Raw genomic sequence first — 57,671 nt, forward strand, 5'->3', positions numbered from 1 at the left:
AAAGCGCAGCTGTACGTAACTTTACGTATAGGTTTTTGAAAAAATAGAATTAACTTCGTAGCTCATGACTTTAAATATTTAAAACACTTGCTAATACCTACCTAATTAGTGGGATATGAGTGATAAAAGTTATGATATAACAAGTTGGCAACAAGCTAAAAAAACGACATAGATGAAATTTAAAGGAGGTGCAATAATCATAGGTTCATTACTTTGGGACAACGAACCCAAACGAATCAAGTGGAGAAAACTTTATCTTGAATCTTCAAAAAATATTATTCCAATTAAAGCTCGTATTCGTTACGGAAGAGAATCAAGTTCTCGCAAAAACACGTATACAATGATTTTATCAAATCATCCAAAAACGGATTTTGGAAATGCTTACATTTTAAGATTTAAAGAAATAATCAAAAATGCTCGGAATTTGGAAAGTCAAGCATTTGCTATGGCATCAGCAGAAGGACTTTGGAAAAAAACAGGACCATCTTTGAATAAAAATTGGGGAACTGTTGGACTTTTAATAAACCCAAAACTTGAGGAAACCAGAAATCTTGAAATAATAAAAGAACGTTGGACAAAAATATATTCAGAATACAATTTAAATCCATCTGATTACATTATCGAAGAAGAACCCAAAATAATTGACAAAAACGGGTTTTTAAATATAGATTGGACTGATGAAATGAATGAGTTTGATTTTCTGATAGCGACATTGACAGTTCCTAAACCGAAATCTTTGCTTGATGAGCAAATTATAGCTGAAAAAATTAATGAAACTGGATATGACGAATATTTCTTAAATAATTATGAAAACGGAATTAGAACATTCCAAGACGAACGAATAATAACTAAACTGAATAAAAAGCCAGTTGCCAACAATGTATAACCGCAATTACGGCGGATTCGACTACGTCCGAATCCACTCGGAATTGCTAACGTCAGTGCTTAACCGAAAAACATTAACTTTAAAACCGTAACTGACGGTTATACGAGACCGTTGTACAACATTTGACCAAACAATGAAAATCACAGTTTTAACGATATTGTTTTTAGTTTTTTTAAGTTGCAAAAATGCGACTGAAAAGGGAACTGAACAAACCCAAATCGTTGTTGATTCGACTGGATTAAAAATAGAAAAAGCTGAAAAGCCGACCGAAAACTCAAAACTGATTTCCTTTCTTGAAAACCCAATTGACTTACAGAAATTCAAGTCAAAGAATAACGGAAATGTAACAACGAGTGTAAATAACGGATTGAAATATCAATATCATCCTGCAATCAATGATTCAATATTTTATGGTTACAATTTTATAACTGACAGCATTGGACCAAAAGGAATAAACGAAATTGTAGTTTTTAAATACGGAGAAAACAAACATAGATTTGAAGACGAAACTGAAATTCTAATAGAAATGAGGATTTTTAATAAAGATTCGGATTTGGGAAAAGCAAATCTAATCGGACTTTCTAAAAAGGAATTGGAATCTGAATTCGGAAATGACTATCTGACTTTCGACAATGGAATTGCTTACTCGAATAAAAATAAAGTGTTGATACTTGAACTTGAAAACTCAAAAATCAAATCTTATAATTATATAAAATTAAGTACTGAAAAAATCGATATTGATTTAATCAGAAAAATAGCGGAATAAAAAAACGTTGTACAACAACGTATAAAAATAATTGCTATTTTGTGCTTAAATAAAGGTAGTTGCGTATTTGCTACATCTGAATTTCCTTCGGAAATTCCTCGCACGCAAACACGCAACTATTCTTATACAAAACCGTTGTGCATAATTAAAAAAAAACTATGTCTGAAAATATAAATATTGACGAAGAACTAGAGAACTTAGAAGAATCTCAAGAGAATCAAGATGACTACAATGAAAACCCACCTAATGATATAGTCGCGTATAATGAACTTAGGTCTTGTGCTGATTTGTTAAGGATGTACCAAGAAAACCAACTTGAAATTCAACCAGATTTTCAACGGGACGTAGTTTGGAATAAGGCTATGCAAACTAGATTAATTGACTCTTTAGTTAAACAATTACCTATTCCAAGTTTATGTTTAAGTCTTGACTATAAAACACAAGAAAGATTTGTAATTGACGGACTTCAAAGAATAGCAACTGTGGTTAATTTTTTAAATGTCAAATCAGAAGAAGAATGGAAATTAGCAAGATTAGACGATATTGACGAGAGAATATCTGGAAAGTCTAATTTGACAATAAAGAAAAAATATCCTGAACTTTTCAGTAAAATCCAAAACACCGTTTTACCTATTACGGTATTGAGGTGTGACTATTCTAAAAAAAGCCATATGAACTATTTGTTTACAATTTTTCATAGGCTTAATACTGGTGGTAGTAAATTGACAAATCAAGAAATCAGAAATTGTATTTATAATGGTACGTTAAATAATTTCTTAAAAAATATAGTTAACAGAGAAAACTTTATAAATCTATTTGACATAAAAGAGAATAAGGTTTATCGCTTTTCTAATGAAGAATTAGTATTAAGATTTGTTTCTTTTCACACAAAATATGAGGATTACAATGGTCGTTTAGCAAAATTTTTAAATGACTTTATGGAAGATAATAAAAATGCAAATGAAACATTTATCTCTAATTTAGTTGACATCACAACTAGAACAATTAATCTTTTATATGAAACCATACTGAATAATGAACCTTTACCAAGACTAAGTAAGGCAACTACAGAAGCAATACTTGTTGGCATTTCTAGAAATATTGAAACATTAGAAAACAAAACTGTGGAAGAATTACATAATCTATATATGGAATTGAGAAATGATGAATTATTTTCTGTAGAAAGTTTAAAAGAGGGCTTAGCGCAAAAAGATAGAGTAATTGATAGATTAACAAGAGCAATAGAAATTTTTTCGGCATAATGATAGCAAAATCATATATTAAGTCAACTTTAATAGAGTTAGACAAATTATACAATTCTGCATCTAGTCAAAAGAAAGCTATCTATTTTTCGAAACTTGCAGTAATTGAACTATGTGGATGGATTGAAGAAACCTTAGATGATATAATTATTAAACATGGGAATAGAAATCTTAAAAGTGTTGACAATAAAAACTATTGTAAAAATAAAATTGTAAACCCTAATTATGGTTTTCAGTATAATAACAACATTCGACCAATGCTAATTAGCCTATTAGGATTAATTCAAGTAGAGAAATTAGAATTAGAACTTGAAAAAACAGCTCAAATAACTCTTTTAAAAAGTAATCTTGGAAACTTAAAAAGTACAAGAAATGAGGCTGCCCATACTCATTTGAAAGGTGTCACTAGAATTTATAATGCACCTTCTAGAACACTTGGAGATTTTAATAGAATATCTACAATTTTAGAAAAAATAGACAATGAACTAAGAAAATAACTATGCACAACACTGTATATAATTTATTGCTAGTTTTAGCTTACTTACGAAAATCCTCACGGATTTTCTATCTGTGATTTTTTTATTAACTTTATCGCTTAACCACCGCAACAAATCATATACAACAACGTTGTGCTTCATTATTCTCACTCGAGCGGAATGAAATAATTATCCTACCTTTCAAGAAAAAACTAACCAATGATAAAATTCTTTAGAAAAATTAGACAAAATTTACTTTCGGAAGGAAAAACTGGGAAGTATTTTAAATATGCCATTGGAGAAATTGCACTCGTTGTTATTGGAATTTTAATTGCCTTATGGTTAAACAATTTAAACACAATATCTCAAAATAAAGAAAAAGGAGATATTATGCTATTAGAAATTAAAGAGAACCTTATATCTGATACCTTATTAATTCGTGAAATATCTACTTTCAACGCTGAAAAGAGTTCTGATATAAGTAAATTTATGCAGATTGCGGCAGAAAAGAAAATATCCCAAGAACTTGGTGAAAAAATGTTTCAACTTTTATCAGAAGGTAAATTATTTACAAACGCAAGTTTCAAAAGTAATAGCACAGGCTACAATACTCTAACCAGTTCAGGCAATATTGAAATAATCACTAATACAGAATTGAGAAATCAACTGACTCAATACTATCTTACAACCTCAATAGCAGCATTTGATGAATTAATAAACTTAACAAGGTCTTTTAAGTATTATATTTTACCAAAAGTCACGAATAAGGAGTTCGTGAAAAAGGTTACTAATCTTGATTTTCAAATAAGAAATCTCGAAGACCTGAAGCTTAATGAAGATGAAAAATTGGTTAGCGATTTGATCTTAATTCTTGCTAATATCAATTATAATGAACAGGCATTAGTAGAACTAAAGAAAGAATTGATTCATCTCATTGAATTAATTGATGAAGAACTTAAAAAATAACGAAAGCACAACACCGTGTATAATTAATTGCTTCTGTTGGCTAAGACGACGGTTCTTCCCTACTTTTTACTATATTGCTTAGCAAAGAATAACAGCGTACTTACACGCAACTAACCATACACATACACGTGGTATGAAATTGCCTTCGGTACATAGAATCGCGTTTTGAAAACGATTCCCTTCTACTAATTTCATACCATCATCCAGTGTTAATTACAACTACTCAAATTTTGTGCTATATTAAGTCGAGTCTACGATAAATCCACACGAAACTACACACATCAGCGCGTATGGTGAATGAGGGGCAATTATGGCTGCCCGTGAGACGCACCTCACTTCGCCATACACAGTAGACGATAAACGAATAAGCAAACCTAAACACTTTATTCACCGCTAAGCAATACCCATACCCATTGGCTTTTTCACGTACACGTTCCATACTTGCCTTAGTTTTTATTCCTTTCTAGTAAACCCATCACCCACTTTTTGTGCCGTCGGCTGACCATTCAAATCCTAAAAATTAATACCATATAACCTTCCTACTAAAGGGGTAATTTCGGTCTGTTGTGTCATAATATCAAATTTTAATCTAAACACCTATAATACAGCAATATACAAAATTTCACAATACAGGTTATAGCGTGGTTATAGCATGCTTATAAGGTGCTTAAAACAAGCTTATAGCATCACAGAACACACTCGTAAGGCATAATACTAATATCTAGAATAATATTACAGGTATATAATCTTATGATTTGCATAACTAATTGCTGGTGCTGTGTGTACTCGGTCATGATACCTAGTATTAAAACACATCTACTAAACGCCATAATTAAAACTTTCATTACCTTTAAGTACTCACTTAAACTCTAAATTATGAAACTAGGCGCATTTTCAATAAGTCTTGCGGTAAAGGATATAAAAGCCTCACAAACATTTTACGAAACTTTAGGATTTTCAGTATTTGCTGGAAGTATAGAACAGAACTATCTCATTATGAAAAATGGAGAATCCTTAGTGGGTTTGTTTCAAGGCATGTTTAAAAACAATATACTTACCTTTAATCCTGGTTGGGACCAACACGCCAATACACTCGAAAAATTTGATGATGTGCGTACCATTCAGAAACATCTAAAAAGTAAAAACATCACACTAGAACACGAAGCAGATGAAACCACTTCTGGACCTGCAAGCTTTGTGGTTTTAGATCCTGATGGCAATGCTATTTTAATCGACCAACATGTCTAATAATTTTTTATTATCTTTTAAGGATAACTAAAAAACGAAACACATGTCAAAGCCAGATTTTTCAAATTTAAAAGCCGTTTTCATTAACTGTACACTTAAGAAGTCACCAAGAGTGAGTCATACACAAGGCTTAATGGATCGCTCCATAGACATTATGAAAAAGGAAGGTGTTAGTGTAGATACCATTCGTTTTATAGACCATAATGTGGCATCAGGAGTATATCCTGACATGACGGAATACGGTTGGCAAACCGACGAATGGCCAACACTCTTTAAGCGTATTTTTGAAGCAGATATCTGCGTTATTGGCACACCAATTTGGTTGGGCGAAAAATCCTCGGAAGCCACCAAATTAATTGAACGTTTTTATGCCATGAGTGGCCAACAAAATGACAAAGGGCAATATCTATTTTACGGTAAAGTTGGAGGTGCTATTATAACAGGCAACGAAGATGGCGTAAAACATTGTGCCATGAGTATGCTTTATGCCTTGCAACATATTGGTTATTCTATTCCACCACAAGCAGATTGCGGTTGGATTGGCGAAGTTGGACCTGGTCCTAGTTATCTCGATAAAGAAGCAGATGCTAAAAACAACGATTTTACCAATAGAAATACCACCTTTATGACTTATAATTTAATGCATTTGGCTAAACTTTTAAAGGAGAATAATGGGTATCCTGCTTACGGTAATTCTCGTAAGGATTGGGATGATGGTACACGTTGGAATTTTGAAAATCCAGAATACAGATAAATGAAATCAATTAAAATAAAGCCTTAAAAAACGAAAGGCAGCATTTAAAAAACAAAATACCAAATAATAGCACTAACAAGCGTATAAAACAATAATAAACCTATTTGCATTCTATTGTGTTTTACTGAGCTTGTCATATTACTACGGATTTGTATTCAATTATATGACACAAAACATCACAAATTGTCACTTATTTATCATAAATACCAAATAAAATGGAAAAAGTATTACAAACCATGATTAATAATATGCCTGAGAAAACAGGCAAATCCTTAGAACAATGGAAATCTATTTTAAGTAAAAAAGCATTTGCTAAACATTCTGAAGGAGTCAATTTTCTAAAAAAAGAACATGGTGTCACCCATGGTTTTGCCAATACCATTGTTACCCTTTCTAAAGAAGAAAACCATACGTCTGAGGATTTGGTGAGCAACCAATATAAAGGCAAGGAGAGTTTATTTCCTATTTATGAAAAGATACTTGCTAGCGTTAAAACCTTTGGAACAGATGTGACCATCACACCTAAAAAAACCAGTGTTAGCATTATTAGAAAACGTCAATTTGTCTTAATAAAACCTGCTACAAAAACACGAATTGATTTAGGATTAAAGCTTCCTGAAAAACCAACTACAGACCGATTAGGCAATTCCGGACCTTTTGGCACCATGTGCACACATCGCGTTCAAATAACATCTATTGACGACATTGACGACGAATTAATTGAATGGATGAATGAAGCCTATACAAAAGCCGAATAGTACAACTGTAAAAAGCTTTAGCTATTTCAAATTGTTTTAAGACACTAAGACTTCTCCATACAAATCAAAATCTTCTGCTTCAGTTACCTTAATGGTTGCAAATTCTCCGGTTTTTAAATAAACCTTAGAGGCATCAATTAAAACTTCGTTATCTACATCTGGCGAATCAAATTCAGTCCTACCAACAAAATAGTTACCTTCTTTACGGTCAATAACCACTTTAAACTCTTGTCCTATTTTGGCTTGATTCAATTCCCAAGAAATCTGAGATTGAATTTCCATGATCTCATTGGCACGCTGAATTTTCACCTCTTCAGGTACGTCATCTTCTAAATTGTAAGCATGTGTATTTTCTTCGTGAGAATATGTAAAGCAACCTAAACGCTCAAAACGCATTTCAGAAACCCATTGTTTAAGTTCTTCAAAATGTGCTTCTGTTTCACCAGGATAACCAACAATTAATGTTGTTCTGATGGTCATTTCAGGAACTATAGCTCTAAATTCATGAATCAATTTAGTGGTCTTTTCTTTAGTTGTACCACGACGCATCGATTTTAATAAATCATCAGAAATATGTTGTAACGGAATATCTAGATAATTACAAATCTTAGGTTCACGCTTCATGATGTCTAACACATCCATCGGAAATCCTGTTGGAAATGCATAATGTAATCGTATCCACTCGATACCTTCAACCTTAACTAAGTGTTCTAGTAACTCAGCAAGATTTCGTTTTTTGTAAATATCTAAACCGTAATAGGTTAAATCTTGAGCAATAAGAATTAATTCTTTAACTCCTGTAGCAGCCAATTTCTCAGCTTCAGTAACTAAATTTTCAATTGGAGTACTTTTGTGTTTTCCGCGCATGATAGGAATTGCACAAAAACTACAAGGCCTATCACAACCTTCTGCTATTTTAAGATAAGCGTAATTTTTTGGTGTTGTTGTTAAACGCTCTCCAATTAACTCATGCTTATAATCGGCTCCTAAAGCTTTTAACAAGCCAGGTAATTCTGTAGTACCAAAATACTGATCTACATTTGGAATTTCTTTTTCTAAGTCTGGCTTATAACGCTCACTTAAGCAACCTGTTACAAAGACTTTATCAACTTCTCCATCTTCCTTTTTCTGCATGTATTCCAAAATGGTGTTCACACTTTCTTCCTTGGCATTATTAATAAAACCACAAGTGTTAATCACTACAACGTTGCCTTCTTGCTCATGGACAACGTCCTTTCCGCTAGCTTTTAGCTGTCCCATTAACACTTCGCTATCGTAAACATTTTTACTACAGCCTAGTGTTACTACGTTGATTCTGTTTTTCTTAAGAGTTTTTGTACGCATGTTTAAATAAATCAGTTTGCAAAGATACAATGTAAATTAAACCTTTAGTATATTTATAGGTCTTAAATAAAAACTTACGATGAAATCTTTTCAATTTACATCCATTTTTATAGTTATATTTCTATTTATTTCTTGTTCAAGTGATGATACTTCTTCAGAGAACCAAGGCTCTCCAACCGATGAGATCTATTTCCCTCCTTTAAATTCCGATACCTGGGAAACTAAATCAATTTCAGAATTAAATTGGAATGAAGATCAGCTTCAACCATTATTAGACTTCCTAGAGGAAAAAAACTCTAAAAGTTTTATGATTCTTCATAACGGCAAAATAGTTGAAGAACATTATTTTAATAACCATACCAGTTCTACTCCATGGTATTGGGCAAGTGCAGGAAAGACATTGACTACTGCAGTTACTGGAATTGCCCAAGATGAAGGTTTATTAGATATCAATAATAAAGTTTCAGATTATCTTGGTACTGGTTGGACAAGCGCTCCATTAGAAAAAGAAAACCTAATTACTTGTAAAAATTTATTATCCATGACCTCTGGTTTAGACGACACTTTAGGTGATGATGTTTCTCCTGGAAATTTACAGTATATGGCAGATGCTGGTACGCGTTGGGCTTACCATAATGTGTATGTAAAATTACAAGATGTTGTAGCTGAGTCTAGCAATACAACTTGGGACAACTACTTTAATACACATCTTAGAGACAAAATAGGAATGACTGGAAATTGGATAGACTTAAGTGGCTTAAGTGTTTACCTAAGCGATACCAGAAGCATGGCTAGATTTGGCTTATTAACTTATGCCAATGGCAAATGGGAAGATGAACAAATTGTAAACGACAATTATTTATCTGCTGCCACCAACACTTCTCAGGAAGTTAATTTGGCTTATGGTTATTTGTGGTGGTTAAATGGTAAATCTTCGTATCATTTACCTCAAACTCAAGTTGAATTCTCTGGAACACTTATTCCTGATGCGCCAGATGACATGTATGCTGCGCTGGGTAAAAATGATCAGAAAATCTATGTGGTTCCTAGTAAAAAATTAGTCATCATACGAATGGGCCAATCTGCTGACGATAATAATTTTGCGCTTTCTAATTTTGATAATGAGCTTTGGATAAAAATTAATGCTTTGATTAATTAGCCATAAGGATTAAAACGCATAATGCATTGGTAAATATACCACTGAAAAATGCAAAACAAAAATACAATTCCAAACAGAGCATAAACACGTTTAACATTACACTGTTTAGTCCATAAAATTCGCATACTAAAGAAACTTAGGACACCAAAAAATGCGACTATAAAATACAACGGAAAGGATGCATAAGCATTTAACTGCTTTGGAAGTAAAGGGCTTTGTGGTGTTGCATAGACCAATATTAACGACGCGACATATTTAAAAAACATAAAAGCCGAATACAATACCGTAAGTATTGTAATCGGCTTTAAAATCTTATAATCCTTTAAATGTAGTAGTCTACACATTATAAAACACCTAATGGTGCTATACCTGAACTTAGAAGATGTTATTTAAAGAATGAATCTACAAACTCGTATTTATTAAAGACTTGTAAATCTTCAATACCTTCTCCTACTCCAATATATTTCACCGGAATTTGAAACTGGTCGCTAATACCAATCACAACTCCTCCTTTGGCAGTTCCGTCTAACTTGGTTACGGCTAAAGAAGTAACTTCGGTTGCTGCTGTAAATTGTTTAGCTTGTTCAAAAGCATTCTGACCTGTTGAGCCGTCTAAAACTAAAAGTACATCGTGAGGCGCATCGCCAACTACTTTTTGCATGACACGTTTTACTTTTGTCAGCTCATTCATTAAATTGATCTTATTGTGTAAACGTCCAGCTGTATCAATAATAATGACATCTGCATCTTGATTGACACCAGATTGAATAGCATCAAATGCTACAGAAGCAGGATCAGATCCCATTTCTTGTCGTATCATTGGTACATCTACTCTATCTGCCCAAACCTGTAATTGATCTATTGCTGCTGCTCTAAAGGTATCTGCAGCTCCAAGTACTACTTTTAAGCCTTTCTTTTTAAACTGATAGGCCAATTTACCAATGGTTGTTGTTTTTCCAACACCATTTACTCCAACGACCATAAGTACATAAGGCGTTTTAGAACCATTAGCTTGTTTTGGTAATTCAGGAATTGTGTATTCTGTTTCTTCTCCAGACTTAGTTTCTGAGAGTAACGCAGCTATTTCTTCCCTTAGAATTTTGTTCAATTCTGAAGTGCCTAAATATTTATCTTTGGCAACACGTTCTTCAATACGCGTAATCACTTTTAATGTCGTGTTAACACCAACATCACTAGTGACTAAGATTTCTTCAAGATTATCTAAAACGTCATCATCGACTTTAGATTTTCCGGCAACGGCTTTATTTAATTTATTGAAAAAAGAAGATTTAGATTTCTCTAAGCCTTTATCTAAGGTTTCTTTCTTTTCGGAAGAGAATATTTTTTTAAAAAAACTCATTTTGTTGTTAGGTTATTAATCAGCACCTCGACAAGCTCAGTGTGACAGTATTATTCGCAATTATTACATTGCAACAACCTTGCCTTTAATATTTTACTGTTAAGATGTCAGATGTTTTCAAATATAAACATAAAAAAACTGCTTTCAAATGAAAGCAGTTTAGTTAATCTATATATAGATAAAGATTATTTTTTGTTTAAAAAGTCATTGACAAATTCTGGTGCCATTACTGATTCTACGAACATGTATGCTCCAGTTTTTGGTGATTTCACCATTTTTATAGCTTTTGTCAAACGTTTTGATCCTGTCTGTAAAGACGCTACTGATTTCTTTGCCATGGTTTCTTATTTTATCTCTTTATGAACTGTCATACGCTTAAGGATAGGATTAAATTTTTTAATCTCCATACGGTCTGGCGTATTCTTCTTATTCTTCGTTGTAATATATCTTGATGTTCCTGGTTTTCCAGAAGTTTTGTGCTCTGTGCACTCTAAGATAACTTGTATTCTATTTCCTCTTTTTGCCATTGTAAATTGACTTAAGCGCTAACGCTATTATTTGTAAAATCCTTTTGCTTTAGCTTCTTTTAACATTGCTTCGATACCAATTTTATTGATAGTCTTTAATGCTGATGTAGAAACTTTTAATGTTACCCACTTATCTTCTGAAGGAATATAAAAACGTTTTTTGATTAAATTGGCATCAAATGTACGTCTTGTTTTATTCATAGCGTGAGAAACATTGTTTCCAACCATCGCTTTTTTCCCAGTAAGTTCACAAACTCTTGACATTGTTTTCTTTCTTTAGGTGTATTATTATTTTTCTGCTAACTCTTAAAATTTTATTTTTCTCAAAGAAATTCCTTGAAAATACTAACCCTAAGAATTTAATATCTGAACATAGATATTTTAAACAGGGTGCAAATTTAATAAAACTTTACGTTTCAGCAAATATAAAACTCTACTTTTTCAAAAAATATTTCTGAAGCATTTCAAAAGCTTTATTTGTAGCTCTACCAATCACTTTTTCACGATGATCTCCAAAGTTAAAAACTTCAGAATACACCTGGTCTTTAGAGGCAATTGCAATCCATACCGTTCCAACCTCTGCTTCTGAATCTCCTTTTGTTGGTCCTGCGTTTCCTGTTGTACTTATAGCATAATCGCTCTCAAATAATGTTCTTACATTCTTTGCCATAGCTTCTGCTACCTGTTTACTCACTACAGAATGTTTTTTTATAGCCTCTTCTGAAACGTTTAAAATCTTTACTTTAGATGCTGTAGCGTATGTTACTACACTGCCTTTAAAATAAGCAGAAGATCCTGCATTTGCTGTAAATGCTTCGGCAATGCGTCCACCTGTACAACTTTCTGCAACAGCTAACGTTTTTCCTTGCTCAGTTAAACGTTTTCCAATAACAGCTTCAATAGATTCATCTTCCTCATAACCTACAAAAACATCTTCAATCTGTGTTAATAATAAATCTACCTGATGCAGTATTTCTTTTTCAACTACAGATTTATCAGTAGCTTTTCCTGACAAACGCAAACGTACTCGTCCTAAACTTGGCAAATAGGCTAACTTTATAAAGTTAGGTAAATTATTTTCCCATGTTTCAATACGTTCTGCCAATGCACTTTCTCCTAAACCATAAGTTAAGATGGTTTTGTGCATTATATAAGGAAACTTAAATTGTGCTCTTAATTTTGGAATAACTTGCTCTGTAATTAAGGCCTTCATTTCGTAAGGCACGCCAGGAAGCGATACAAATACTTTTCCGTTTTTTTCTAACCACATCCCTGGTGCTGTACCATTATGGTTCATTAATACTTTACATTTAGAAGGCACTAAAGCTTGTTGCTTATTAACTTCTAATAATGGTGCAGAATTATATTTTGCAAAAATCTGCTCTACATTAGTTAAAACAGCTTTGTCTTCTACTAAGGTATCCTCAAAGTATTCGCAAATAGTATGCTTGGTAATATCGTCTTTGGTTGGTCCTAAGCCACCAGTTATAATAATGATATCTGCATTTTCTTCAGCTTCTTTTAGCGCTTTAAGGATATGAGATTTTTCATCTTGTACTGATGTAATCTGATAAATAGAAATTCCGAATTTATTAAACTCTTTGCCTAAGAACGCCGAATTTGTATCTACAATTTGGCCAATGAGAATCTCATCTCCAATAGTAATAATCTCTGCTTGCATCTATATGTTATAGTCCAAAATCGACTTTAATTTCATTTACAGCATTATCTACTGCAGTTAAGACTGTTGTAAGTTGCTCTTCTATATTTTTATCTGATTGCTCAAACTTACCCCAATCCTGTACTTCTATCAATGTATCTAATACACCAAGTTCAAATAGATCTATGGTTGGCTTCATTTTATGAGCAGCTTGATAAACTTCCTTATAATCTTTTTCTGGTACTGCTGTTCTTAAACGTTCAGCGTCTTCTGGCACCTCTTCTAAAAAAGCGGCTGCTAAAGCTGCAACGAAATCTTCGTCATTATCAGCCATTTCTCGTACGCGATGTAATTTATAATATTCTGACATTTATTTTATTTTTATTGAAAACATTTCCTCGTTTTCAAGATATCCTTTTAATTGGTCTTCTGCAAAAACTTTACCAACTCCTGCTGGTGTGCCCGTAAATATAATGTCTCCTATTTTTAAAGTGAAATATTTTGAGACATATTCTATAAGTTCATCAATTTTCCAAAGCATAAGCGCTGTATTCCCTGTCTGAACGGTGTCGTCATTTTGCTTTAAACTAAAATTGATATTGTCTATATTTTCAAATTTAGTTTTTGGCAACCACTTCCCTATTACAGCAGCTCCATCAAAGGCTTTCGCCTTTTCCCAAGGTAAGCCTTTGGCTTTTAATTGTGCCTGAAGGTCTCGTGCTGTAAAATCTATACCAAGCCCTATTTGGTCATAATATTTATGTGCAAATTTCTTATCTATATATTTCCCTACTTTGTTGATTTTCACTAAAACTTCTACTTCATAGTGAACATCATCTGAAAAATCCGGAATAAAAAAAGGCTGCTTCTTTAATAATATTGCCGTATCTGGTTTTAAAAACACGACTGGATCTGTAGGTTTTTCGTTTTCGAGTTCTTTAATGTGGTCCGTGTAATTACGACCTATACAGATTAGTTTCATTCTTCTTAACGCTTTGGTATTAACTTAACTTATTATTAAATTGACGCAGTTTAATTGCCGTTAAAACCTTCTTGGTATACAAAGGAAAATCTGCATTTAGTAACCAACCAAAATAGCCTGGTTCTTGTTCCATGACATCAACCACACGTTTGCCTTTATGCTTTCCAAATGAGAAACACTCTTCTCCTTCTTTATTAAAGATTAAAAAACCTGCAAAATCTGCAAACTTTTTACGTGAGCTAAATTCTGCTAAAAACTTGGTATCGTTTTCTAAATCTTCGTAACGCTCTAATTGTGCTTTTAAAACTTCGTATGTGGCTTTAGTATCTGCTTCTGCGCTGTGAGCATCACTTAAATCTTTATCACAGTAAAACTTATAAGCAGCCACTAAAGTGCGCTGTTCCATTTTATGAAATATGGTTTGCACATCTACAGATCGTGTATTTTTCATATCAAAATCTACACCTGCTCTTAACATTTCTTCTGCCAATAAAGGGATATCGAATCGGTTAGAGTTAAAACCACCTAAATCTGAATCCTTAATTAAGTTATAAATTTCTTTGGATAATTCTTTAAAAGTGGGTTTATCTGCAACATCTGCATCCGAAATACCGTGAATTGCTGTCACTTCAGCTGGAATTGGCATTTCAGGATTCACTAACCATGTCTTTGCTTCTTCCTTACCATCTGGATGGACTTTAAGGATTGAAATTTCTACGATACGGTCTTTTGAAATATTAATTCCTGTAGTTTCTAAATCAAAAAAGCAGATGGGTTTTGTAAGATTGAGTTGCATTACTTATTTATTTTTCACAAAGGTAGTTAGATTCTTTAATAAAGACATGTTTGGTTAAAAAAACCTATGGCATATAAAACTATGTTCTAGTAAATTACTTTTATAGTTTATTAGAAAACCTAATCATTAGAACAAACCTAAAAATTCCTCAATTAATGTTATAAAAACCCATAGTAAAAAGAATAAATTTCAGTATTTTGTCCTAATAATCATATCCTTTACCGAGTAACAATGCGATTTTTACTACCCTTTATCCTATTACTTTCCCTCGCTTGTAGTGTTCATGCGCAGCATACAAATGACACCAATGATAGTGTTATAGACACTTCTGAGTCTGAAATCACAATTCATATTGATTCCATTAAAAATGTAATGATAGCAGATTACTATGAAGAAAACTACAGTTCTGTAATTCTTAATGCTAGCGAAATTTTAAAACTTGTTGACCAAAATGAGCTTCCTCTCGAAGTTTTTAACATCCGTAGTTACCTAGCCAATTCCTACCTCCATTTAAACGATTCTGTAAAAGCTATTGAATACGCTCAAAAAAACAACAAATTATCAGAACAACTTAAAGACACCACGGCGATTATAGGCGCTAAGATAGACCTAGGTAATATCTATTTAGCGTTTGGATCCTCTGTTGAATCTATACATTCTTTTGAGCAAGCCTTACCTCTGGCAAAAAAGCAAAATAACAAAATGGCGCTTTTTATATTAAACTATAATATTGCAGATATCCATTTTAACCAACTTAACGATCCTACAGGCGCTAAGCCTTATATAGATGCTGCTGAAGAAAATGTAGGCAAAGATTTTAAATTAGGACAAACCGGCATTAGTTTACTTAAGTCGCATTATGCATTTTACAATAAAGACTACGATGTAGCCGCAGATTTATACCAGCAAACCATACGCATGGCTAAAGAAACAAACTATATCGATGTCTTAAAGCAAGGCTATGAAGGCTATATTAATTGCCTTGTAAAAAAAGAAGATTATAAAAAGGCTTACGAGGTTGGCAAAATACAGGACAGTCTTTCGCTTGCAAGACGTGAAGAGGAAATTGAGAAATCGGCAAAAATTTTAACGGCAGGTTTAAAAAGTGCACAAATCCAAGAAGAGCTTGAGAATGAAGAATTAAGAAGTAAATTGGCGATTGAAAAATCCGAAGCACAAAAAAATCTACTAATAGGCAGTGTCTTAGTTTCATTGTTACTTTTAGGACTTTTATTCTACCTTCTAAAGGTGATAAAAAACAGAAGAAGACTAAATAACGAACTCAAGATTAAGAATCAAGAATACCTAGAAGCGAAATTAGAATCTGAAAAATTAGCAGAAGTAAAAACGCGTTTCTTATCTACAATGAGTCATGAGTTACGCACACCATTATATGGAATTATTGGATTAAGTACTGTACTTAACAACGATAAAAGTCTAAAATCTCATAAAACAGAATTACAATCTTTAAAATTTTCTGCAGACTACTTACTCAATTTAGTAAATGACGTACTGACTTTAAATAAAATGGATTCTAATGAAAAAAATGAATTAGAAGCTAAGGCCTTTCTTCTTAAAGACCTATTAAATAATATAAAAGAGTCTCTAGAATACATCACAGGCCAAACCAACAATAACCTTACAATAGCCTTAGATAGTAAAATCCCTAAATGGATAAAAGGCGATCAGACAAAAATGTCACAGATCCTAATTAATTTACTTGGTAATGCTTTAAAATTCACTAATAATGGAGAAGTACAACTTGTTGTTACTTTAATAGAAAAGGTCGAAAACAATTTAAAGCTAAAATTTGAAGTTATAGATAATGGCCAAGGCATCTCTGAAGCAGACCAGAAAAAAATCTTTGAAGAATTTGGACAACTAAAACATCAAGGCCATTTTCAAGGTTCAGGGTTAGGACTTACCATTGTGCGTAAATTACTTTTTGATATGGGCTCTAAAATAGAACTCAAAAGCGTTGTTGGTGAAGGTTCAAATTTCTATTTCGAAATCACCGTAGGTCAAGCCCAAAAAGAACACGCCAATGAAAATATCGAAGACAAGATATCGATAGACAAGCTTAAAAACAAAAGAGTTTTAGTTGTAGATGATAATACTATTAATCTTTTAGTTACCAAGAAAACACTAGAGAGTCACAACATTTTAGTCGATGTTGCCACTAACGGACAGGAAGGTATTGATAAAATCATGCAAACCCAATACGACTTAGTTCTTATGGATGTTCATATGCCTGTGATGGATGGTATTGAAGCTACAAAAAGAATACGCGAACTTCAATTACCCTTAACCATTATTGCGTTAACTGCCGTAACACAAAACGAACAAGATAATCGTTTTAAAGAAGCTCAGTTTGATGACTCTATTGTAAAACCATATAAGATTAATGAATTTTTAAAAACACTCTCCTACAACCTCAACAAAAGAACTTAACAATACAACATATCAGGCAGGTTATCACATAATAAGACAGTATAGAAACAATCTAACACTTTTTTTTAATAGCAATACAATTGTTATAGACATCTTACTCACAAGACAATAAAAAAGCACAGTCTAAAACTGTGCTTTTTATTTTTATACATTATAAAATAATAGAAATTTCTACGATTCTATCTTTTGAAATATTAATTCCTATAGTTTCTAAATCGAAACAGCAGATGGGTTCGTCTTAAAAAAATCCAGAAAACAGAGGCTTCCCAATACGCTAATATCCAACTAGCAAACAAAGGCCTTTACTCTAACTACAGACTACAATTACCATCAACAATATCTTGTACAGTAGGATTAAACGCGTTATTTTCAATGAATACACCATATATTAAAAATGGTCCAGAACTTTCTTCTTGATAAGTACCATTAGTAAATAAGTTCTGTAGAGCACAAAAATCTGCCAAGTTTTGATTTGGAGCAACATCTATAACGTCAAATGCTAAATCTCTACCAATATTAACTCCTGTAACATCAATTAAATTATCTAAGCCACTTAAACTAGTTAAGGCATCATTAGCACCAATAAAAAACAAGTTTACAGACGATAAATTATTTAAACCAGATAAATCTGTAAGAGCATCGTTATAACTAATTCGTAATCTATCTAACGTTGTAATTTGATTTAACCCTTGTAATGAAGCCAATAATGGATGTCCATAAACTTCTATTCTGTTGGCAACTGTTAAATTACCTAACTCTGAAATTGAAGTTAAGACCGCATTATTTCGGATTGACACATCATAAGCAGACGTAAGCGACTCTAAACCAGCTAATGATATTAAAGAGTTGTTATTATCAACAACCACATTATTAGCATTTGTAATTCCACCTAAACCACTAAGTGAATTAAGAAGTTCATTAGAAGAAATACTTACATTTCCAACCTCAACCAAGTTCTCTAACGCTGAAATTGAAGTTAATGATGGATTAACATTTATACGAAGCTCTGCCACTGACGTTATCCCATTAAGACCATCGAGACTTTGTAAATTAGGATTATTTTCTATAGCCAAAACGCTTTCAATGTTTTCTATACTTGACAATGGTGTTAAATCAGTGATATCTGATGCGCCATTATAACCAACTATTTGCAAACTACCATCAATACTAGTATAACCAAATATTCCGAAATTATTTACCTCATTTTGATTTGACAAAATAACATTTCCATCGTATGTACCACCTGTATCACCACAAGTGTTTAACGTTCCTAAATTTATATTTTGATTATCTATCATTACGTCTTCTACAGTTACCCATTGATTGGTATCATAATCAAATACAACAACAGAAATCATCTGTGTTGCTGCGCAAGTCACAACACCTATATCAATTGTTCCATCTGTAATACTAAATACATTTTGTTCATCTATGTAAACATATCCATTAGTTAAAGGATTACCATCACAATTAGTTACCACACCAGTAAGCGATGCTGCTGTATATTCTTCTGTAAAAGAAACGTTTAAACTAGCATCTGTAGCATAACCTCCAACAGTCTCTGAATGTATTAATTGACTATTACACGATCCTGAAACTCCATAAATTGACATTATAAGCTCTTCATTTTCAGGTATTAACCCACATTCAAGATCACTAGAATTTATATTTCCTGAATAAACAGTTTGATTATTAATTGCACGTTCAATTGACACATAATACAATGTACTAGACGCATTACTATCTGGTTCAATAGAAAAACATAATTCCACAAAATCTAATGGAAGATCACAATTCCACCAAGTAAAATGAGATACAGAACCGACATATTTATTACCTGTTTTAACAGCTTGCCCTTCTTCCTTCCAATAGCCTTGTACTTCATCAAAATACCACAACGGAATAGTTTCTGGCGCAATACTGGTTTGATCAGGAGCTACTGGTAAATATATGGTTGATGGACTGTCTTCATCTATATTTAAAGCGTCACCTGAAGGTGAAAATAAGTTAACCGAAATCATTCCATAGGTTTCTAAAATCCTAGCATCATTTGCTTCAGTTTGTGCAAATAAACGACCAGGCATTTCTGAAAATGTACTCCTTAAAGTTGGATCTAGATAATTTACAACAACATCTACATCACCTTCATACGGATCTCCTTGGGCTGTTATAAAATCGCCACTAAAATCTACCTGAGCACCATTAGGCAAGGATACTTGTGAAGCCACTCCACTGCTTACTCTTGCTGTCACTTCTTTTTCTAATAAAACTATATCTACCTTATTAACTCCATTAACTTTTGGGATTACAACTCTTGACCCATTTATATACCCTTCTTTTTGAGCCTTTATATAAGCAAAATTCTCATAGACATCTGCATCATTTATAATAAACACACCGTTCACATCTGTGAAAGCTGCAGAATTACCAATCATAATCTGAACATCTGATATTTCATTACCACTTTCATCTTTAACAATACCTATAAAATTTCCTGTTGTGGATTCACCAAAATTTTCAGTTTTAAAAATGGCATCATTTAATTCTGGATCGTCATTTTGACCATTATTATTTGTATCTACGACTTCAGTTTCACAGCTGATTAAACAAAAAATAACACATAAAATTGCAAATGGTTGAAGTAATTTTTTCATGATTATATATAAATTAATTATTCCTTTTCTTTAATACTAACAACTTGAAATGATGACCTAAAGCCATGATTTCCATAACAATACAACAACTGTAAGTAAATATACACAAAAAAAAGCACAGTACCAAACTGTGCTTTTTTTTCAAATTTCATTCTATAGTTGCTATTTCACAAAAAATAAAATTAATACAACTATATAGTAAAGAATAACGGAAGAAACAGCTATAAGAAGTATACCTCCAACCCAATATAATATAACTTCCACTACCTCAAAAAACGTAGATTTCGTTTTATTATCAATTGGTTTTTTAGAATTCATTATATCTCTCTATCACTATCCCAACCTTCCAAATAATCTTTTACGGCTTTTACAAATTGTCCACCTAGCGCTCCATTAACAACTCTGTGATCGTAAGAGTGCGACAAGTACATTTTATAACGAATACCAATATAATCTCCTTCTGGTCCTTCAATTACGGCTGGTGCCTTTCTAATAGCACCTAAGGCTAAAATACCTACTTGAGGTTGATTGATAATAGGTGTTCCCATAATACTCCCAAAAGTACCAACATTGGTTACGGTGTAAGTTCCGCCCTGTATATCATCTGGATCTAATTTTCCTAAACGCGCTCTGTTAGCTAGATCATTTACACGTTTTACCATACCAAATAAATTTAACTGATCTGCATTTTTAATTACAGGTACAATTAAATTACCATCAGGTAAAGCCGCTGCCATACCAACGTTAATAGCTTTCTTTTTAATGATTTTATCTCCTTGTACAGAAATATTCATCATAGGGAAATCTTTTAGAGCTTTAGTTATAGCTTCCATAAAGATTGGAGTAAAGGTCAGATTTTCACCTTCACGTTTCATAAAACCGTCTTTAACCTTTTTTCTCCAGTTCCATATATTAGTGACATCAGCTTCTATAAACGATTGCACGTGTGCAGACGTCTGTACTGAATCTATCATATATTTTGAAATGAGTTTCCCCATTCTACTCATTTCAATAATCTCATCTCCTCCTGATACTGCAATTGGCTTTTCTTTAGGTTTTTCAACCTGTTTCTCTGCCTTAGGTTGCTCTGGTGCTTTAGTTGGTGCTGCAGGTGTTTCTACTTTTGGTGCAGCAACTGGTTCTGCCTTAGGAGCTTCAACTGTTTGTGCAGCAGGCGCAGGACTTGGTGCAGAACTACGAGATTCTAAATACGCTTTAATATCGTTTTTAGTCACACGATTATCTTTTCCTGTTCCTGGAATGGTATCTAATTCGGCTTGAGAAATACCTTCTTGTTTTGCTATATTTTTAACTAATGGAGAATAAAAACGATCTTCTGTAGAAACTACCGGCTCTACAGATGTTTTTGCTGCCACCACTGTTTGTGCAACTTCTGCTACTTTTGGTGCTACTGCTTCAACCACTGGTTCTGGTGCTGCAGCAGGAGCTTTTACTTCTACTGTTCCGCCACCTTCAGTTTCAATAACTGCAATGGTTTGACCTACCTGTACAACATCATCAACTTCAAATAGTTTTTCAACTAAAACTCCGTCTACTTCACTTGGAACTTCACTATCTACTTTATCTGTAGCAATCTCTAAAACAGCTTCGTCTGCTTCAATAGTGTCTCCAACATCTTTAAGCCATGAGGTTATAGTTGCTTCTGCAACACTCTCTCCCATTTTTGGTAACTTAAGTTCAAACTTTGCCATATCTTTAATTTGTGGGTCTTTATTTTGTAATCGACTGCAAAATTAATAAAAAAACATGTGATTTACTGACTTTTATTCAATTATTACAACCTAAAAATGTAGCACTTCACCTCTATTTGTAGCACTATCACTTCCGAGTATAAATTTACTGTTTTTTGGTAGAAATCTAAAAACAATATTCTCTTGCGTCGATTTTTGTTTCATGTCATTAATTACATCACTAGCTTTCAATACATTAAAATCATACACAAGCATACTGTCTTTTTCAATTTTGTCTTGTATTGAATCTGTAATCTCGATTGGTTGGGGTAATTGTTCTTCTAAAGATTGACTAATAGCCTTAGTATAAATAAAACTTCTTTCAGATTTTGTTTCTACTATTTCTGGAGCTTTACTCATTACATAAGCCAGTTTAATGCCTAACCAAACGATAGCATTAAATACCGCATTCTGTTTAAAATGCTTTTTGTAAAAAATTTGCATTGCACCATAAAAGCGTTTAGCATATTTACGATCTCTTAAGGTACTTTCTCCTTTAAAATGGACGACTGTTGTATCACCAAAATAAAAATTATCATAACCTGCTTTTATAACTTTATAAGATAAGTCTATATCTTCCCCGTACATAAAGTAAGCTTCATCAAAACCATGAACATATTCGTAAACATCTTTTTTAAGCCACATGAATGCACCTACTAAAATATCAACTTTACCTGTATTTTCAACCTCTACCTCATTTGCATAATAACTATTAGTATTACCTAACACTTTTTGTAAAGACACTTTTGGAGTGGGCACATTACGCTTACTTTCTGGAAGAAACTTACCCTTTCCATCAATTAATTGACAGCCTACGATACCAAGATTATCTTTGGAATCTGCAAATTGAATAAGTTTTGTAAATGTATCTTCTGCAACTACGGTGTCTGGATTAAGAATACATAAATACTCACCTTTTGCATGAGTTACACCAATGTTATTTCCTTTTGAAAACCCTGAATTATCTTTGTTTTCAATTAAATTCACAGTTGGAAAAAGCCGCTTAATCATATCACAACTATCATCAGGCGAATTATTATCTACAACTATAATCTCTGCATCGATATCTGCAATTGCAGCTACGACACTCTTTAGACATAATTCTAAAAAGTAGCGGACATTGTAGTTTAATATGATAACAGATAACTTCACTATTTTGCTATGATTTTAAAGAAGCTTCAAAAGGTACACGGTCTATAATGCTTCGACCTAATGTAATTTCGTCTGTATATTCTAATTCGTTACCTGCTGCAACACCTCTAGCAATGGTTGATGTTGCGACATTATAACCTTGTATTTGCTTAAAGATATAAAAGTTAGTCGTATCTCCTTCCATCGTTGGACTCATAGCAAAAACCAATTCTTTTACTTTACCTGATTTTACTTTTTCTACCAAGGTCGAAATATTTAAATCTTGAGGTCCAATACCATCCATTGGAGATATTTTCCCTCCTAAAACATGATATAAGCCTTTAAAAGAACTCGTATTTTCTACAGCCATAACATCTCTAACATCTTCTACTACACAAATAAATTCACTATTTCTATTTGGGTTTTCACAGATTTCACACAAAACCTTGTCACTAATATTATGGCAAGATTTACAGAAATTGATTTCCCTGCGCACCTTAGACAAAGCATCTGCCAACTGAAAGGTTTGATTTTCTGGCTGTCGTAATAAATGTAAAACTAAACGCAGTGCTGTACGCTTACCAATTCCTGGTAATTGCGACATTTCATTAACAGCGTTTTCTAAGAGTTTTGATGAAAATTCCATGAGTGCGAAGGTACTGATTTTTAGACATAAAAAAATCCAATTATAATGCATATATAATTGGACTTTTTAGTTTGTTATTGGTTTTATTTTATAATTAACTTTTTGATGAGTTCTCCATTTGAACTGTTCAGTTTTACAAAATAAACTCCAGTTTCGTAGGCTAAGGTATCTATTTTATATGCATTAGATAAGTTAACATTTTTAGCATAAAACATCAGTTTACCCATCGCATTATAAATTCTAACTACAACTGCTTCGTTTGTATTCCATTTTAAATTGACTTCGTTAGTGGTTGGATTTGGATATAACGACAAATTATTTAGTTCAAAATCATTAACACTTAACGATTCATCATAAAGACTCGATCTCCATAAACCTCTACCATAAGTTGCAGCATATAATTTATTGTCTGCCGCATTAATTTCAAGTTCATTAATTCTAACATTTGGCAAACCATTGTTAAAAGGAGTCCAAGTATTTCCTAAATCATTATCGGTATAATAAATTCCATAATTCATACCAACATACAAGCCATCTTTACCATTGTCTTGCCAAGCTAAAGCTTGTGAAGAGAAACTTGGTAAATCCCAACGAATAGATGAAAAAGAGGCGCCATTATCTGTACTAACATATACTTTTTGATTGTTGGTTGTAGCTATCGCAATTTTATTTGGATCTGTAGGATGAACAGCGATATCATTTATACGTCCACCACCAATACTAAGCGATGATTGCGTCCAATTAACTCCTCCGTTAACAGTATACCAAAATGCTCCATTAATAGCTAAATACATTTTATTGTTATCTGTTGGTGCTACTTTAAAGTGGTCTATATCTGCCGAAAAATTTTGGGATATAGAAGTCCATACATTACCTCCATCTATTGATTTATAAACTTCATCAAAAGCACAGTAAATCACATCTTGTGTAATAGGATCTTGCTCAAAAGGCACTACCCAATTCCAATCACTATCACCACCTTTATCATCTGGTTGTGTAAGGTATGAGATACTTAAGCCAGCATCAAAGCTCTTAATAAAACCACCAAACTGTGATGTCCCGTAAATTAACTGTGAATTGTTTTTATCTACAAACCCTTCCATGCCATCTGCACCAAACCAATCTGTCCAATTTCCGTCTGCCCCCAATAATGACGAACCGTTATCTTGAGAACCACCTGTTACAATTACCGGATTAGTTTGACTCACTCCAATCTTATAAAACTGTCTTATCCCCATTCCTGCTGTTAGGTCTGTATAATAATTACTGTTAACTACTGTTGGATTTTCTGCTCTATAAATACCACCATCTGTTCCTACTAAAAGCTTTGTGTTTTCGCCTGTACCCACAAACTCCATAATATCAACATCGGCATGACAATATCCAACATCCTCTAAGTTAGCATCATAAGGAGTCCATTGCGACGTCACATTAAAAGTAACACCTCCGTTTGTTGATCTCCAAGTATTTATACCAGCAATATGTACATCGTTAATATTATTGGGATTTACAGCAATGTCCATATCTCTTGGCGCTTGTCCTAAATCGTCATCTGCTAAAGATGAATAGCCAAAATAATTTTTATTCGTATGGTTTAATTTTGAAAACGTTATACCTCCGTTTGTTGATTTATACAAACCGTTATACAAACCACTTTGAGCCTCAACAACATATATTACAATAGGATTATCTGGAGAAACTCCTATCATTTTAGGGCCATTTGAAAACTGATTGGATCCTACTCCCGGTACTTCAGAAAAAGTTAATCCATTATCTGTAGATTTATAGAAGGCATTTCCAGAGGCGTAAATAACGCTTGGATCTCCAGGTTTAAATTCAAAATCGTAACCATTTGTTGCACTAAAATGAATAATACTCCAAGACAAACCACCATCTGTTGATTTATACAAGCCTCCGCCTTCAGCACTACAATACATTTTTGAAGTATCTGTTGGATGGATTAAAATCTTATTTACATTTCCACCTCCAGGTAAACTACTTAATAACGACCATGTCGCTCCATTGTCTAAAGATTTGAATATAGCTCCACTGTAAGATCCCCAAAAGTAAGTTGAACTATTTAGCGGATCAATAGCAAGTGCATACACATCCATATTGGCTAAATTATCTGTAAGAACTGTCCAAGTTACACCTCCATCTAAAGTTTTCCATACTCCACCAGTCTGACTTCCAGAGATGATATGGTTTAGGTTTCCGTTTTCTACCGCAATAGACGTTATTCTACCTACACCAGGATTATAACCTGAAGTGGCATTCCAATAGGTTGGTCCCATTTCTTCCCAAGTCCCCACTACAGTTCTTGCCGCTAAGCCTTCATTATTCATTCTTGCATTGAAGTCTTGTAATTCATTATAATAAAACTCAGGCGATTTTAATTTTCCTGTTTCATCCATAGCACGCTCAGCAAAGTACTGCCAACGTCTAAAAGGTTTATAACCTCGGCCACGCTCTCTTCCTACAGTATCAAAGTGACGCTCTGCCACTTCTACTATAGCCTCTACTGTATTTGTTCCTTCGGCAACAAGCTGTTTGTAATCTTGAGCAAAAAGCCCCAATCCAAACATAATAAACACAAATAAGCAGATAATATTTTTCATAAATAATTTATTTTTAAAGCCGTTTTTTTTCCAAATGTACTACTTTTCGAAAATATTACTAAAATATTACACTTCATGTCACCAACATCAATATTATTATTAATTGCAGGTTACTTCGGATTGCTAATTTTAATCTCTTATTTCACCGGAAAAGAAGATTCTAACGCTGCCTTTTTTAAAGCCAACAAATCTGCCCCATGGTATTTGGTAGCCTTCGGAATGATTGGTGCGTCTTTATCTGGTGTTACTTTTATTTCGGTACCGGGTGCTATAGAAGCAAAACAGTTTGGATATTTACAAGTGGTCTTAGGGTATTTTTTTGGATACCTTATTATTGCTTATGTTTTATTACCTCTTTATTATAAATTAAATCTAACCTCTATATACACCTATTTAAAAGATCGTTTTGGAATGGTTAGTTACAAAACAGGATCTGTAGCATTTCTTATTTCTAGAACTGTTGGTGCCTCTTTTAGACTATTCTTAGTTGCTAAAGTTTTACAGCTTTTAGTCTTTGATCTTTTTGACATTCCATTTGCTATTACAGTAATGATTACCATAGCATTGATTTGGCTTTACACCTTTAAAGGTGGTATAAAAACCATCATTTTCACAGATACACTTCAAACGTTATTTATGTTGATTTCTGTTGTTGTAACAATAGTATTCTTAGCTTCGGCTTTAGATTTAAATAGTATTGGAGAGCTTATTACTTATACTAAAGAAAGTAACCTTAGTAAAGTTTTCTTTTTTGACGATGGCAATGATTCACAGTATTTCTGGAAAAGCTTTTTGTCTGGTATTTTTATTACGATTACCATGACAGGTTTAGACCAAGATATGATGCAAAAAAACCTTACCTGTCGTAATTTAAAAGATGCTCAAAAAAATATGGTAACGTTTAGTATTGTGCTCATTTTTGTAAACATCCTATTTTTGGTATTGGGATTAATGCTTACAAATTATGCCGCTATAAATGGCATTACTGCTTCAAAGGACGATTTATTTCCTACAATCGCAATGCTTCCTGAAATTGGCATAGTAACCTCAGCTTTCTTTTTACTAGGCTTAATTGCTGCCGCCTACTCTAGTGCAGATTCGGCCTTAACATCCTTAACAACCTCTTTTTGTTTTGATATTTTAGATATTGAAAACAAACCTGAAACTAAAAGAAAAAATTTAAGAAAACGCGTTCACATAGGATTTAGTGTTGTTCTTATTTTGGTAATCTTACTATTTGATCTCATTTTTAAAGACGTCTCTGTAATTTGGGAACTGTTTAAAGCTGCAGGTTATACTTACGGACCGTTGTTAGGTTTATTTGCTTTTGGCTTAATAAGCAAATCACAAATTAAAGATAAGTTTGTTTGGATTATAGCAATTGCAGCTCCACTTCTTTCTTATATGTTAAACATGTATTCTAAAGAATTATTCAACGGTTATGAAATTGGATTTGAAATATTAATCATCAATGGCCTCCTTATGTTTTTAGGCCTATTACTTATTAAAAAGAAAGCTTAGTACTGATTAGTACTCAACAGCACCAATGTACAAGCCACTTCATAAGCAATATTATTTTGCTTAAGTAAATTATAAAATTCAGAATTTTCTGTTCCAGGATTAAAAATCACACGCTTAGGATTTAACCCTATAATATAATCATAATAAGTAGTTTGACGCGTTGGATTAAGATACAATGTTACTGTATCTATGCCTTTATATGGCATTAATTCGGTATCAATAGAAACATCATCAACCATTCCAGACCTTAAACCAAAAGCTTTTACCTCATGATTATAATGCCTCAATTTTTTTATCGCCATATGAGAATAGCGCTCAGGTTTTAAAGACGCTCCAATAACTAGTGTTTTTTTATTCATAATGTTAAAAAGTGTTAATAAAAATTAATTAAAGTAACATAATATAAAAATAGTCGTCTAGTGAGTAACAAACTATCAAATCAATCAAAAAAAATCAATCAAAATGAAGCATTTATTCCTAATGCTTATCATGGTGTCATCGACCATTTTAAGAGCACAACCCAACTCCAATTCTGACATTAAAAACGGCACTGTCTCAGGACGTGTTATTGATGCCCAACTAAATCAACCTCTACCTTATGTTAATATTGTCATTAAAGATATAGCAAATAAAGTAATTACAGGAGGCATAACTAATGACGATGGAACCTTTGAAATTGAAAATATTCCAGAAGGCAATATCATTGTTTCTATTCAGTTTGTAGGTTTTAAAACTATTGACAAAAACATCACTTTAGGCAAAGGCAACTATAAAGTAAACATTGGCGATATTAAGCTAGAAGAAGAATCTACAGGTTTAGATGAAGTTACTATTGTTGCAGATGTCTCTACTATACAACAAAAAGTAGATCGTAAAGTTATTACCATTGGTAAAGATTTACAAACTGCGGGAGCAACGGCAAGTGAAATCATGAATAATTTACCATCCGTTAGTGTAGATCAACAATCTGGTTCAATAAGTTTACGTGGCAATCAGAATGTACGTGTTATGGTAGATGGCAAACTGTCCAATATTCCGGCAGAACAATTATTAAAACAAATTCCTTCCACCTCAATTAAGAGCATTGAATTAATTACCAACCCGTCAGCAAAATATAATCCAGAAGGCATGAGTGGTATTATAAATATCATACTTCATAAAAACACCCAATTAGGATTTAATGGTAATATTAATGTTGGTTTGGCTTATGATATAGAACCTAAATTTAATGGCTCTATTGATGCTAATTACCGTAACGGAAAATTTAACTTGTTTGGCTCTTACAGCAATAGTGTTTCAAAAAATAACAACTATGGGCATATTAATAGAGTTGAACAAGAAATTCAACAAAATTTTAATATTTTAAACAATAACAAATCAAATCTATTTAAAGTAGGTATAGACTACTATTTAAATGACAAAAACACCATCTCTGTATTTACAAATCAAAACATATTTGAGGGTTGGTCTAAGGTCAATTCTGGAATAGCATATCTTACGAACAGTTCTCTTAATGAATCGCAATTTACAGGAGGCGAAAATGAAAACGATTCACAACAATACAACTTTAATTACAAGCACGATTTTAATGATGAAGGTCATAATATTGAGCTTGAAGTAGATCATAATATATATGAAGGCTTAGGCGATACCAACAATGTCTTTTTCAGTTCACAACGTCCAAATTTTATTGAAAATACAGATACAGATAGAAACCGTACCACTATAAATTTAGATTATGTTAATCCCTTATCAGAATCTGTAAAATTAGAATTAGGTCTACAAGCCCGCTTATTTGACAACAGCATTTTTTACCAATCAGACGCTAGAGAAACCAACCAGGCTGGCGATTACATCCCAACAACTACTCGTTTTGATTACACTAGAGATATTTACTCTGCATACGCAACCTTTGGTAAAAAACTAGAGAAATGGAGCTACCAAGTTGGATTAAGAGCCGAAACGGTAAACGTAGATTCTGAAGCGTTTAAAAAAGATTTATCATCAAACGAAGAATTAAATATTCCTTTTGAAAATGATTATTTTGAATTATATCCTTCGGCATTTGTGACCTACTCACCTTCAGAAAAAAACTCATACCAATTTAGTTATAGCAGAAGAATTGATCGTCCTGGCATTGGGCAAGTTAATCCTTTGCCTGAATGGAACACGCCTTTAATTTCCCAATTTGGAAATCAAGAGTTACGTCCTCAATTCACCAATTCTATTGAAACAAATTATACCAGACAACTTGAAAAAGGAAGCATTACAGCTGGTGTATTTTACAGAATTATAGAAGACGAAATACAACAAGCTATTTTAATAGACCGAACAGATCTTAACCGCTTAATTATGACCAATTTGAATTTTGATAATACCTCTGCTTATGGTATAGAATTATCTTCAAATTACCGTCCAACCAAATGGTGGAGTATTAATGCTAGTTTTGATTTGTTCTCGCAAACCCAAAAAAGTGTAGCAGAATCGTTTGATACTAATCAAGACATTATTTTAAACACTATTGAAGTAGATAACATTTCTTATAATATTAGAGCATTCAACAACTTTAAAGTTAGTAAAAGTTTAAGCTTTTCGGCTTTTGGTATGTACAGAGGAAAAAACAAAAGCATACAATTTGAAATGAAAGACATGCTTATGGTTAACTTAGGTATGCGATACAGCTTTATGGAAAACAGAGCGAGCTTTAGCCTGAGTTATAATGACATTTTTGACACTATGTTTGCTCAGTTTGATAGCCAAAGACCATTTGTACAACACGGTCAGTTTAATTGGGAGAGTCAACAAATATCAGGACGTTTATCATACCGTTTTGGTGGTGGAAAATACAGAGCCAAATCTCGTAAACAACGTGACAATGACGTTAAAGAAGGTGGCGGTATGTTTTAAAACATATATTTAATAGTTAGCATAATTAGTTGATGGTTAGTGAACATGTTTAACTATTAAATGAAGAAAACCCGAAACTTGCGTTTCGGTTTTTTGTTAAATACACGTTAAATGTATGATTCGATGAAATAAATTTCAAACTATTACGTCTATATTAGTATAAGTTTTTAGTAATAGTAATTATAAACTATCGTTTATAATAGTGTTAGTTAAAGTTGGTTAATAGCGGAAAAGCCCAAACAACAATTTGTTTGGGCTTTTTTTTATCGAAAACTCAATAATTAGTTCTGATTACTTAGGTATACATTTCCATCTTTCATCACAAATACCACTTGTGCTATAGTAGTCATAAAATCAGTAGTTATATCACCTTTTACCGCAATTATATCTGCTTTAGCATCTGGTTTTAGTACTCCAAGCTCGTTTTCCTTATGTAAGTTTAACGCAGATATATAAGTTGCCGACTGTAAAATATCCAAAGGTTTCATGCCAGCTTCAAAATAAGCACGAAACATATCTCTTGAAGATTCACCACGCGTACCACCAATATCTGTGTAGTTATCAGAACCAGCTACAATGGTTACTTTTTTTTGGATGGCTCTATTGAGTCTGTTTTTCATCTTATTGATGTAATTACCTACCCAAGGTAAATCGCCGTCTTCATAACCAGACAGTTTACCATAAATCTTCATATAAGCTTTGCTGTTTTCTGTGGGTACTAAAAACACCTTTTTTTTAGCCATTAAGGTTAAAGTTGAATCTGCTAAATTAAATCCATGCTCAATACCATTGACACCTGCTTGTATAGCATTCCATGCCGACTGATTCGTAATGGAATGTGCTACCACAGTAAGATCATACGCTTTTGCCGTTTCTACAATAGCTTTCATTTCAGCAATAGAGAGGTGTGTATTATTCGGAATATTATCTGCACAAATCTTAATCACATCTACTTTTTGATTGACGTGTTCTCTTACCGCAATTTTAGCGTCTTCTACTCCATTTATAATACGGTATTCTAAATCTATCAGATTTTGGTGTTTTGGAGATACGCCATAAACTTGACCTCCTGTAGCGGCCATAATTGGCCCAGAAGCAAAAATACGAGGTCCTTGAATAGTACCTTCATTAATGGCATCACGTAAAGCTACATCTAAAAATAGTCCTGAATTACCAAGATCTTTTACACTTGTTATTCCAACATCTAAATACGATTTTGCGCGTTTTGAACCTCTAAGTGTTCTTATGGCATCGCTTTCCATAGTGAGCGAATGAATGCTATGTTCGGAAAAATCTTCGGTGGCATCTTGAGAAAAAAGCACATGAGTATGCGCATCAATTAGTCCAGGAAGAACAGTATACTCTGAAAGGTCAATAACTTGAGCATTGCTTGGAATCATTTTTAATGTACCAATAGAGGCAATGCGGTTATTCTTAACATGAATAACTTTATCTTTTAAAAGCACATTTTGTTCACTATCATAAAAAAGACCTGCTTTAATATATGTATCCTTTTGCTGTCCGGTCGCATTTTTTGATAAGCACAAAATAAGTAGTAAAAAAATGGATAGTTTGTGCATGCCGCATATGTTTTAGGTGTTAAAAATAATCATACCGTCAGTCTTTTAAGCATATAAAAAATCAACCTCGTTGTTATATGATATACGTTCAAATCATTCGTAAAATTTAATTACAAATAATGTCCCCTTTTTTTAAAGGGATTTGTATTACCACTTCATAATCACACTTCCCCAAGTAAATCCACTACCAAAAGCAGCTAAAACAACGGTATCTCCTTCTTTTATTTTACCTTCTTCCCAAGCTTCAGTTAAAGCTATAGGAATAGAAGCGGCTGTTGTATTTCCGTATTTCTGAATGTTATTAAACACTTGATCGTCGTTTAGCTTAAACTTACGTTGAATAAATTGTGAAATACGCAAATTCGCTTGATGCGGAATTAACATATCAATATCATCAACCTGTAAGTTGTTTTTCATTAAACCTTCCATGATTACTTCACTAAAACGCACTACAGCATTTTTAAACACAAACTGACCGTTCATGTGTGGAAAATAACTTTCATCATTAGGATCGTTATCTGCTAAAATATCGTTTACCCAACGTTTCCCCATTCCTGGAGCTATTAATACTAATTCTTCAGCATGTTCACCTTGCGAATGTAAATGCGTAGATAAAACCCCTTTAGAGTTATCTTCTTCTCTAGTTAGGACAGCTGCTCCTGCTCCGTCTCCAAAAATAACAGTAACACCTCTCCCTCGTGTGGTTTTATCCATACCATGAGAATGTAATTCACTTCCTATAACTAGAATGTTTTTATACATTCCTGTTTTAATAAAATTATCGGCTACAGACATGGCATATATAAAACCAGAACATTGGTTACGCACATCTAATGCACCAACCGTTTTTATATCTAAAGCATGCTGTACTTGTACACCTGGACCAGGAAAATACATATCAGGACTCAAGGTTGCGAAAATAATAAAGTCGATGTCATCTTTATCTATACCTGCACGTTCAATAGCAATTTTTGCAGCTTTCACGCCCATAGTTGCTGTAGTATCACCACTACCTTTTTCTACCCAACGACGCTCTTTTATTCCTGTGCGTTCTTGTATCCACTCATCATTAGTGTCCATCAATTTAGACAAATCATCATTGGTTACAACATTGTCTGGTACGTATTTACCTAAGCCTATTATTTTTGAATTGTACATCGAAAAATTATTTTCGTTTCCGAGCCATCGGAAAACTTATTATTTAGTTTAGCAATTTAAGATATAAGATACAATTTATTTTTATTAGCATTTACATTCGTTATGCACGCATAGTACTTGTGTCACTTTGTCACATTTTACGTCTTGGTATTTTATTTGACTATAACTAAACATTCAAATTAATTATACAAAAAACTATATATCATGACAAAAGGAAGTATTAATGTATCGGTAGAGAATATCTTTCCGTTAATTAAAAAGTTCTTATACAGCGATCACGAAATCTTTTTACGTGAACTTATTAGTAATGGTACAGATGCCACACTAAAATTAAAGCACCTTACAAGTATAGGTGAATCTAAATCTGACTATGGAAATCCTATCATTGAAGTTAAAATTGATAAAGAAGGTAAAAAACTTCACATTATTGACCAAGGTTTAGGAATGACAGCCGAAGAGGTTGAAAAATATATTAACCAAGTGGCATTTTCTGGTGCTGAAGAATTTTTAGATAAATACAAAGACTCTGCAAAAGATTCAGGTATTATTGGTCACTTTGGTCTTGGTTTTTATTCTGCATTTATGGTTGCAGAAAAAGTTGAAATTATTACAAAATCGCATACAGGTGCTGAAGCGGCACATTGGACCTGTGATGGCTCTCCAGAATTTACATTAGAACCTTCTGATAAAGCCGATAGAGGAACTGAAATCATCCTTCATATTGCAGAAGATTCTACTGAATTTTTAGAAGAATCAAGAATTAGTGAGCTACTTAATAAGTACAACAAGTTTATGCCTGTTCCAATTAAATTTGGAACTAAGGAAATAAACGACCCAGATTTTACTCCAAAAACAACGAAAGATAAAGATGGCAAAGAAACAACTGAGCCACACAAACAGATTACTGTAGATAACATTATTAACAATCCAAATCCTGCTTGGACCAAACAACCAACAGAATTAGAAAGTGATGATTATAAAAATTTCTACAGAGAATTGTATCCAATGCAATTTGAAGAGCCTTTATTCAATATTCATCTTAATGTAGACTATCCATTCAACTTAACAGGGATTTTATATTTCCCTAAGATGACGAATGATATGAACATGCAAAAGGATAAAATTCAACTGTACCAAAACCAAGTATACGTAACGGATAACGTTGAAGGCATTGTACCAGAATTCTTAACCATGTTACGTGGTGTTATTGATTCTCCAGATATTCCATTAAACGTATCGCGTTCGTATTTACAAGCTGATGGAGCGGTAAAGAAAATTTCATCTTACATTACGCGTAAAGTAGCTGATAAGTTAAAATCATTATTTAACGCGAATCGTGAAGATTTTGAAGCAAAATGGGATGATATTAAAATCGTTATTGAATACGGAATGCTTTCTGAAGAGAAGTTCTTCGAAAAAGCAGATGCTTTTGCTTTATACCCTACGGTTGATGGAAAATTCTATACCTATGAAGAACTTTTCAATAAAATAAAAGCCAATCAAACCGATAAAGATGGTAAGCTAGTTATTCTTTATGCTTCTAATAAAGACCAGCAACATAGCTATATTGAAGCTGCAAAAGCTAAAGGTTATGAAGTATTATTATTAGACTCTCCTATTGTATCGCATTTAATTCAGAAGTTAGAAACGACTAAAGAGAATATTTCTTTTGCAAGAGTTGACGGTGATCATATTGATAACTTAATTAAGAAAGAAGAAAATACCATTTCTAAATTAACAGAAGAGCAACAAACAGAATTAGATACTATCTTAAAAGACGTAATTCCTTCTGAAAAATTTGCCGTACAATTAGAAGCTATGGATAGTGATGCATCACCTTTTATTATTACACAACCAGAATTTATGCGTCGTATGAAAGAAATGCAACAGACTGGTGGCGGCGGAATGCACATGTTTGGTAATATGCCAGAAATGTACAACCTCATCGTAAATACAAACTCTGCATTAGTTGGTGAAATTTTAGAAACAAAAACCAAAAAGAAACAAGAACGTTTAATAAACCAAAGTTTAGATTTAGCACGTTTATCTCAAGGCCTTTTAAAAGGTGAAGAGTTAACTAACTTTATCAAACGTAGTTATGAGATGATTAAATAATCATACATCTGCTAAAACAGAAATCTCATTAATATTCAAAACCACTTTGTTAATTCAAAGTGGTTTTTTTTCTCATAGAAAAAAGCAGATAAACAGATATTCGATTATAGTAACGAATTTATAATTTCTACTCAACTATTTTACGTACCTTAAAAAACATTAATTAATTCACTACAAGTGCAATCCGATAATCCTATTATAAAAGTAGCCTTTAAAGATCTTAACTTCACAAAGGCTGAAATGAAGATTATCGAGCCTCTTTTTCATAAAATCAATGTAAAAAAAGGTACTATTCTCCTCAATGCTGGCGATCTTGTTGATGTTCAATATTATATTCTTGAGGGCTGTTTAAGGACATTCCACACAGATTCTCATGGCAAGGAACACACCATTCAATTTGGTATTAAGGATTGGTGGGTAAGTGACTTTACAGCATTGCTAGATTCTGATAAGGCTATTTTAACTATTGAAGCGATTCAGGATTCTACAGTGTATAAAATTTCTAAACAGGACATGAACGATCTATATACTAAAATCCCAAAAATAGATAGTTACTTTAGAATAAAACTAGAGCGCTCTTTTGCCGCCTTTCAAAAACGAATTTTATCTTATTTATCTCAAAGTGCAGCAGAACGCTACTTGAATTTTATTAATACGTATCCTAATATTGAAAAAAACGTAAAAAACTATCATATAGCTTCTTACCTAGGTATGACTACAGAAAGCCTAAGCAGAATTAGAAAAGAATTATAATTTTTTTGCATTTCTTATCATAAATCAATTTTTTAAATTAATTAAAATTCTATTTTTGCAGTACTAACAAGGTAAATATCCCCTTATTTCCCTAAGATTAATAGCTATGAAGCGCAAGTTTAATAAACTTGCGCTTTTTTATTTATATTAGCTCATGGAAGAAATTAAAATACTGTTTTTTGTTATTGGCACTTTTTTTGGAATTCACCAAAGTAACATTATCGCAGAAAAAGCAACAATAACAATAAATCCTGAAGCTAAAACCATTACTGTTTTACAAGAGAATTTAATTTCAATTATTCAGAATGAAAGCGACAGTTTAAAAGTGAAGAGTGAATTAAAAAACATCACTCAACCCAACTATCCTTGGAGTTCAGAATTCGCAAATTATTCAAAAAAAGAGAAATACTTCTTTATTTCTGAAGACACACAAACTCTTAACTTAAAACTGACTCTAACTTACACAACTGCTAATGATTTAAAAGCTTTTGGAATTAATAAAAATAATGATGGTAAGTTCTCTATGACCAACTTTCCTAAGGCTCATACCAAGTCTACAGATGGTGTATTAGGCGAACGTTATTGGAATTTTGAAGCCAACAAACCTTTCACTTTTACTGAAGAACCTTTAACTCAAATGCCTGAGAAATACCAAAAGTTCCAAATGAATTTGTTGCCATTTTGGAAAACTTTAAAGCAATAAATAGAGTTAAAGCTAGAGAATATTACAATAAAAAAGACCATCGAAAGATGGTCTTTTTTATTGTACATGTGCTAATAATTTACAATGTAAATACCAGAAACCATTCCGCTTATATTCGTATTATTTATACTATTTCATAAAGTAAGTTGCTACTGCTCCACTTTATCTGTTACAGAAACTATCTGAACATCCATTCTACTTATAATTAATTCATCAATTGCAATATCTAAAAATGCTAATACGTATTTACAAAAAATAGGCCTTTACAAAGACCTTTTACCTCAGAGTAATTGTAACTAAAATTAAATTGAAACGTCATATATACATATCAAGATAAAAAGCTAATAGATTATAAATCAATACATTCTATAATTTTATTATCTTTAACACAATACCAACCAAAAAAAACAAACTAAAACATGGAGTTACAAATCAAGAATTTGAGCAAGACGTATTCAAATGGCGTACAAGCTTTAAAAGATGTTACACTAACTATTCCACAAGGTATGTTTGGACTATTAGGTCCAAATGGTGCAGGAAAATCATCATTAATGAGAACTCTAGCCACTCTACAGCAAGCAGACTCTGGTTCTGTTATGCTAGACGATATTGACGTTTTAAACGACAAGTCTAAAGTCCGAAAAATTCTAGGTTATTTACCACAAGAGTTTGGAGTATATCCCAAAGTAAGTTCATACAACATGTTAAATCATATTGCGTCTTTAAAAGGTGTTTCTAATAAAGGAGAACGAAAAGACTTAGTAGAATCTTTACTCAATAAAACAAATTTATGGCACGTCAGAAATAAAAGTTTAGGTACCTATTCTGGTGGAATGAAACAGCGTTTTGGAATAGCTCAAGCATTAATTGGTGATCCAAGACTTATTATTGTTGATGAACCTACAGCTGGTTTAGATCCTGCTGAACGGGTGCGCTTTCATAACTTATTAAGTGAAATTGGTGAAAATACCATCGTTATTTTATCTACACATATTGTTGAAGATATTTCTAATTTATGCAATAATATGGCCATTATCTGTTTAGGCGAAGTGGTAGCCAAAGGTAATCCTAGTGTTTTAACTGAAGCTGTAAAAGGTAGAGTTTGGAAAAAAGCCATTGAAAAAGTAGCGCTAGAAGACTATCAGAATAATATGCAAGTTATTTCTACACATCTTAAAGCCGGACAAACAATAATTCATGTTTTAAGTGACAATCAACCAGACGCTTCTTTTGATGCTAGTACTGCCAATTTAGAAGATGTTTATTTTGCTGAAATTACATCTCGTATGGAAACTGTTTCTGCATAATTGCTAATTAACCAACTAAAATCAATCAATTATGTTTAAAGAAATTTTTCTATTCGAAATAAAATACAGATTTAAGCGTCCTGCAACTTGGGCATATTTTGGAATTCTTTTACTATTTGGCCTTATTGTTTCTATCGGAGGAAACGGACCTGCCTCAGAAAAAGTGTTTGTAAACTCGCCTGTGGCTATAGCAACCATGCTTTCTACTATAAGTATTTTTGGTATTATGCTCTCTAGTGCTATTATGGGTGTTCCTGTTTATAGAGATATAGAACATAAAACTGAAAATTACTATTTTTCATTTCCTGTTACTGAAAAAGGCTATTTATTAGGACGCTTTTTAGGGTCTATGTCTGTCTTATTTTTAGTAAGTTTAGGATTGCATTTAGGTTTAATTATAGGATTTGCTATAGGTCCTTTTGCTGGCTATGTAGAACCTGATCGTTTTACGGATTTTAATTTTTGGCATTATTTACAACCTACATTAACCTTATACTGGACCAATTTTTTCTTTGCAGGTTGTATCTTTTTTGCGTTAGTAAGTCTTACCAAAAAAGTAATGTTAGCTTATGCTGGTGGCGCCATTCTTTTTATCACTTATTTAATTACACTAACCTTAACTCAAGACCTTGAAAATACCGATTTAGTCAGTCTATTAGATCCTTTTGGCATAGGTACATACAGTAATGTTATCAGGTATTGGACTCCCGAAGAACAAAATTCTTTAACCGTCCCTTTTAGCGGAATGCTAGTATGGAACCGCTTAATATGGGTTGGGATTGGATTACTTGCACTTCTCTATACGTTATTTAAATTCGATTTTATAAAATTCTTAAACAAGAACTATACTTCTAAAAAGAAAGACGACAATTTAGATATGCCAAAGGCATCAGCTGCATTAACTAAAATTCCAAGCGTATCACAAGTCTTTTCAAATAGCTTAAACCTAAAATTATTATTTGGTTTGGCTTATATGGAATTTAAAAATATTATTAGAGATAACTTCTTTAAAGCGATACTTATAGCTGCTGTATTATTCCTGTTTTTCGATGCTTGGTTTGGCTTTCCTATATACGGAACTCCGTCATTACCTCTCACCTACTACATGCTAGAGGTCAAAGATTTTACCTATATCATACTTATATTTATTCTTATTGTATTTATGACTGGTGAAGTATTGCATCGCGAACGTAATGTTAATTACGATCAAATCTTTGGATCCTTACCATTACCAAATAGAATTGTATATGGTTCTAAATTTTTGGCACTTGTTATGGTAAGTTTCGTCTTAGTAAATATGATTTTGGTTAGTGGTGTTTTAAATCAAATTATTAAAGGTTATTTTAATTTTGAATTTGATAAATACTTCACTGATTTATACCTTATTGAATTCCCAAAGTATATCATCTTTATCATGTTAGCCTTTTTTGTACATTCTTTAGTTACAAAAAAGTTTATGGGACACGTGATTGCCATCGCTATTTGGGTGTTACTTTTTGGATTAAACAGTTTAGCCGATGTAAATAACAACTTATACTTGTACAGTTACGCTCCAAGTTATACCATTTCAGATATGAACGGATTCGGTCATTTCGGCGAAGCACTATTATGGTTTAGAACCTATTGGTTAGCTTGTGGAGGAGTACTAACAGTAATTGGCTATTTATTTTGGAAACGAGGTACAGATTCTGGTCGAAAAGCGAGGTGGCAACTCGCTAAAGAACGCTTAAATATTAGAACTATTGGAACGCTTATCATTTTATTAGCTGTATTTATTGGCTCTGGTGCATTTATAAATTATAACACCAAAACAATCAATAATTATAGATCTGTAGAAGCTAGTACCATAGGTTCTGCAGATTACGAAAAGCAACTTGGTAAATATGATAAAATAGCACAACCTAAGGTCATAGATGTTAAGGTTTTTGCCGATTTAGTACCCGAAGAGCGTTCAGCCACCATTAAAACCAATTATATTATGGTGAATAAAACAAATGAAGTTATAGATTCATTACATCTTAATTGGGGAGCGGAAGGCTTGTTAAAAAAGGAAATGAAAACGTTTACTCTAGATGGCAAATCACCAAAATTAGGTAAACGCTATGATGATTATGGTTACGAAATTTATGCCTTTGATAAACCAATGCAACCCAATGACACTATTACCTTAGAATTAGAAGTTGCTGCATCCTATAAAGGATTCCCTAATGAAGGAACAGGTTCCGATATCGTTTATAATGGAACTTTTTTAAACAACAATTTCTTTCCTTCGTTTGGTTATAACTCACAAAGTGAATTAACAAGTGATCAAGATCGAAAAAAGTATAATCTACCAATAAAAGATTATCAACAACCAGTACAAACAGATCCTTGGGGAACCAGTAATTTCCTATTTAATGACGATGCAGATTATGTCACTTTCGAAGGAACAGTGAGTACGGCACCTAATCAAATTGCAATAATGCCAGGTCAATTACAAAAAGAATGGGAAGAAAATGGACGTAAATATTACCACTATAAAATGAGTGGAGAACTCGATTTTTTCTATAATATTTCTTCAGCCGAATATGAGGTACATCGTGAAGTTTGGACAGGTAAATCTGGAGAAAAAGTGAATATTGAAATTTTCCATCATCCAACACATACCTATAATCTTGATCGTTTTGTAAAAGGAGTAAAACATTCTATGGATTATTTTTCTGAAAATTATGGACCATACCAATACCGCCAAATGCGCATCTTAGAGTTTCCAAGATACTCAACATTTGCACAGTCATTTCCTAATACAGTGCCTTTTGCAGAGAGTTTTGGTTGGGTGGGTGATTTTAGTGACCCTAACGATTTAGACTATGTGTATACTGTGACTGCTCATGAAGTTGCTCACCAGTGGTGGGGACATCAAATTAGTCCATCTGCAACTCGTGGTGCAAATCAGATTTCAGAATCTATGGCTGAGTATTCATCACTAATGGTAATGAAAAAAGAATATGGAGTCGATGCAATGCAAAAATTCTTAAAAGAAGAATTAGACCTCTACTTAAGGAGTAGAGCTAACGAAAGTAAATTTGAAAAAACACTTTTAGACAATGATAATCAGACTTATGTTTGGTATAGAAAAGGTGGCTTAATTTTATATGGTCTTCAAGATTTAATTGGTGAGGACAATTTAAATAGAGGTTTTAAAGCTTATACCGAAGCTGCTAAATTTAGACAAAACGCCCCATTTACAACAACCACAGAATGGTACAATTATATGAAATCTGTAACACCAGATTCTTTAAAATATTATTTAGAAGATAGTTTTGAAAACATAACCTTATACTCTAATAAAGTTACCGAAGCCACTTATAAAAAACTAGCTGATAATAAATATGAAGTAACATTTAGTGTAGAAAGTAGTAAGAATTATTTTGACGGCACAGGAAAGTTACTAAAAGAAGGAACCAAAGCCAATTTGTTAGAAATTGCCATTTTTGATAATGATATAGAGAATGCTCAAGGTATGACAATTAAATCCCCATTAATTATAGAACGTCTATGGGTAAAGCCAGGAAAATCCTCTTTCACTTATATTACAAGTAAATTACCAATTAGAGCAGGTATAGATCCTTATAATAAAATGATAGACCGTATTCCTGACGATAATTTAATATCTATAGAAGAGGTTTCAGAGTAAAACAATAAGTTTTTAAAGCCACCTTAGATAAGCTAAGGTGGTTTTTTTATTTTTATAAAATGAAAATTATCTCAACCAATATTGCACAACCAACCAAATTCATTTGGAATGGAGAAGAAATCACCACTGGTATTTATAAGAAACCAACTGATGTTCCTATCTATTTAGGCAAAAAAGACGTTAGAGGTGATGAAGTTTCAGATCGAAAGGTTCATGGTGGCGAGTTTAAAGCCTGCTATCTATTTTCTGCAAACCAATATCCCTATTGGCAAGGTTTATATCCAAATTTAGATTGGACTTATGGTATGCTAGGAGAGAATTTAACCGTTGAAAATTTAGATGAAAAACAACTTTTTATTGGTGATGTTTATAAACTAGGAAACGCATTAGTACAAATTACACAACCCAGAGAACCGTGCTTTAAGTTTGCGCATAAATTTGGAACTGAAGCCGTTTTACAACAATTTATAGACCAAGGCTATTCCGGAACATATATTAGAGTTTTAGAAGAAGGTCATGTAAAAACTGGCGATCATTTTAAATTAATTACATCTGCAAAAGATAGTGTTTCAATTTTTGATTTTTTCGAATTATTATACGCCGAAAATAAAAATCCAAATCATATTAATTTACTACTTAATAATGATGCTTTACCTCAACGTACAAGAAAACGTCTAAAGTTTTATTTACGTTAAACCATTCACAATAAGATTTATTTAATAATTGAATCAGGTTATAGTTATTATTCAACCACACACCTAATTTCTACCTACAAAAATGTACCTTATTGATAATTTATGTAACTTTCACGAAAACGTTATAGTTAATATTATTTTCATAATTTAAATTATCACAAATTAGATTTTCAACTCTAGCATTAAAACATTTAACCAAAACAATACCAACACATTAACACACTCATGAAGATCAAAAAAATATTAGTTGCTAACCGAAGTGAGATCGCTATTCGTATTTTAAGAGCATGTGCAGAACTTAACATTTCTACAGTTGCTATTTACACCTATGAAGATCGCTATTCGCAACATAGAAATAAAGCAGATGAATCATATCAAATAGGTGAAGACAACGATCCCCTAAAGCCTTATTTAGATATTGATGAAATTGTGGCTTTAGCAAAAGAAAAAAATGTAGATGCTATTCATCCTGGTTATGGTTTTTTATCTGAAAATTCAGAATTTGCGAGACGATGTGCTGAAAACGACATTATTTTTATTGGTCCAGACCCTGAAGTTATGGATGCTTTGGGCGATAAAATTACTGCTAAGAAAATCGCTGTAAAATGTAATGTTCCCATTATAGAAAGTAATAAAAAAGACCTTAGTTCTTTACAAATTGCACTTTCAGAAGCTAATACCATCGGTTATCCATTAATGCTAAAAGCTGCTTCTGGAGGTGGTGGACGTGGAATGCGAGTGGTTAGAAATGATAAAGACCTAGAACAACATTTTGATTCCGCTAAAAACGAAGCCTTAAACGCTTTTGGTGACGATACCATGTTTTTAGAAAAGTATGTAGAGAACCCTAAACATATTGAAGTACAAATTGTAGCCGACAGACATGGTAATATTAGACATTTATTTGAACGTGACTGTTCTGTGCAACGTCGCCATCAAAAAGTTGTTGAAGTTGCTCCATCTTATAATATATCTCAAAAGGTAAAAGATGCCTTATACAAATATGCTGTTGCCATTACCTCTGAAGTCAACTATAATAACATTGGTACGGTTGAATTTTTAGTAGATCAACAAGACAATATCTATTTTATTGAAGTCAATCCAAGAATTCAGGTAGAACATACGGTTACCGAAATGGTTACTGGAATTGATTTGGTAAAAACCCAAATATTCATTGCTGGTGGTTATAAATTATCGGATCAGCAAATAAAAATATACGATCAAGAATCCTTACAAACCTATGGTTTTGCTTTGCAATGTCGATTAACAACCGAAGATCCTGAAAACAATTTCACACCAGATTACGGTAATATTACCACTTACCGAAGTGCTTCGGGAATGGGAATTCGCTTAGATGCTGGTAGTATTTATCAAGGGTATAACGTGAGTCCGTTTTTCGATTCTATGCTTGTAAAAGTGTCTGCACATGGTAGAACACTCGATGGAGCGGTTCGGAAAATGACACGTGCCTTAAAAGAATTTCGAATTAGAGGTGTAAAAACCAATATTCATTTTCTTCAAAATGTCATTCAGCATGAAACGTTTAAGGAAGGAAAAGTCACTGTCAATTTTATTCAAAATACGCCTTCATTATTCGAAATAAAACTACCTCAAGACCGAACCACTAAAGCAGTAAACTTCTTAGCTGAAGTAATTGTTAACGGTAATTCTGATGTCAAAAATATTGATAAAACCAAAGTGTTTAGAACAGCTAAAGTTCCTAAGTATAATCGCTCTGAGGCCTTTCCAAAAGGCACTAAAAATCTATTAACAGAACTTGGTCCTGAAGCCTTTTGCCAATGGTTAAAAGACGATAACAAAATACATTATACAGATACCACCATGCGCGATGCGCATCAATCACTTTTAGCAACACGTATGCGAAGTTATGATATGCTAAAAGTGGCCGAAAGCTTTGCTAAAAACCATCCCAACACTTTTAGTATGGAAGTTTGGGGAGGCGCAACTTTTGATGTCTGCTACCGTTTTTTACACGAAAGTCCTTGGACACGCTTAAGAGAATTACGTAAAGCCGTTCCAAACATTTTGTTTCAAATGTTATTACGTGGCTCTAATGCTGTGGGTTACAAAGCCTATCCTGATAATTTAATTGAGAAATTTGTTGAAAAATCTTGGGAAAATGGAGTTGATATTTTTAGAATTTTCGACTCACTCAATTGGGTAAAAGCTATGGAACCTAGCATAAATTATGTTCATGATAAAACAGGTGGTATTGCACAAGCTGCCATTAGTTATACAGGAGACATTTTAGACCCAAAGCAAACCAAATACAATCTCAACTATTATACGCAACTCGCAAAAGATTTAGAAAATGCAGGCGCGCATATGATTGCGATTAAAGATATGGCTGGGTTATTAAAACCTTATGCTGCAACGGAATTAGTTGGTGCTTTGAAAGACACTGTAAATATTCCGATTCATCTTCATACGCACGATACCTCATCCTTACAAACCGCAACATACTTAAAAGCCATTGAAGCTGGAGTTGATGTGGTTGATGTAGCACTTGGCGGCTTATCTGGACTCACTTCTCAACCCAATTTTAATGCCGTTGTTGAAATGATGAAAGGGCAAAAACGCGCTCATGATTTTGATATGAATACGCTCAATCAGTTTTCAAACTATTGGGAAGACACACGTGAAATGTACTATCCTTTTGAATCTGGATTAAAAGCAGGAACAGCTGAGGTGTATCAACATGAAATTCCTGGTGGTCAATATTCAAATTTAAGACCACAAGCCATTGCCTTAGGTCTTGGAGACCGCTTTGATGAGGTAAAGAAAATGTACGCACAAGTCAATACGATGTTTGGCAACCTCATAAAAGTCACACCAAGCTCTAAAGTGGTTGGTGATATGGCTATTTTTATGGTGACTAATAATCTCACACCAGAAGATGTCATGCAACGTGGTGAAACGATTTCGTTTCCAGAATCGGTAATCAATTTCTTTAAAGGAGATTTAGGTCAACCCGTTGGTGGCTTTCCTAAAGCGCTTCAGAAAATTATATTAAAAAATAAAGCTTCTTACACAGACCGACCAAATGCCCATTTAAAACCCGTAGATTTTACTAAAGAATTTGCTGCTTTTAAAAAGAAGTTCCAACAAGGCTTTACAAGACCTATTGAAATAGAAGATTTCTTATCGTTTATGTTATATCCAAAAGTATTTGAGAAAGCCCATGAAAACTATAAACTTTACGGAAATATAGCACTAATACCAACTAAAGATTTCTTTTTTGGTATGAAGCTTCAAGAAGAAACCAACATTACGCTTGAACCAGGAAAAACAATAATTGTAAAATTACTTTCAGTAAGTATTCCAAATGACGATGGAGTAAGAACCGTATTTTTTAAGGTCAATGGTGAAAACCGATTTGTTGAAATATTTGATACCTCTTTAAATATAAAAAAGGTTGAAAATGTAAAAATAGACAAAGAAGACAACAACCAAGTTGGCGCTCCTTTACAAGGTTCTTTATATAAAGTTTTAGTAAAAAAAGGTACAACCATTAAAGAAAACGATCCGTTGTTTATAATTGAAGCCATGAAAATGGAAACAACCGTTACAGCACATAAATCTGGAAAAATAAAATCGGTAACTTTAGCTGAAGGCAGTATGGTAAAACAAGATGATTTGGTCGTTACTATGGAATAGTAATTAAACGATGATGCTTAAATTAAAAATTGGCAAGACTTTTGATTTTCATCTATCATAACCAATATTTATATTTATGACGATACTAAAAACAATGTCAGTAGTAATTTTAACAGTAATGTTATCCTCCTGCTCCACAACAAAAAAAACGACGGCAACCTATTGGGTAAATAGTGCCAAAGTTGATTGTGATGCTGGTGCTGGAAAAACAACTTGCTTACAAATTTCAAAAGCCGATAATTATGAAAATGCAGAATGGTCTAATTTTTACGCAACAATAAATGGGTTTAATTTTGAACCTGGTTATTTGCAAAAAATTGAAGTTGCAGAAACACAGTTAGATTCTAAAAGCGTTCCTGCTGATGCGTCTTCAATTCAATATGATCTTATAAAAGTGTTAGAAAAAAAGCAAGATCCTAAATTAGCCATTCATGATATTTGGGCAGCAACCCATGTTAATGGTAAAGCGATAGAAAGTACAAGCAATGTACCAACTCTAGAACTAAACACCACTGAAATGCGTGCATCTGGAACTAATGGTTGTAATAATTACACCGGACAAATAAAAAATATAACTTCAGATACTATCGAATTTGGAGCTATAGCATCCACTCGAAAAATGTGTATGGATATGGCTATTCCAGACAGTTTTGACCAAGCATTTAACAGCATTTCAACATATAAAAAAGAAGGATTAACATTATACTTTTACAATGAAGCTGGTGACGAAATGTTACGTTTCAAAAAAGTAGATTAATTTAATTACTAATATATTTAAAATGAATTGGGTTATTTAGGCTTAGGTCTCAATAACCCAATTTCTTTTCCATTACCTTTGCCTCCATAAATTATTAAGTAGTGGAAAAGAAAAAACAACATCCTCAAGTAAAATCAGAACTTCATCCAAGAAGTCAGCATAGATCACGCTACAATTTTGACGCACTTATCAAAAGTTCTCCAGAATTAGCCAAGTATGTGGCTCCAAACACATATGGTGATGATTCTGTAGATTTTTTCAATCCTGCAGCTGTAAAGGCACTTAATAAAGCTTTATTAATTCACCATTACGGATTAGAATATTGGGATATTCCTGAGCATTATTTATGCCCACCAATTCCTGGCAGAGCCGATTATATTCATAATATCGCCGATTTATTAAAAGGAGATAGCACAATTATTCCAAAAGGAAATCATATAAAAGGCTTAGATATTGGAGTTGGTGCCAATTGCATCTATCCTATTATTGGTCAGCATGAATATGGCTGGTCCTTTATAGGAAGTGATACTGATGAAACCGCTATTATATCTGCTAAAACTATAGAGCAAAAAAATTACAAATTAAGATCTACTCTAGAAATTAGACGTCAAGACAAAGCAAACAACTTTTTTTATGACATCTTAAAACCAGAAGAAAAAGTAGATTTTACGATTTGTAATCCACCGTTTCATGCCTCTGCCGAAGATGCTCAAAAAGCAAGTTTAAAAAAACAGAGGAACCTAAAAGGTAAACGCCCTAACAAAGCGCTTTTAAATTTTGGTGGACAACACAACGAGTTATGGACCAAAGGTGGTGAAGCACGCTTTGTAAAAGACATGATTTATGAAAGCAAGCATTTTGGCAAACAATGTTATTGGTTTACAAGTTTAATTTCGAAAGAAGTGACACTAAAACCAACCTATAAAGTTTTAGACAAAGTGAATGCCACTGCTGTAAAAACTATTGAAATGGGACAAGGTCATAAAATCAGTAGATTTATCGCTTGGACCTTTTTAACGGAACAAGAACAAAACGATTGGATACAAGAACGTTGGTAAAACATTTATTCTACCTTTGCCATAAATACAAAACACATGTCATTTAAAGACTTACATCTCATAAAACCTTTACTAAAAGCTGTTGATGCTTCTGGTTATGTTGAACCAACTTTAGTACAACAACGTACTATTCCATTGGTTTTAGACCGCAAAGATGTTATTGTTTCTGCACAAACAGGAACAGGAAAAACAGCTGCTTTCGCATTACCTATTTTACAACAATTGTTTGATAAACAAGATGCACCAAAAAAAGGCAAAAAAATTAGAGCCTTAATCGTAAGTCCTACACGAGAATTAGCAGTACAAATTCAGCAGAATTTTAAGACTTACGCTGAGTTTACCAATCTAACATCCTTAGTTGTTTTTGGTGGTGCATCTATTGAACCTCAAATTGATGTATTAAAAAAAGGGGTCGATATTTTAGTCGCCACTCCTGGTCGCCTACTCGATTTGCATAAGCAAGATTATATTAATCTCGATTATATTGAAACCTTTGTTTTAGATGAAGCCGATTTAATGCTAGACATGGGTTTTATAGATGATATAAAGAAAATTGAGCGCTTGTGTCCTAAAGACAAACAAACCTTATTATTCTCGGCTACAATTCCTTTTAAAATTGAAGAATTAGCAAATACCATTCTTAAAACTCCAGAACGTATTGATGTAACTCCAACTAAATCGGTTGCAAAAGACGTGAGTCAACTGTTGTATTACGTCCCTAAACGCAATAAGATTGAATTGTGTTTGCATTTAATGCGAAACACTATTGAAGGTAATGTTCTTATTTTTAGACGTACCAAATATGGAGTAGATAAATTGGAACAAACCTTATTAAAAAATGGTTATGCCGTAAATAGTATTCATGGAGATAAAGCACAAAGTGAACGCCAAACAGCACTAAATAAGTTTAAAAATGGTTATGTAAAAGTATTGATTGCTACTGATGTTGCTGCTCGTGGTATTGATATTAACGAATTGGATAACGTTCTTAATTTTGATATGCCCAATGTACCTGAAACTTATGTACATAGAATTGGTAGAACAGGACGAGCTGGTCATATAGGGAAAGCCTATTCTATGTGTTCTGCTGATGAGAAAAGTTATGTAAAAACCATTCAGAATGCTATAAATGTTCAGATTCCTGTGGAAACTGAGCATCCTTACCCTTTAGATCCTAAAGCCAAACCTATTGTACATAAAAAGAAAGGGAGTAAGTATAAAAAAGGACGTAAAAGTGAAGCTTCTAAAAAGAAGAAGAAACGTTGGTATTAATTTAGGTGTTAGGTGTTAGGTGTTAGGTGTTAGGTGTTAGGTGTTAGCAAAAAAAACAAAAAGCACTTAAAGAACTTAAGTGCTTTTTTTGTTTATATAATAATGGAATTATTCAAATTTCATTTCGAAAAGCAGATAGTGTTTTATTCCAAATTTAGATCCCCATTCTTCAACCTTATCTCCAGAGGTACCAACATCGCACCACGATAATGAACCATCTTCTCTTTCGTAAGGTAAAATATAAGCTAACAGATAAAATGACTTATCGTAGCCTATTTCTAAGTTACTTTCGTCTACTAGATTTCTTAAACTGTAATTATCAGAGTCGATAGCATCATATTTTTTAGTGATACTAAATCTAGGAAATTTAAAAGTCATTTTCAATTGGTTATCATTGGTTCGTTTTGATATCACTTTCATTTTAAAAACAGTATCACTTAATGTTTCAAACTGCTTATAACCAATCGTTTTACTATTTATAATGGTGGTATCAGACACTATTTTACCATCCCAAATTTCCTTGACTGAGAGCTTATAACTTTTCCCTTTAAGTTGTTCGCCTGAAAATTTCAACTTCATATAATCAATGCCTTCAAAACTTAAAAGATCACTTATCTCTTCAATATCTGATGCATATTTAGTTTCCATTTTTAAACCTGAAGTGGTATTAAAATTCACTTCACTTTGTTGTGCTTGTACTATTCCAAAACAACTTAATGCTATGGCAATTATCTTAATTGTTTTCATGATTTAGTTATTTATTTTTTTGATAGCATCGTTATGAGAATAAATAATACCATGTACAATATCGAAGAATATTTGTCCAGATAATTTTTCACCAGGATGTGGTTCTTTAACCATCATTGTATATTTCTCTTCTTTACTTGTTGGCTGCATATTAATTTCGAATTTATTATTGCTTACAAGGTTTTTAGTGTTATTACCAATGACCTTTAAACTATGGTTTGCTTTGGGATACCAAAAATGTATTTTAGAATATTCAGAATATAGATTAAAACGTTTAAAATCTTTGGCCCAATTATAAAAATAATACTCACTATTAAAGTCCGTTATGGTCACATTTTTTCGAATTTCTCCTATTTCAACTTTTGAAAACTCAGACGTAATTTTAGTGTTTTGAATACTACCTATTTTACTGTTTTTTAAATTAATAAAATCAAAATCACCACCTTCAATAGCTATTGCTTCCAATGTTGCGTTCTCAATTTTAACTTTATTATACGGATTTGAGATTTCTTTCGTTTTTAAAGTGCCACCAATCAGTGTTCCTGTCAATTCATTTCTTAGATGATGTCTTATATATAATCCTGATTCTTTTGCATTAACTATTAATTTTAAATACGGTGGAATTTTAATTGTAAAACGACTTCTCATCATTTTTATACCTCCTTTTTTAAAATTAGTCACCTTACCATTTTTGTCGACTTTTTTAAAGCGATCGTTAATATATTTCAAAGAATTACCCTGTATACTGCGGTTATTCTGTTCTATTTCTAAACGTAAAACTTCTAATGATTTACGACTGACAGAATCCTTTTTAGACTCAAAAAACGATTGGTTTATAGTAATAGCATCTGTTGTTTTAAATTCATAAGTTTCTAGTGAAATTTTATTTTCACTACTAGCATTAAGTGTAATATGATTATCAAATTTACCGACCTCTACTTTTATCTCATCTAAAAAGGAATTAATTTCTTTCTTTGAATATCCATCAAATTCCATGATATAATCTACATGAACTTTTCCATCTGTGGACTCCTCCAACGCCACTGTAATGTTATCTAAATTGAAAATGGTTGTGGTGTTTGTATCGGCTGTAAAAGACTCACTAAGAATCTTGTGTTGTTGTGCATTTAGCATTACTGATGTGATGAGCATCAGCAATAAGATTTTAAATTGATTTTTCATGATGTTCGTTGTTTTGATTTAATATATTGATGTGCTTTTGAATGTCTTTTAAAATTTGAAGTCGCGTTTGAAGGTTTTCAACTAATGCTTCAATGACTAAAATGTTATTAGAATCGTCTTTAAACTGAAGAGAAATATCTTGATAATCTGCATCTAAGTCTTTCAATTTTTTTCTAAACCGTTCTACCAAAATGGCATCATCTGCAATAGCTACAAAACTCTGCCATTCGGTTTCAATATCTTTAAGATAGGCTGCCTCAACCGCTTCTACTTGTGCTACTATTGGTGACACCTGATTTTGTTCTGGTTTTGTTTCCATTTCTAGAGCATTAAACCCTATAGTTAATGCCATAATTAAAATACCTGCAGCACCTAACCAAGTATAAGGATTTTGCTTTGGTTTGGATTGCTTTTTAAGCTTATCTGCAAATTCACTTCTATGATTTTTAGGAAGCGGTTTTAAATCGTCTTCCTCTGTAAATAAGGTTCTAATATCTTGCTTCATTGTACTTTTGTTTTAATAGGTCTTGTAACTTTAATTTCCCACGTCTTAGATGTGTACGTGAGGTTTTTACAGGAATTTCTAAGATGTCTGAAATCTCTTCATGATCGTAGCCCTCTAATAAATAAAGCTTCACTACTACTCTATGTTTTTCAGTAATCTGCTCAATGGCACATAAAATCTCTTGCTTTGTAATTGAAATATCAAATTGCCAATCGTCTTCATTTGAGATTTGCAATTCTGAGACCTCGACAGCTTCAAATTCTAATTTATTTTTCTTTAAAACATCTAAACACTGGTTAATGATAATACGTTTTAACCAAGCACCAAAAGTGGCTTCGGGTTTATAGCTATCAATATGTCTAAACGCTTTTAAAAAACCTTCTTGCATCGCATCCTTTGCATCTTCTTCATTCAAATAACGACAAGCAACAGTATACATAGCTTGACTATATTTATCATAGACTTGCATTTGAGCAACGTCATTTCCTTTTTTGCAAAGCTTAATAAGTTTCGTCTCTAATTTCTGCATTGGATTGGTTAGCGGTTAAAAACTCATCTTGGATTTTTCTATTTCCTAAAAACAAAAAATCAAGTTGAGTTCTATTATAAAAACGATGAAATTTGGAAAGGGTTTCAAAATAGGATAAAAAAGATTGATTTTAATTGAATATGTCTAAATTTAAGCGAAATTAATTCAACTTATAAATGAGTCAAGACTACAATAAACCTACGTTTAAAAAATTATTAGATCGATTACAAGAAGAAAGCTGGCAATTAGAATTGCTGATTTCTGGTTTCGCTATTTTTGGCTTATTCTCCGCTTACCCAAACTTAGAAATTGCCTACCAACACGCTCAAAACGAAAACAATATTTTTTTCTCGATAGTTATGATTGTGGCGCTTTCGGCTTGTTCTATATTAATTTTTAACTTACTACTACATGTACTTTTACGAGGCTTATGGATTGGAGCCTTAGGATTACGTTATGTTTCTGGAGACATTGAATACGACACCTTAAATTACAGCAAACGATTTAACAACTATCTAAAACGTAAAGTTGGCTCTTTTGATAGGTATATTGGGCGTTTAGAGAACTATTGTAGTGTTATTTTCGCTATTTCGTTTTTACTTATATTCTATATGTTGGCCATTGCGCTAACTTTTGGGGCTATTGCTTTTGTAGTTACTGTTTTTCTGAATAATCATACTTTTAGTGACATCTCAACATATTTTGGCATTATTCTTTTGGTGTTTCTTACTATTGGAATGCTACTTACCTTTATAGATTTTATAACTCTTGGTTTTTTAAAAAAGAAAAAATGGATTAGCAAGCTGTACTTCCCAATCTATTGGTGTTTTAGTATTATTACACTTTCGTTTTTATATCGACCATTGGTCTATAATTTCCTAGATCATAAATTCGGAAAACGTTTAAGTTTATTTTTAGTTCCCATCTATATTTTATTGGTATGGATGACCTCTTTATACTACAATCAGTCTAACTATTTTAACTTTATTGAACCTTCAGGGCAGCACATTTCTAATTCATTAAATTATGAAGATATGCTTGTTGATGATTCCGATTTTATTCAAAATATAGCTATTAATAGTAAAGTAATAAGCGATTCATACATTAAAGTATTTATTGTTTTTGATAAATCTATAGAAGATGAAATTTACAAGTTTAACCCTAAATTAAAACTTGACGAAGACACCAGAGGGATTACCTCTGAAATGAGTTCCATTAATTCTGGTGCTATTAGTGATGCCTTAAAAAGTGAATATATGACAACATTTAATTCACTCTATTCTGTTGAAATTGATACTATATTATATAAAACAGATTTTGTTCTTGGTAAAACCGTAAAAAAACAAAACGGCTTTGAAACCTATATTGGTGTAAAGAATTTAGATGACGGTAAACACATCTTACATGTAAAACGCAAGGAACTAAAAGCATCAGATACCCTATCTAAAACAGCAGCTTCTATACCATTTTGGTATTATCCCAATTAGTAAACAACATAAAAACGTCTCATTTTGAGACGTTTTTTTATGCGTATAAATAGTGTATCTTTAGAAACTATAAGCTTAACCATGCATAAAATACTATTTTCACTTTTCTTAATTGGGCAATTATCCTTTGCTCAAATTACTATTAAAGACAGCATTTCTACGTATCCTATTAGTTATGCCACCATTTCTTTTGGCAATGGCAACGGTATTTTTGCCGATGATGAGGGGCAGTTTTTTTTTACTAAAAAATTATATCCAGATATCGATTCGCTTTTTATTTCTGCATTAGGTTTTAAAGACCTTAATGTTGCTACAAACAATTTACCTAATCAACTTCTGATGCAACCGGAAGCTTCAGAATTAGATGAAGTTTTTATAGGTGTTACAATTGATAGAAAATTTAAAGAAGAAAAACTAAAACCATCTCTAGATGACGATTATTATAATTGTTGGCTACCTACTATAGAATCTGAGATTGCAGTATATTTTCCTAAGACAAGTTCAAAAGATCAAAAGATCACTAATGTACAATTCCCTATTGCTTTAGAATCTAAAGATTGGGAAAAACGCAACCGTAAAAACAGTGATAAAAAGAAGTTTTCGACGCTTTTTAAAGTACAATTTTATCAAAATGATAACGGAGTTCCTGGTAAAGCACTAACCTACGAAACCATCGTTTTTAGAGCAACTGAAAAAGATGGAGATGCATACGATTTAAATGTTGAAGACTACGATATCTACATTCCTAAAGATGGTTTTTTTGTATCACTTCAAGTTTTAGGTTACACCAACAAAGCCGGAAAATTATTACCAAATAAAAAGTACAAAGAGATAAAATCTAAAACGGGCAGTATTGTTAAAATACCAACTAATTTTAGACCTTTGTTACCATTTACAGACGAGATTGAAAGTAAAAACACGTATATAAAACGCGTATTTATTAACGGAAATAATTGGGTGAAATTTGAAAAAGGGAATGGCTTACAATCTAGTTTACTAAAAAGAGATTTATTTAATTATGGTATAGGATTAACCTACAAAACCTATAAAGATGAATGAAGCATTAAGGTTTAATATTATGAATTTACATTTCTGCAAAACCAATGTGCTTTTAAAATAAAAAACACCATGAATATTATACCTAATTTGTAAAATTACTCAACTTCAAAATCAAAAAAAGTTTTTGGAAAAGGTTCCCAACGTAATGTAAAATGCCACCACTCTTTTGCGTAATTTCTAAAATTATGTTTTAGCATTACAGTTTGTAGTAACTGTCTGTTTTTCTTTTGCTCATCTGTTAAGGCCTCATGAGCAACCCAAGAGGCTTCTCCAAAAAAATCATAAGGACTTCCCATATCTAAAGGTTCGCCAGTTTCGCCATTAGTAATGGTTAAATCAATAGTACTCCCTCTACTATGACCAGATCGCGAAGCTATATAGCCTGCTTTAAACAAGTTTTTTTTATTTACCTCAGGATAAAATTGCTGTTTCTTAATAGTGTCATTTAAGTCTTTTGCCCATCTAATAAAATGGTTTACAGCACGCTGTGGTCTATAGCCATCATAAACTTTTAAACACAAGTTTTGTTTTTGCAACTCTTCTTGAACCAATTTTAACTTCTCTGCTGTGTTTTTGGTTATTATTAAACGATTCGCTTTATAACCATCTATAGTATCGCCAACAAAATTATTTTCTGAAAAATAGCGCAATTCAACATCCAAATCAGGTATTACAGATTTTGCATAAACAAAGCCATCAGGTAAGGTTTGTTTTTCTTGAAAACCTAAAGTTATTAGAAACAGGCTAGTTATATATAATAGCGTTTTATAATTCATATCAGAATACTAATTTACTGAAAAATAAAATTACGACTTGTTTTATAAAAAGACACATGAATACAGATTAAAATAAGAGAAATAGCTTAAGTTATTCACTATTATAAAAACAAAAAACCGAGATCCCTCAATCTCGGTTTTCGTTTATTTGCTTTACTATGCTGGTAGATTTAGGGTCTCTAATTACACACAACACAAGGCAAATATTAATTAATTAATCCATTGAACTAAAAACTAATTTTTAGTACGAGTCAAATATATAATTCATTTTGAACTACGACGCTAAAAAACATATTTAATCGACGAAATACACTTAATTTTAACATTTTTCGACAAAATAACGTATTTCACCGCTGAAAAACACAATTTTTATAATTCAATAATTGTATTTACAAATCATAAATTGCTATAAAATTCGTTAAAAAAACAAAAATCAATTCTATATCAATTAACTTTATCCTTAAAATAATTTTAAAATGAAACAATTTGTAATTCTCATTCTATGTTTAGTTAATACTTTAGGTTTTAGCCAAGACAAAACCTATAATGAAGAAGAACTAACAATAACAAAATGGATTGATGGAACATTACTCCTTCCACACGATATTGATAAACCCGATTTAGCAATCATAATTGCAGGTTCTGGTCCTACTAACCGAAATGGAAATCAAAATTTCCTTAAAAACAATTCCTTAAAAAAATTAGCAACAGGACTCACTGAAAATGGAATTGCAACATTTAGGTATGATAAGCGTATTGTAAAACAAATTTTAAGAAATAATGTAGATAAAGACATTAAGTTCGATGATTTTGTAAACGATGCTTCAGATATTATCAATTATTTTAAGGACAAAGAAAGTTATGGTAAAATCTATATCATTGGCCATAGCCAAGGTAGTTTAGTTGGTATGCTAGCGGCTAAAGATAAAGCTAACGGATTTATTTCACTGGCAGGTGCTGGTAATAATATAGGAGATGTACTTGTAGAACAAGTTACTAAAATGGCGCCAAAACTAGGTGAAGAAGCCCAGCGTGTGGTTAGCTTATTAAAAAACGGAGAGAATACCACAGATTATCCTCCTGCATTAGGATCGCTATTTGGTCCAGAGATACAAGATTTTATGATGAATTGGATGTCGTACAATCCTACTGAAATTATAAAAGAGTTAACAATGCCTATTCTTATTATTAATGGTACTAAAGATCTTCAAGTTTCAGTAAAAGAAGCTGAATTATTAAAAGAAGCTAATGAAGAATCTAAATTGGTAATTATTGAAAACATGAATCATGTACTCTTTGAAATTGAAGGAGATGATTTAGAGAACTCAAAATCTTATAACGAATCCTTTAGACCTATTTCTCCTGAACTCATTAAAAGTGTTACAGATTTTATAAAATCTTAATTCAAAAAATAACTGTTTAACATTTAGAAAGCATTTTGGAAACGAGATGCTTTTTTCGTTTCTATCCCCTTATAAAATGAAAAGCATCCCAACCACGAGATGCTTTTTCTAACTAACCAACCAAATGTAATGATACTACTTTGTAGTAGTGTTACCAGGTGGTAACTATAGTAATAGTCATTACACTTAGTATATTACAAAGCTCGTGCCAAACTCTATATTTTAATTCTTTTTATAAAGTTGTAACAAAAATATCTATTTGTATACTTATAAAATAAGTTATATCTTTATGATATCATTTTAATATCATATTGATTAATTACAATTATTAACCAATTAAAATTATAGATTATGAAAGAAGAAAAAATTATCGTCCCTGCAAATGGCTACTTAATGTTATTTTTATTTTTAATATTATTCTTAGGTAGTATTGCTCTTATTCCTATTACAGAAACGGGCTGGTCTGTATTTGGCATTATAGCTGCATTAATATTAGCCTTTGGATTTTTAATGGTGCAACCTAATGGCTCTCGTGTATTGCTTTTATTTGGAAAGTATGTAGGAACAATAAAGCAGAATGGTTTTTATTGGGTAAACCCATTTTTTAC

General features: G+C 32.5%; 48 protein-coding genes (1 of these 48 cut by a window edge). 26 read left to right on the forward strand and 22 right to left on the reverse strand.

The window, feature by feature from the left end; all coding sequences use genetic code 11:
* The first annotated feature begins 172 nt into the window (after positions 1–172).
* From ABD730_RS12620 to ABD730_RS12655, 8 genes are all read left to right on the forward strand, one after another.
* Complete coding sequence (locus tag ABD730_RS12620) at positions 173–886, forward strand: hypothetical protein (RefSeq protein WP_344715123.1); 714 nt, start codon at positions 173–175, stop codon at positions 884–886.
* 133 nt (positions 887–1,019) lie between these two features.
* Entirely contained in the window at positions 1,020–1,652 is a 633-nt protein-coding gene (locus ABD730_RS12625) for a hypothetical protein (RefSeq protein ID WP_344715125.1), read from the forward strand.
* A gap of 158 nt (positions 1,653–1,810) precedes the next feature.
* Positions 1,811–2,914, forward strand: coding sequence for a GmrSD restriction endonuclease domain-containing protein (locus ABD730_RS12630; RefSeq protein WP_344715127.1), 1,104 nt, complete (start codon positions 1,811–1,813; stop codon positions 2,912–2,914).
* The gene (locus ABD730_RS12635; RefSeq protein ID WP_344715129.1) at positions 2,914–3,411 is read left to right on the forward strand and encodes a hypothetical protein; all 498 of its coding nucleotides are present in this window, start codon (positions 2,914–2,916) and stop codon (positions 3,409–3,411) included. The genes ABD730_RS12630 and ABD730_RS12635 overlap by 1 nt, the downstream gene beginning before the upstream one ends.
* A gap of 198 nt (positions 3,412–3,609) precedes the next feature.
* Positions 3,610–4,356, forward strand: a complete 747-nt coding sequence (locus tag ABD730_RS12640) for a DUF6090 family protein (protein WP_115817777.1) — start codon at positions 3,610–3,612, stop codon at positions 4,354–4,356.
* Positions 4,357–5,232: 876 nt separating this feature from the next.
* The gene (locus tag ABD730_RS12645) at positions 5,233–5,604 is read left to right on the forward strand and encodes a VOC family protein (RefSeq protein ID WP_344715135.1); all 372 of its coding nucleotides are present in this window, start codon (positions 5,233–5,235) and stop codon (positions 5,602–5,604) included.
* 43 nt (positions 5,605–5,647) lie between these two features.
* Positions 5,648–6,358 carry a flavodoxin family protein gene (locus tag ABD730_RS12650; RefSeq protein ID WP_344715137.1) on the forward strand — a complete coding sequence of 237 codons (711 nt, stop codon included), beginning with the start codon at positions 5,648–5,650 and terminating at the stop codon, positions 6,356–6,358.
* Positions 6,359–6,573: 215 nt separating this feature from the next.
* A complete protein-coding gene (locus ABD730_RS12655) occupies positions 6,574–7,116 on the forward strand; it encodes a DUF4287 domain-containing protein (RefSeq protein ID WP_344715139.1) in 543 nt (180 codons plus the stop codon).
* Positions 7,117–7,152: 36 nt separating this feature from the next.
* Here ABD730_RS12655 and rimO read toward each other — a convergent pair whose 3' ends face one another.
* Positions 7,153–8,460 (reverse strand): 30S ribosomal protein S12 methylthiotransferase RimO, encoded by a 1,308-nt coding sequence (gene rimO, locus ABD730_RS12660; RefSeq protein WP_334470008.1) that lies wholly within the window; start codon positions 8,458–8,460, stop codon positions 7,153–7,155.
* Between the two features lie 79 nt (positions 8,461–8,539).
* Between rimO and ABD730_RS12665 the strand changes: the two genes are divergently transcribed.
* Positions 8,540–9,619: a serine hydrolase domain-containing protein gene (locus tag ABD730_RS12665; RefSeq protein ID WP_344715141.1), complete on the forward strand. Its 1,080-nt coding sequence runs from the start codon at positions 8,540–8,542 to the stop codon at positions 9,617–9,619.
* Positions 9,620–10,004: 385 nt separating this feature from the next.
* Here ABD730_RS12665 and ftsY read toward each other — a convergent pair whose 3' ends face one another.
* From ftsY to ABD730_RS12705, 8 genes are all read right to left on the reverse strand, one after another.
* On the reverse strand, positions 10,005–10,979 hold the full coding sequence (gene ftsY, locus ABD730_RS12670) for a signal recognition particle-docking protein FtsY (protein WP_344715143.1): 975 nt from the start codon (positions 10,977–10,979) through the stop codon (positions 10,005–10,007).
* A gap of 185 nt (positions 10,980–11,164) precedes the next feature.
* Positions 11,165–11,317, reverse strand: a complete 153-nt coding sequence (locus ABD730_RS12675; protein ID WP_008271041.1) for a DUF4295 domain-containing protein — start codon at positions 11,315–11,317, stop codon at positions 11,165–11,167.
* 6 nt (positions 11,318–11,323) lie between these two features.
* Complete coding sequence (rpmG, locus tag ABD730_RS12680; RefSeq protein WP_215924165.1) at positions 11,324–11,506, reverse strand: 50S ribosomal protein L33; 183 nt, start codon at positions 11,504–11,506, stop codon at positions 11,324–11,326.
* Between the two features lie 27 nt (positions 11,507–11,533).
* Positions 11,534–11,770, reverse strand: coding sequence for a 50S ribosomal protein L28 (rpmB, locus tag ABD730_RS12685; RefSeq protein ID WP_215924163.1), 237 nt, complete (start codon positions 11,768–11,770; stop codon positions 11,534–11,536).
* Between the two features lie 169 nt (positions 11,771–11,939).
* A complete protein-coding gene (locus ABD730_RS12690) occupies positions 11,940–13,187 on the reverse strand; it encodes a competence/damage-inducible protein A (protein WP_334469992.1) in 1,248 nt (415 codons plus the stop codon).
* A gap of 7 nt (positions 13,188–13,194) precedes the next feature.
* The gene (locus tag ABD730_RS12695; RefSeq protein ID WP_344715152.1) at positions 13,195–13,536 is read right to left on the reverse strand and encodes an Hpt domain-containing protein; all 342 of its coding nucleotides are present in this window, start codon (positions 13,534–13,536) and stop codon (positions 13,195–13,197) included.
* Positions 13,537–14,148 (reverse strand): fumarylacetoacetate hydrolase family protein, encoded by a 612-nt coding sequence (locus tag ABD730_RS12700; RefSeq protein WP_215924157.1) that lies wholly within the window; start codon positions 14,146–14,148, stop codon positions 13,537–13,539.
* A 19-nt stretch (positions 14,149–14,167) separates the two neighbouring features.
* Positions 14,168–14,944, reverse strand: coding sequence for an exonuclease domain-containing protein (locus tag ABD730_RS12705; RefSeq protein ID WP_344715154.1), 777 nt, complete (start codon positions 14,942–14,944; stop codon positions 14,168–14,170).
* 231 nt (positions 14,945–15,175) lie between these two features.
* Here ABD730_RS12705 and ABD730_RS12710 point away from each other — a divergent pair, with 231 nt between their 5' ends.
* Entirely contained in the window at positions 15,176–17,395 is a 2,220-nt protein-coding gene (locus ABD730_RS12710; RefSeq protein ID WP_334469985.1) for a response regulator, read from the forward strand.
* A gap of 311 nt (positions 17,396–17,706) precedes the next feature.
* Here ABD730_RS12710 and ABD730_RS12715 read toward each other — a convergent pair whose 3' ends face one another.
* The 5 genes from ABD730_RS12715 to ABD730_RS12735 all read right to left on the reverse strand — a co-directional run bounded on the left by ABD730_RS12715 (position 17,707) and on the right by ABD730_RS12735 (position 26,195).
* On the reverse strand, positions 17,707–20,049 hold the full coding sequence (locus ABD730_RS12715) for a leucine-rich repeat domain-containing protein (protein WP_344715157.1): 2,343 nt from the start codon (positions 20,047–20,049) through the stop codon (positions 17,707–17,709).
* Between the two features lie 317 nt (positions 20,050–20,366).
* Positions 20,367–21,761: a dihydrolipoamide acetyltransferase family protein gene (locus tag ABD730_RS12720; RefSeq protein ID WP_334469981.1), complete on the reverse strand. Its 1,395-nt coding sequence runs from the start codon at positions 21,759–21,761 to the stop codon at positions 20,367–20,369.
* Between the two features lie 90 nt (positions 21,762–21,851).
* Entirely contained in the window at positions 21,852–22,952 is a 1,101-nt protein-coding gene (locus ABD730_RS12725; protein WP_344715159.1) for a glycosyltransferase family 2 protein, read from the reverse strand.
* Positions 22,953–22,959: 7 nt separating this feature from the next.
* Positions 22,960–23,577, reverse strand: a complete 618-nt coding sequence (gene recR, locus ABD730_RS12730) for a recombination mediator RecR (protein ID WP_215924147.1) — start codon at positions 23,575–23,577, stop codon at positions 22,960–22,962.
* An 83-nt stretch (positions 23,578–23,660) separates the two neighbouring features.
* Positions 23,661–26,195, reverse strand: a complete 2,535-nt coding sequence (locus ABD730_RS12735; RefSeq protein ID WP_344715161.1) for a T9SS type A sorting domain-containing protein — start codon at positions 26,193–26,195, stop codon at positions 23,661–23,663.
* A gap of 75 nt (positions 26,196–26,270) precedes the next feature.
* On the opposite strand from ABD730_RS12735, the gene ABD730_RS12740 reads away from it, so the two are divergent.
* A complete protein-coding gene (locus ABD730_RS12740; protein WP_344715163.1) occupies positions 26,271–27,716 on the forward strand; it encodes a sodium:solute symporter in 1,446 nt (481 codons plus the stop codon).
* Here the strand turns inward: ABD730_RS12740 and ABD730_RS12745 are convergent.
* Entirely contained in the window at positions 27,713–28,075 is a 363-nt protein-coding gene (locus ABD730_RS12745) for a CoA-binding protein (protein ID WP_334469972.1), read from the reverse strand. The genes ABD730_RS12740 and ABD730_RS12745 overlap by 4 nt on opposite strands.
* A 103-nt stretch (positions 28,076–28,178) precedes the next feature.
* Here ABD730_RS12745 and ABD730_RS12750 point away from each other — a divergent pair, with 103 nt between their 5' ends.
* Positions 28,179–30,623 carry a TonB-dependent receptor gene (locus tag ABD730_RS12750; RefSeq protein WP_344715165.1) on the forward strand — a complete coding sequence of 815 codons (2,445 nt, stop codon included), beginning with the start codon at positions 28,179–28,181 and terminating at the stop codon, positions 30,621–30,623.
* 281 nt (positions 30,624–30,904) lie between these two features.
* On the opposite strand, the gene ABD730_RS12755 is transcribed toward ABD730_RS12750, so the two are convergent.
* Both ABD730_RS12755 and ABD730_RS12760 read right to left on the reverse strand, forming a co-directional pair.
* Complete coding sequence (locus ABD730_RS12755) at positions 30,905–32,203, reverse strand: metal-dependent hydrolase family protein (RefSeq protein WP_344715167.1); 1,299 nt, start codon at positions 32,201–32,203, stop codon at positions 30,905–30,907.
* A gap of 147 nt (positions 32,204–32,350) precedes the next feature.
* Complete coding sequence (locus ABD730_RS12760; protein ID WP_334469958.1) at positions 32,351–33,361, reverse strand: 3-oxoacyl-ACP synthase III family protein; 1,011 nt, start codon at positions 33,359–33,361, stop codon at positions 32,351–32,353.
* Positions 33,362–33,565: 204 nt separating this feature from the next.
* Here ABD730_RS12760 and htpG point away from each other — a divergent pair, with 204 nt between their 5' ends.
* The 10 genes from htpG to ABD730_RS12810 all read left to right on the forward strand — a co-directional run bounded on the left by htpG (position 33,566) and on the right by ABD730_RS12810 (position 49,375).
* Positions 33,566–35,476 carry a molecular chaperone HtpG gene (gene htpG, locus ABD730_RS12765; RefSeq protein WP_334469956.1) on the forward strand — a complete coding sequence of 637 codons (1,911 nt, stop codon included), beginning with the start codon at positions 33,566–33,568 and terminating at the stop codon, positions 35,474–35,476.
* Positions 35,477–35,716: 240 nt separating this feature from the next.
* Complete coding sequence (locus ABD730_RS12770) at positions 35,717–36,229, forward strand: Crp/Fnr family transcriptional regulator (RefSeq protein ID WP_334469954.1); 513 nt, start codon at positions 35,717–35,719, stop codon at positions 36,227–36,229.
* Between the two features lie 154 nt (positions 36,230–36,383).
* Positions 36,384–36,932 carry a hypothetical protein gene (locus ABD730_RS12775; protein ID WP_334469952.1) on the forward strand — a complete coding sequence of 183 codons (549 nt, stop codon included), beginning with the start codon at positions 36,384–36,386 and terminating at the stop codon, positions 36,930–36,932.
* A gap of 419 nt (positions 36,933–37,351) precedes the next feature.
* Entirely contained in the window at positions 37,352–38,239 is an 888-nt protein-coding gene (locus ABD730_RS12780) for an ABC transporter ATP-binding protein (protein ID WP_344715170.1), read from the forward strand.
* A 31-nt stretch (positions 38,240–38,270) separates the two neighbouring features.
* Entirely contained in the window at positions 38,271–41,915 is a 3,645-nt protein-coding gene (locus ABD730_RS12785; RefSeq protein ID WP_334469948.1) for an ABC transporter permease/M1 family aminopeptidase, read from the forward strand.
* A 59-nt stretch (positions 41,916–41,974) separates the two neighbouring features.
* Entirely contained in the window at positions 41,975–42,610 is a 636-nt protein-coding gene (locus ABD730_RS12790) for an MOSC domain-containing protein (protein ID WP_344715172.1), read from the forward strand.
* A 225-nt stretch (positions 42,611–42,835) separates the two neighbouring features.
* Complete coding sequence (locus tag ABD730_RS12795) at positions 42,836–46,288, forward strand: pyruvate carboxylase (protein ID WP_344715174.1); 3,453 nt, start codon at positions 42,836–42,838, stop codon at positions 46,286–46,288.
* Between the two features lie 94 nt (positions 46,289–46,382).
* Complete coding sequence (locus ABD730_RS12800; RefSeq protein ID WP_344715176.1) at positions 46,383–47,045, forward strand: DUF4377 domain-containing protein; 663 nt, start codon at positions 46,383–46,385, stop codon at positions 47,043–47,045.
* 101 nt (positions 47,046–47,146) lie between these two features.
* Positions 47,147–48,103, forward strand: a complete 957-nt coding sequence (gene rlmF / locus ABD730_RS12805) for a 23S rRNA (adenine(1618)-N(6))-methyltransferase RlmF (protein ID WP_334469940.1) — start codon at positions 47,147–47,149, stop codon at positions 48,101–48,103.
* A gap of 36 nt (positions 48,104–48,139) precedes the next feature.
* A complete protein-coding gene (locus tag ABD730_RS12810; protein WP_334469938.1) occupies positions 48,140–49,375 on the forward strand; it encodes a DEAD/DEAH box helicase in 1,236 nt (411 codons plus the stop codon).
* Between the two features lie 108 nt (positions 49,376–49,483).
* Here the strand turns inward: ABD730_RS12810 and ABD730_RS12815 are convergent, their stop codons facing one another.
* Genes ABD730_RS12815 through ABD730_RS12830 form a run of 4 tightly spaced genes read right to left on the reverse strand, consistent with a single transcriptional unit; the run spans position 49,484 to position 52,338 of the window.
* A complete protein-coding gene (locus ABD730_RS12815; RefSeq protein ID WP_344715179.1) occupies positions 49,484–50,122 on the reverse strand; it encodes a hypothetical protein in 639 nt (212 codons plus the stop codon).
* Positions 50,123–50,125: 3 nt separating this feature from the next.
* Positions 50,126–51,304 (reverse strand): hypothetical protein, encoded by a 1,179-nt coding sequence (locus tag ABD730_RS12820; protein WP_344715180.1) that lies wholly within the window; start codon positions 51,302–51,304, stop codon positions 50,126–50,128.
* Positions 51,288–51,809, reverse strand: coding sequence for a hypothetical protein (locus ABD730_RS12825; RefSeq protein WP_334469933.1), 522 nt, complete (start codon positions 51,807–51,809; stop codon positions 51,288–51,290). Before ABD730_RS12825 ends, ABD730_RS12820 begins: the two co-directional genes overlap by 17 nt.
* Entirely contained in the window at positions 51,793–52,338 is a 546-nt protein-coding gene (locus ABD730_RS12830) for an RNA polymerase sigma factor (RefSeq protein ID WP_344715181.1), read from the reverse strand. The genes ABD730_RS12825 and ABD730_RS12830 overlap by 17 nt, the downstream gene beginning before the upstream one ends.
* 176 nt (positions 52,339–52,514) lie before the next feature.
* On the opposite strand from ABD730_RS12830, the gene ABD730_RS12835 reads away from it, so the two are divergent.
* Positions 52,515–53,825, forward strand: a complete 1,311-nt coding sequence (locus ABD730_RS12835) for a hypothetical protein (RefSeq protein WP_344715182.1) — start codon at positions 52,515–52,517, stop codon at positions 53,823–53,825.
* A 24-nt stretch (positions 53,826–53,849) separates the two neighbouring features.
* Complete coding sequence (locus ABD730_RS12840) at positions 53,850–54,884, forward strand: hypothetical protein (RefSeq protein WP_344715183.1); 1,035 nt, start codon at positions 53,850–53,852, stop codon at positions 54,882–54,884.
* Between the two features lie 95 nt (positions 54,885–54,979).
* Here the strand turns inward: ABD730_RS12840 and ABD730_RS12845 are convergent, their stop codons facing one another.
* Positions 54,980–55,660 carry a M15 family metallopeptidase gene (locus tag ABD730_RS12845; protein WP_344715185.1) on the reverse strand — a complete coding sequence of 227 codons (681 nt, stop codon included), beginning with the start codon at positions 55,658–55,660 and terminating at the stop codon, positions 54,980–54,982.
* Between the two features lie 476 nt (positions 55,661–56,136).
* On the opposite strand from ABD730_RS12845, the gene ABD730_RS12850 reads away from it, so the two are divergent.
* Both ABD730_RS12850 and ABD730_RS12855 read left to right on the forward strand, forming a co-directional pair.
* Positions 56,137–57,063: an alpha/beta hydrolase family protein gene (locus ABD730_RS12850; RefSeq protein ID WP_334469926.1), complete on the forward strand. Its 927-nt coding sequence runs from the start codon at positions 56,137–56,139 to the stop codon at positions 57,061–57,063.
* A gap of 351 nt (positions 57,064–57,414) precedes the next feature.
* Positions 57,415–57,671, forward strand: partial view of an SPFH domain-containing protein gene (locus tag ABD730_RS12855; RefSeq protein ID WP_334469924.1) — the beginning only. 604 nt of this gene lie beyond the right edge of the window; only the first 257 of its 861 coding nucleotides appear in the window; the start codon lies at positions 57,415–57,417; its stop codon lies off the right edge, out of view.

The organism is Winogradskyella damuponensis, from assembly GCF_039538385.1.
GTDB classification, from domain to species: Bacteria; Bacteroidota; Bacteroidia; order Flavobacteriales; family Flavobacteriaceae; genus Winogradskyella; species Winogradskyella damuponensis.

Bases quoted from the DNA above. Each gene is read 5' to 3' on its own strand.
- ABD730_RS12795 (WP_344715174.1), top strand. From the start codon at position 42,836: ATGAAGATCAAAAAAATATTAGTTGCTAACCGAAGTGAGATCGCTATT.
- ABD730_RS12675 (WP_008271041.1), bottom strand. From the start codon at position 11,317: ATGGCAAAGAAATCAGTAGCGTCTTTACAGACAGGATCAAAACGTTTG.
- ABD730_RS12770 (WP_334469954.1), top strand. From the start codon at position 35,717: ATGAAGATTATCGAGCCTCTTTTTCATAAAATCAATGTAAAAAAAGGT.
- rimO (WP_334470008.1), bottom strand. From the start codon at position 8,460: ATGCGTACAAAAACTCTTAAGAAAAACAGAATCAACGTAGTAACACTA.
- ABD730_RS12695 (WP_344715152.1), bottom strand. From the start codon at position 13,536: ATGTCAGAATATTATAAATTACATCGCGTACGAGAAATGGCTGATAAT.
- ABD730_RS12750 (WP_344715165.1), top strand. From the start codon at position 28,179: ATGAAGCATTTATTCCTAATGCTTATCATGGTGTCATCGACCATTTTA.
- ABD730_RS12785 (WP_334469948.1), top strand. From the start codon at position 38,271: ATGTTTAAAGAAATTTTTCTATTCGAAATAAAATACAGATTTAAGCGT.
- ABD730_RS12690 (WP_334469992.1), bottom strand. From the start codon at position 13,187: ATGCAAGCAGAGATTATTACTATTGGAGATGAGATTCTCATTGGCCAA.
- ftsY (WP_344715143.1), bottom strand. From the start codon at position 10,979: ATGAGTTTTTTTAAAAAAATATTCTCTTCCGAAAAGAAAGAAACCTTA.
- ABD730_RS12830 (WP_344715181.1), bottom strand. From the start codon at position 52,338: ATGCAGAAATTAGAGACGAAACTTATTAAGCTTTGCAAAAAAGGAAAT.
- ABD730_RS12850 (WP_334469926.1), top strand. From the start codon at position 56,137: ATGAAACAATTTGTAATTCTCATTCTATGTTTAGTTAATACTTTAGGT.
- ABD730_RS12735 (WP_344715161.1), bottom strand. From the start codon at position 26,195: ATGAAAAATATTATCTGCTTATTTGTGTTTATTATGTTTGGATTGGGG.
- ABD730_RS12815 (WP_344715179.1), bottom strand. From the start codon at position 50,122: ATGAAAACAATTAAGATAATTGCCATAGCATTAAGTTGTTTTGGAATA.
- ABD730_RS12625 (WP_344715125.1), top strand. From the start codon at position 1,020: ATGAAAATCACAGTTTTAACGATATTGTTTTTAGTTTTTTTAAGTTGC.
- ABD730_RS12640 (WP_115817777.1), top strand. From the start codon at position 3,610: ATGATAAAATTCTTTAGAAAAATTAGACAAAATTTACTTTCGGAAGGA.
- ABD730_RS12650 (WP_344715137.1), top strand. From the start codon at position 5,648: ATGTCAAAGCCAGATTTTTCAAATTTAAAAGCCGTTTTCATTAACTGT.
- ABD730_RS12820 (WP_344715180.1), bottom strand. From the start codon at position 51,304: ATGAAAAATCAATTTAAAATCTTATTGCTGATGCTCATCACATCAGTA.
- ABD730_RS12635 (WP_344715129.1), top strand. From the start codon at position 2,914: ATGATAGCAAAATCATATATTAAGTCAACTTTAATAGAGTTAGACAAA.
- ABD730_RS12710 (WP_334469985.1), top strand. From the start codon at position 15,176: ATGCGATTTTTACTACCCTTTATCCTATTACTTTCCCTCGCTTGTAGT.
- ABD730_RS12665 (WP_344715141.1), top strand. From the start codon at position 8,540: ATGAAATCTTTTCAATTTACATCCATTTTTATAGTTATATTTCTATTT.
- ABD730_RS12810 (WP_334469938.1), top strand. From the start codon at position 48,140: ATGTCATTTAAAGACTTACATCTCATAAAACCTTTACTAAAAGCTGTT.
- ABD730_RS12620 (WP_344715123.1), top strand. From the start codon at position 173: ATGAAATTTAAAGGAGGTGCAATAATCATAGGTTCATTACTTTGGGAC.
- ABD730_RS12845 (WP_344715185.1), bottom strand. From the start codon at position 55,660: ATGAATTATAAAACGCTATTATATATAACTAGCCTGTTTCTAATAACT.
- ABD730_RS12790 (WP_344715172.1), top strand. From the start codon at position 41,975: ATGAAAATTATCTCAACCAATATTGCACAACCAACCAAATTCATTTGG.
- ABD730_RS12720 (WP_334469981.1), bottom strand. From the start codon at position 21,761: ATGGCAAAGTTTGAACTTAAGTTACCAAAAATGGGAGAGAGTGTTGCA.
- ABD730_RS12700 (WP_215924157.1), bottom strand. From the start codon at position 14,148: ATGAAACTAATCTGTATAGGTCGTAATTACACGGACCACATTAAAGAA.
- rpmB (WP_215924163.1), bottom strand. From the start codon at position 11,770: ATGTCAAGAGTTTGTGAACTTACTGGGAAAAAAGCGATGGTTGGAAAC.
- recR (WP_215924147.1), bottom strand. From the start codon at position 23,577: ATGGAATTTTCATCAAAACTCTTAGAAAACGCTGTTAATGAAATGTCG.
- ABD730_RS12775 (WP_334469952.1), top strand. From the start codon at position 36,384: ATGGAAGAAATTAAAATACTGTTTTTTGTTATTGGCACTTTTTTTGGA.
- ABD730_RS12755 (WP_344715167.1), bottom strand. From the start codon at position 32,203: ATGCACAAACTATCCATTTTTTTACTACTTATTTTGTGCTTATCAAAA.
- ABD730_RS12745 (WP_334469972.1), bottom strand. From the start codon at position 28,075: ATGAATAAAAAAACACTAGTTATTGGAGCGTCTTTAAAACCTGAGCGC.
- ABD730_RS12630 (WP_344715127.1), top strand. From the start codon at position 1,811: ATGTCTGAAAATATAAATATTGACGAAGAACTAGAGAACTTAGAAGAA.
- ABD730_RS12780 (WP_344715170.1), top strand. From the start codon at position 37,352: ATGGAGTTACAAATCAAGAATTTGAGCAAGACGTATTCAAATGGCGTA.
- htpG (WP_334469956.1), top strand. From the start codon at position 33,566: ATGACAAAAGGAAGTATTAATGTATCGGTAGAGAATATCTTTCCGTTA.
- ABD730_RS12655 (WP_344715139.1), top strand. From the start codon at position 6,574: ATGGAAAAAGTATTACAAACCATGATTAATAATATGCCTGAGAAAACA.
- ABD730_RS12740 (WP_344715163.1), top strand. From the start codon at position 26,271: ATGTCACCAACATCAATATTATTATTAATTGCAGGTTACTTCGGATTG.
- ABD730_RS12835 (WP_344715182.1), top strand. From the start codon at position 52,515: ATGAGTCAAGACTACAATAAACCTACGTTTAAAAAATTATTAGATCGA.
- ABD730_RS12645 (WP_344715135.1), top strand. From the start codon at position 5,233: ATGAAACTAGGCGCATTTTCAATAAGTCTTGCGGTAAAGGATATAAAA.
- ABD730_RS12760 (WP_334469958.1), bottom strand. From the start codon at position 33,361: ATGTACAATTCAAAAATAATAGGCTTAGGTAAATACGTACCAGACAAT.
- rpmG (WP_215924165.1), bottom strand. From the start codon at position 11,506: ATGGCAAAAAGAGGAAATAGAATACAAGTTATCTTAGAGTGCACAGAG.
- ABD730_RS12800 (WP_344715176.1), top strand. From the start codon at position 46,383: ATGTCAGTAGTAATTTTAACAGTAATGTTATCCTCCTGCTCCACAACA.
- ABD730_RS12715 (WP_344715157.1), bottom strand. From the start codon at position 20,049: ATGAAAAAATTACTTCAACCATTTGCAATTTTATGTGTTATTTTTTGT.
- ABD730_RS12825 (WP_334469933.1), bottom strand. From the start codon at position 51,809: ATGAAGCAAGATATTAGAACCTTATTTACAGAGGAAGACGATTTAAAA.
- ABD730_RS12705 (WP_344715154.1), bottom strand. From the start codon at position 14,944: ATGCAACTCAATCTTACAAAACCCATCTGCTTTTTTGATTTAGAAACT.